This is a genomic window from Litchfieldella qijiaojingensis (assembly GCF_014651875.1).
GTDB classification, from domain to species: domain Bacteria; phylum Pseudomonadota; class Gammaproteobacteria; order Pseudomonadales; family Halomonadaceae; genus Litchfieldella; species Litchfieldella qijiaojingensis.
Map to the genome: position 1 here is coordinate 1 of NZ_BMXS01000009.1, position 57,671 is coordinate 57,671.

General features: G+C 60.1%; 46 protein-coding genes (1 of these 46 running past the window's edge). 10 read left to right on the forward strand and 36 right to left on the reverse strand.

Annotated features, from left to right (window positions below; genetic code table 11):
* Positions 1-96: 96 nt before the first annotated feature.
* Positions 97-648, forward strand: coding sequence for an APC family permease (locus IE093_RS10070; protein ID WP_229803456.1), 552 nt, complete (start codon positions 97-99; stop codon positions 646-648).
* Between the two features lie 88 nt (positions 649-736).
* Here IE093_RS10070 and IE093_RS10075 read toward each other — a convergent pair whose 3' ends face one another.
* Both IE093_RS10075 and IE093_RS10080 read right to left on the reverse strand, forming a co-directional pair.
* Positions 737-1,255, reverse strand: a complete 519-nt coding sequence (locus tag IE093_RS10075) for a hypothetical protein (protein ID WP_189468751.1) — start codon at positions 1,253-1,255, stop codon at positions 737-739.
* 466 nt (positions 1,256-1,721) lie between these two features.
* On the reverse strand, positions 1,722-2,864 hold the full coding sequence (locus tag IE093_RS10080) for a hypothetical protein (protein ID WP_189468753.1): 1,143 nt from the start codon (positions 2,862-2,864) through the stop codon (positions 1,722-1,724).
* A 184-nt stretch (positions 2,865-3,048) separates the two neighbouring features.
* On the opposite strand from IE093_RS10080, the gene IE093_RS10085 reads away from it, so the two are divergent.
* The gene (locus IE093_RS10085; protein ID WP_189468755.1) at positions 3,049-6,300 is read left to right on the forward strand and encodes an EAL domain-containing protein; all 3,252 of its coding nucleotides are present in this window, start codon (positions 3,049-3,051) and stop codon (positions 6,298-6,300) included.
* On the opposite strand, the gene IE093_RS10090 is transcribed toward IE093_RS10085, so the two are convergent.
* The 5 genes from IE093_RS10090 to IE093_RS10110 all read right to left on the reverse strand — a co-directional run bounded on the left by IE093_RS10090 (position 6,253) and on the right by IE093_RS10110 (position 12,855).
* The gene (locus IE093_RS10090; protein ID WP_189468757.1) at positions 6,253-6,465 is read right to left on the reverse strand and encodes a DUF1153 domain-containing protein; all 213 of its coding nucleotides are present in this window, start codon (positions 6,463-6,465) and stop codon (positions 6,253-6,255) included. The two genes, IE093_RS10085 and IE093_RS10090, sit on opposite strands and share 48 nt — an antisense overlap.
* 119 nt (positions 6,466-6,584) lie before the next feature.
* Complete coding sequence (locus IE093_RS10095; protein ID WP_229803458.1) at positions 6,585-7,250, reverse strand: hypothetical protein; 666 nt, start codon at positions 7,248-7,250, stop codon at positions 6,585-6,587.
* Positions 7,251-7,464: 214 nt separating this feature from the next.
* Positions 7,465-7,821, reverse strand: a complete 357-nt coding sequence (locus IE093_RS10100; protein ID WP_189468759.1) for a hypothetical protein — start codon at positions 7,819-7,821, stop codon at positions 7,465-7,467.
* Positions 7,822-7,883: 62 nt separating this feature from the next.
* Positions 7,884-11,393 carry an O-linked N-acetylglucosamine transferase, SPINDLY family protein gene (locus IE093_RS10105; protein WP_189468761.1) on the reverse strand — a complete coding sequence of 1,170 codons (3,510 nt, stop codon included), beginning with the start codon at positions 11,391-11,393 and terminating at the stop codon, positions 7,884-7,886.
* A 268-nt stretch (positions 11,394-11,661) separates the two neighbouring features.
* Positions 11,662-12,855 (reverse strand): FliC/FljB family flagellin, encoded by a 1,194-nt coding sequence (locus IE093_RS10110; protein ID WP_308427198.1) that lies wholly within the window; start codon positions 12,853-12,855, stop codon positions 11,662-11,664.
* Positions 12,856-13,414: 559 nt separating this feature from the next.
* Between IE093_RS10110 and IE093_RS10115 the strand changes: the two genes are divergently transcribed.
* Together IE093_RS10115 and IE093_RS10120 are read left to right on the forward strand one after the other, a co-directional pair.
* Entirely contained in the window at positions 13,415-13,642 is a 228-nt protein-coding gene (locus tag IE093_RS10115; protein WP_189468762.1) for a DUF2835 family protein, read from the forward strand.
* 77 nt (positions 13,643-13,719) lie between these two features.
* Entirely contained in the window at positions 13,720-15,408 is a 1,689-nt protein-coding gene (locus IE093_RS10120; RefSeq protein ID WP_189468763.1) for a GGDEF domain-containing protein, read from the forward strand.
* Positions 15,409-15,506: 98 nt separating this feature from the next.
* Here the strand turns inward: IE093_RS10120 and IE093_RS10125 are convergent, their stop codons facing one another.
* The 18 genes from IE093_RS10125 to IE093_RS10210 form a co-directional block, all read right to left on the reverse strand.
* On the reverse strand, positions 15,507-17,282 hold the full coding sequence (locus tag IE093_RS10125; protein WP_229803460.1) for a methyl-accepting chemotaxis protein: 1,776 nt from the start codon (positions 17,280-17,282) through the stop codon (positions 15,507-15,509).
* Between the two features lie 277 nt (positions 17,283-17,559).
* A complete protein-coding gene (locus IE093_RS10130; protein ID WP_229803461.1) occupies positions 17,560-18,168 on the reverse strand; it encodes a HupE/UreJ family protein in 609 nt (202 codons plus the stop codon).
* 33 nt (positions 18,169-18,201) lie between these two features.
* On the reverse strand, positions 18,202-18,837 hold the full coding sequence (ureG, locus tag IE093_RS10135) for an urease accessory protein UreG (protein ID WP_189468997.1): 636 nt from the start codon (positions 18,835-18,837) through the stop codon (positions 18,202-18,204).
* 722 nt (positions 18,838-19,559) lie between these two features.
* On the reverse strand, positions 19,560-20,255 hold the full coding sequence (locus IE093_RS10140; RefSeq protein ID WP_229803485.1) for an urease accessory protein UreF: 696 nt from the start codon (positions 20,253-20,255) through the stop codon (positions 19,560-19,562).
* A complete protein-coding gene (gene ureE, locus IE093_RS10145) occupies positions 20,245-20,766 on the reverse strand; it encodes an urease accessory protein UreE (protein ID WP_189468767.1) in 522 nt (173 codons plus the stop codon). The genes IE093_RS10140 and ureE overlap by 11 nt, the downstream gene beginning before the upstream one ends.
* Positions 20,767-20,953: 187 nt before the next feature.
* Complete coding sequence (gene ureC, locus IE093_RS10150; RefSeq protein WP_189468769.1) at positions 20,954-22,669, reverse strand: urease subunit alpha; 1,716 nt, start codon at positions 22,667-22,669, stop codon at positions 20,954-20,956.
* Positions 22,666-23,016 carry an urease subunit beta gene (locus IE093_RS10155; protein ID WP_189468771.1) on the reverse strand — a complete coding sequence of 117 codons (351 nt, stop codon included), beginning with the start codon at positions 23,014-23,016 and terminating at the stop codon, positions 22,666-22,668. The genes ureC and IE093_RS10155 overlap by 4 nt, the downstream gene beginning before the upstream one ends.
* 10 nt (positions 23,017-23,026) lie before the next feature.
* Positions 23,027-23,329: an urease subunit gamma gene (ureA, locus tag IE093_RS10160; protein ID WP_189468773.1), complete on the reverse strand. Its 303-nt coding sequence runs from the start codon at positions 23,327-23,329 to the stop codon at positions 23,027-23,029.
* A gap of 232 nt (positions 23,330-23,561) precedes the next feature.
* Positions 23,562-24,461, reverse strand: coding sequence for an urease accessory protein UreD (locus IE093_RS10165; RefSeq protein WP_189468775.1), 900 nt, complete (start codon positions 24,459-24,461; stop codon positions 23,562-23,564).
* Entirely contained in the window at positions 24,458-25,156 is a 699-nt protein-coding gene (gene urtE, locus IE093_RS10170; RefSeq protein ID WP_189468777.1) for an urea ABC transporter ATP-binding subunit UrtE, read from the reverse strand. The genes IE093_RS10165 and urtE overlap by 4 nt, the downstream gene beginning before the upstream one ends.
* Entirely contained in the window at positions 25,156-25,989 is an 834-nt protein-coding gene (gene urtD / locus IE093_RS10175; protein WP_189468779.1) for an urea ABC transporter ATP-binding protein UrtD, read from the reverse strand. The genes urtE and urtD overlap by 1 nt, the downstream gene beginning before the upstream one ends.
* Positions 25,986-27,131 carry an urea ABC transporter permease subunit UrtC gene (gene urtC, locus IE093_RS10180; protein ID WP_189468780.1) on the reverse strand — a complete coding sequence of 382 codons (1,146 nt, stop codon included), beginning with the start codon at positions 27,129-27,131 and terminating at the stop codon, positions 25,986-25,988. The genes urtD and urtC overlap by 4 nt, the downstream gene beginning before the upstream one ends.
* Before the next feature lie 3 nt (positions 27,132-27,134).
* Complete coding sequence (gene urtB, locus IE093_RS10185; protein WP_189468782.1) at positions 27,135-28,736, reverse strand: urea ABC transporter permease subunit UrtB; 1,602 nt, start codon at positions 28,734-28,736, stop codon at positions 27,135-27,137.
* A gap of 79 nt (positions 28,737-28,815) precedes the next feature.
* Entirely contained in the window at positions 28,816-30,057 is a 1,242-nt protein-coding gene (gene urtA / locus IE093_RS10190) for an urea ABC transporter substrate-binding protein (RefSeq protein WP_229803487.1), read from the reverse strand.
* 376 nt (positions 30,058-30,433) lie between these two features.
* On the reverse strand, positions 30,434-32,239 hold the full coding sequence (locus IE093_RS10195) for an acyl-CoA dehydrogenase C-terminal domain-containing protein (protein WP_189468787.1): 1,806 nt from the start codon (positions 32,237-32,239) through the stop codon (positions 30,434-30,436).
* 139 nt (positions 32,240-32,378) lie between these two features.
* Positions 32,379-33,905, reverse strand: a complete 1,527-nt coding sequence (locus tag IE093_RS10200) for a tripartite tricarboxylate transporter permease (RefSeq protein WP_189468789.1) — start codon at positions 33,903-33,905, stop codon at positions 32,379-32,381.
* The gene (locus IE093_RS10205; protein WP_189468791.1) at positions 33,905-34,357 is read right to left on the reverse strand and encodes a tripartite tricarboxylate transporter TctB family protein; all 453 of its coding nucleotides are present in this window, start codon (positions 34,355-34,357) and stop codon (positions 33,905-33,907) included. The genes IE093_RS10200 and IE093_RS10205 overlap by 1 nt, the downstream gene beginning before the upstream one ends.
* Positions 34,357-35,343, reverse strand: a complete 987-nt coding sequence (locus IE093_RS10210) for a Bug family tripartite tricarboxylate transporter substrate binding protein (protein ID WP_189468793.1) — start codon at positions 35,341-35,343, stop codon at positions 34,357-34,359. The genes IE093_RS10205 and IE093_RS10210 overlap by 1 nt, the downstream gene beginning before the upstream one ends.
* Before the next feature lie 194 nt (positions 35,344-35,537).
* Here IE093_RS10210 and IE093_RS10215 point away from each other — a divergent pair, with 194 nt between their 5' ends.
* From IE093_RS10215 to IE093_RS10230, 4 genes are read left to right on the forward strand one after another with little or no spacing between them, the layout of a single operon-like run.
* Complete coding sequence (locus IE093_RS10215) at positions 35,538-36,152, forward strand: helix-turn-helix domain-containing protein (RefSeq protein WP_189468795.1); 615 nt, start codon at positions 35,538-35,540, stop codon at positions 36,150-36,152.
* The gene (locus tag IE093_RS10220) at positions 36,149-36,811 is read left to right on the forward strand and encodes a response regulator transcription factor (protein ID WP_189468797.1); all 663 of its coding nucleotides are present in this window, start codon (positions 36,149-36,151) and stop codon (positions 36,809-36,811) included. The genes IE093_RS10215 and IE093_RS10220 overlap by 4 nt, the downstream gene beginning before the upstream one ends.
* Complete coding sequence (locus IE093_RS10225; RefSeq protein WP_229803463.1) at positions 36,808-38,181, forward strand: sensor histidine kinase; 1,374 nt, start codon at positions 36,808-36,810, stop codon at positions 38,179-38,181. The genes IE093_RS10220 and IE093_RS10225 overlap by 4 nt, the downstream gene beginning before the upstream one ends.
* Complete coding sequence (locus IE093_RS10230) at positions 38,178-39,260, forward strand: ABC transporter substrate-binding protein (RefSeq protein WP_189468800.1); 1,083 nt, start codon at positions 38,178-38,180, stop codon at positions 39,258-39,260. Before IE093_RS10225 ends, IE093_RS10230 begins: the two co-directional genes overlap by 4 nt.
* 31 nt (positions 39,261-39,291) lie before the next feature.
* On the opposite strand, the gene IE093_RS10235 is transcribed toward IE093_RS10230, so the two are convergent.
* From IE093_RS10235 to IE093_RS10265, 7 genes are all read right to left on the reverse strand, one after another.
* Complete coding sequence (locus IE093_RS10235; RefSeq protein WP_229803465.1) at positions 39,292-39,723, reverse strand: septal ring lytic transglycosylase RlpA family protein; 432 nt, start codon at positions 39,721-39,723, stop codon at positions 39,292-39,294.
* 20 nt (positions 39,724-39,743) lie between these two features.
* Positions 39,744-40,625 carry a uroporphyrinogen-III C-methyltransferase gene (gene cobA / locus IE093_RS10240; RefSeq protein WP_189468802.1) on the reverse strand — a complete coding sequence of 294 codons (882 nt, stop codon included), beginning with the start codon at positions 40,623-40,625 and terminating at the stop codon, positions 39,744-39,746.
* A gap of 170 nt (positions 40,626-40,795) precedes the next feature.
* A complete protein-coding gene (locus IE093_RS10245) occupies positions 40,796-41,911 on the reverse strand; it encodes an ATP-binding protein (RefSeq protein WP_229803466.1) in 1,116 nt (371 codons plus the stop codon).
* A gap of 1 nt (position 41,912) precedes the next feature.
* Positions 41,913-43,064 carry an FIST N-terminal domain-containing protein gene (locus IE093_RS10250; protein WP_229803468.1) on the reverse strand — a complete coding sequence of 384 codons (1,152 nt, stop codon included), beginning with the start codon at positions 43,062-43,064 and terminating at the stop codon, positions 41,913-41,915.
* A gap of 359 nt (positions 43,065-43,423) precedes the next feature.
* On the reverse strand, positions 43,424-44,884 hold the full coding sequence (locus IE093_RS10255; RefSeq protein ID WP_189468805.1) for a sodium-dependent transporter: 1,461 nt from the start codon (positions 44,882-44,884) through the stop codon (positions 43,424-43,426).
* Positions 44,885-45,075: 191 nt separating this feature from the next.
* Positions 45,076-46,185 carry a 4-hydroxyphenylpyruvate dioxygenase gene (gene hppD / locus IE093_RS10260; protein WP_189468807.1) on the reverse strand — a complete coding sequence of 370 codons (1,110 nt, stop codon included), beginning with the start codon at positions 46,183-46,185 and terminating at the stop codon, positions 45,076-45,078.
* 228 nt (positions 46,186-46,413) lie between these two features.
* Positions 46,414-47,031 (reverse strand): LysE/ArgO family amino acid transporter, encoded by a 618-nt coding sequence (locus IE093_RS10265; protein WP_189468809.1) that lies wholly within the window; start codon positions 47,029-47,031, stop codon positions 46,414-46,416.
* Positions 47,032-47,129: 98 nt separating this feature from the next.
* Between IE093_RS10265 and IE093_RS10270 the strand changes: the two genes are divergently transcribed.
* The gene (locus IE093_RS10270; RefSeq protein WP_189468811.1) at positions 47,130-48,062 is read left to right on the forward strand and encodes a LysR family transcriptional regulator ArgP; all 933 of its coding nucleotides are present in this window, start codon (positions 47,130-47,132) and stop codon (positions 48,060-48,062) included.
* 61 nt (positions 48,063-48,123) lie between these two features.
* On the opposite strand, the gene fdhA is transcribed toward IE093_RS10270, so the two are convergent.
* The gene (gene fdhA / locus IE093_RS10275; RefSeq protein ID WP_189468813.1) at positions 48,124-49,317 is read right to left on the reverse strand and encodes a formaldehyde dehydrogenase, glutathione-independent; all 1,194 of its coding nucleotides are present in this window, start codon (positions 49,315-49,317) and stop codon (positions 48,124-48,126) included.
* Between the two features lie 406 nt (positions 49,318-49,723).
* On the opposite strand from fdhA, the gene cfa reads away from it, so the two are divergent.
* Positions 49,724-50,875, forward strand: a complete 1,152-nt coding sequence (gene cfa / locus IE093_RS10280) for a cyclopropane fatty acyl phospholipid synthase (RefSeq protein WP_189468815.1) — start codon at positions 49,724-49,726, stop codon at positions 50,873-50,875.
* Positions 50,876-50,928: 53 nt separating this feature from the next.
* Here cfa and IE093_RS10285 read toward each other — a convergent pair whose 3' ends face one another.
* The 3 genes in view from IE093_RS10285 to IE093_RS10295 are tightly spaced (each overlapping or abutting the next) and all read right to left on the reverse strand, a layout consistent with a single transcriptional unit that may run on beyond the window.
* Positions 50,929-52,020, reverse strand: coding sequence for a DUF2220 family protein (locus IE093_RS10285; protein ID WP_189468817.1), 1,092 nt, complete (start codon positions 52,018-52,020; stop codon positions 50,929-50,931).
* Positions 52,017-56,906 (reverse strand): coiled-coil domain-containing protein, encoded by a 4,890-nt coding sequence (locus IE093_RS10290; RefSeq protein WP_189468819.1) that lies wholly within the window; start codon positions 56,904-56,906, stop codon positions 52,017-52,019. The genes IE093_RS10285 and IE093_RS10290 overlap by 4 nt, the downstream gene beginning before the upstream one ends.
* A protein-coding gene (locus tag IE093_RS10295; protein ID WP_229803470.1) for a hypothetical protein crosses the window boundary here: on the reverse strand, positions 56,903-57,671 show its 3' portion. 182 nt of this gene lie beyond the right edge of the window; only the last 769 of its 951 coding nucleotides appear in the window; the start codon falls outside the window, past its right edge; its stop codon occupies positions 56,903-56,905. Before IE093_RS10295 ends, IE093_RS10290 begins: the two co-directional genes overlap by 4 nt.

Consider the following 57,671-nt stretch of genomic DNA (forward strand, 5'->3'; position numbering starts at 1 on the left):
AGGGGATCCCGCCGTTTTGCGTTGTCGAGGTCGTTCGGGCTACGCCCTCACGACCTCGACGACACACGATCTCGGCTTTCTCATCTTGATTGTCGCGTGACTCTCACCTTGATTGTCGCTGTACACGCTGCAGCCGCGGGAGGCAACTGGCTAGGCACGTTGACCGCCATCGCCACGGCACTGGCCTGGGGTGTCGCTGTTTCCATCGTGTCGCAAGCTGCGGTGTCACGTCTGCTTTTCTCCATGTCTCGCGATGGCAAGTTGCCAAAAGCACTATCGCTCATCCATGAACGCTATCGTACCCCTCATGTCAGCCTCTATCTGGTGGCCGCGCTGTCCCTGATCATCGGGATTGTCTTCCTCGATGCGCCTGATGTTCTGACAACGCTGGTGAATTTCGGTGCATTGACCGGCTTTTGCATTCTGCATGTGTCGGTCATCAGCCATTACCGTATCCGTCAACGCTCACATCGCTTGCTGGCACATCTAGCCTTCCCGCTCATCGGACTCCTCATCATCGGCTATGTGCTGATCAGCATGAGCGCCTATGCCAAAGTGCTCGGTCTAGCCTGGATCGCCATTGGCATGGTGTACCTGGCAATACTGATCAAGCGTGGCAAAGGGGTGCATCTCGCATCGGAAATCTAATTGATTAGACTTGGCGCCCTATCGCATTGCGAAAGGGCGCTCTTACTCAAGGCATCGACGCTGGCAGACCACGAATCCGTTTCTTGCCTCAATACTGACGAGGTTTTATCTGCTCGAACTGGGCTTTCAGGTCGATCTCTTTGGTATGGATGGTCGAGGTCATCGCTTTTCCCGAACGCGCTACCCACACGATCTCGTTATTGCCAGGCACCAGCAATTGGTTCGCCTCCTCGGCGGATGCGGGAGTACCGCCATTGATCGAGCGAATGATGCCTCGCTCCAGCCCAAATCCTCGCAGCGGACTGTTCTTGGCGACACGCAGTACCCGCAACCCACCGACGTCGATCAACTCGTCGGGAATGTCTTCATCCGCATCCGCGGCGTGAGAAGCGCTCTCCTCTTGCCCCTCGAACAGCTCATCGTTCAGGGAGGTATTGATCTTCGTGCACAGCATGGCCGCGACGAACAACACGGCATTCACCAGCGGCGCCCCAATCAAAGCGGCATCGCCATACTTGATGATGAGATACGTCGAATACGGCGACAACAACGCTGTCACCGACCAGATAATGATCTCGAGAATATTGCGTTCCCTGCGCTGAAACATCGCGCATCCCCACCCTGCGTTAGCGAATAGCCCCAGGCATTATCGCTTGAACCTTCATGAGGACCGGGTTGTCCCTGGTTGAAAGTCTGCGACCAAGTCGTGGACTGGCTATTGTTATATGGCCAAATGGCCGTTTGGGAAACACTGAATAAATGCCTGCGCATCAATCGCTGCGTTGCGCGGTGCCGAAGCGTCGGACCGGCGGATCCTCACATATACCCCATGTGCTCCGGGCGCCTTGCGCTAGATCCTGCTCGTCGATTTAGTCAGCGCTTCCTTTGATGGATTAATTATGCTTAGATGAAACAAGGCATTTCCTAATCCATTATCTAATCCATTACCATCCGATTTTATAAACTCACGAATCGAAAATGTCATGTAAATAAATGAAACGCAACGCAACAAATTGCAGTTTCGTAACATCATCTCGGGTTCGTGAACGATATCGCCATTCGCAGCGACTCCTTCAACGAAACAGATAACGCTCGCCACCACGCCGGCTTTTTCGCTCCAGCCATGACACCCCGTGCAACACATGAATGGCAAGTGGCACGACCAACCTCAACAACCCCAGGCCGAGGTAGAGGCATGGCAACAAGATCAGGGTCCAGCCCAGAAACTGCACCAGCCTGACGGGATATCCCAACGTCCTCGCCACCGCCGCCAGGGCATCGCTGACAATCGCGGGATGCCGAACGACAAGATAGGTACCCGCCAGAACAGTCGGCCACTGAGCATAACGGCCTACGTTGACCAACCCTGCTGCCACGCTGAAATGGCTTGCCAATGCCGTATTGCGGCGCGTCGCATCCGCCGCGCGTGCAGACCTCGCACTGGCGCGCCCCATCCGTAACAGCTTGACAGCGCTGACCATGACCGCCCCATCGGCGAGTGCCCAACCGATATCCTCGGCCTCCACTTCCTGGCCACGTCTCACCCGGCTTTCGAGCTGGCGAATACCACCGGCAAACAACGAGTTGGCCGCTTCGAGCAGGCGTTCGCTCTGAATCCACTTCACCTCACCATCGGCACCGAGGGTGAACTGTCCGAGAAACCCATGCCCTTCCTCGGCAATGAGATCGACCGCATGCCAGCCCCGCTGCTCGGGAGTCAGGGTCATCGAGACATCCCCATCTGGGTTCTCGACCACTCGCTGCGGAGTTGAAGTTGACGTCCCGTTCTGCCACCAGTGCCGCGTCGCGGCCCTGACCGACTGCAACTGCCTTGCCGCCGCATCGCGCAGTGCCAGGGTATGAACATCATGGTGCAGAAAGTAATGGATGGGAGGCAGTATGACCGAGCCGTACTCGCGCAATACCGCCTGGAACTCGGGCTCAGTACCATAGCGCGGCAGAATCTCACGTATGAGTTCAGGGAATTCGAGCAGCGCCGCCTCGGCCTTCAACCGCAACAAGTCGTCATGGCGGTAATCGAGCAGCACCGCCTGCACCTCCAACGGCTCCCGTTCCAACTGCTCGGCATATTCGGGGTAGGCCTCGGCGGCCTGGACACGAATCATGCGTTCTTCCACCGCCATGGGCCGACTGGCCAGGCTGATCGCAACGGCTACCACCAACGCGATTCCCATCATATAGGCGAACTTGCGCATGGCTCTCTCCTGTCGGCATGCCTGCATGCCCCACCTCCTGCCAATGGAGCGCATGATCCCCCACGAGCAAGACACAAAGACCTTATGGCATTATCGGCCCCTATTCGAAAATGTTTAATTACGTGCCAGGCACTCGCAAGCGGGAGTGCCTCAACTTTTTCGAACTGCCTGCCGATATGGTGGTATGACAACAACCGCCGGTCGCTTCAACAACCCACAGAGGGCCATTGCCCCGCTTATGCACATGACAGCACAGGAAGCGTTTCGGTCACTGGCCGACTGCATGACTCTGGAGTCCAATACGCTCTTTTTCAGCCGCCTCGTGGTTCGGCTAGCCGACACCCTGGGCGTGGACCATGTGCTCGCGGCACGCATACTGCCCGACAAGCAGCATGCACGTACCCTGGCCGTGTGGAGTCGTGGCCAGCAGCGGGACGATTTCACCTATCCCCTGGCCGGCACTCCCTGCGAGCAAGTGCTCGACAACAGCGTCTGCTTTTTTCCAGAGAAGGTCAGTCAGCGCTTTCCCCATGATGCCATTCTCATCCAATTGAAAGCCGAAGCGTACCTCGGGATGCCTATCACCGCTCCCGATGGGCACCCTCTTGGCCTGCTGGCTATCCTTCACGACACTCCCCTGCCCGACTTCGGGTTCGCCGACGAGATCATACGTATCGCGGCAGCACGCACCGGCGCCGAACTGATACGCCAGGACATGGCACAGGCACTGGAGGAAAGCCAGCAGCGCCTGCAAAATCTGATCAGCCACCTGCCGGGGATGGTCTATCGCTGCCACAACGATCGCAACTGGACCATGGAGTTCCTCAGTGACGGCGTCATGGAACTGACCGGCTACCCCGCTGAAGATTTCATCGACAATCGCCGGCGTTCCTTCGCCGACCTGATTCATGAGGACGAACAAGAACGTCTGTTCGATGAAGTGCAGACCAGCATCGCCCGCCGGTCATCGTTCAACGTCACCTACCGAATCACTACCGCCACGGGTGAAACTCGCTGGCTATGCGAACGGGGTAAAGCCATCTTCGATGAGCAGCGAGGCGAGCCTGTACTGGAAGGTTTTATCTGCGACATCAGCAAAGAGGTCCTTTCCGAGCAACAACGCGAACGCCATGAACGCAAGCTCATCGCCACCAATCGCGCACTCAACCTTCTTAGCCACTGCAATGAGATGCTGGTGCATGCCGAGGATGAAGACGAGCTTCTGCAAGACATCTGCCAGTTGGCCGTCGACATCGGTGGTTACCGCATGGCCTGGGTCGGTTTTGCCATGGACGACGCACAACGGACGATCAAGCCACAGGCGAGCGCCGGCGTGGTCGACGGTTTTCTGGACGAAATATGCCTGAGCTGGTCGAGCGATCTACCCAATGGCTGTGGTCCATCCGGCATAGCGGTACGTAGTGGCTTACCACAGATCATCGTCGACTTGGCCTGCGACCCTAATCACACCCCTTGCCACGATGCCGCGCTCTCACGGGGCCACCGAAGTGTCATCTGCTTGCCACTCAAGAATTCACAGCGCACTTTTGGCGTGCTGCTGCTATATCAAGGCACGACGTCTCCCATCACCGACGACGAACGGCGCTTGCTCTGCGACCTGGCCGACGATCTCGCCTTCGGTATCGCCACCTTACGCGCCCGGCAACGCCAGCAGCGCATCCAACACGCAGTGATGCAGATCGCTACGGCGGTGACCTCGCGCAGCAGCGATGCCTTCTTTCTGCAACTTGCACAACACATGGCAAGCGCGCTGGGTGCCGGAGCCAGTTTTGTGGTTCGATTGTCGTCTTCGACACCCCCTATGGCCGACACACTGGCTGCTGTCGTCGATGGGCAGCGAGTGGAGAATGCCCAGTACGACCTGTCGCATACCCCATGCGAACGCGTGTTGCGTGAAGGCGAATTCCTGCTCAACGACTGCTCCATCGATGACATATCTGCAACTGCCAGGGATGCACTGCCCTGGGTCAAGGCGTATGCCGGACGACGCCTCGACAACACATCTGGCAAGCCTATCGGCCTGTTGTCGATTCTGTTCCGCGAGCCCATCGAAGACCCCGAGTTCGTGACCTCGATCTTGAGGATCTTTGCCGCTGGCGCGGCCGCCGAATTGGAACGCCAGCGCGATGAAATGCATATACGTCGCCTGGCCTACACCGATATCCCAACGGACTTGCCCAACCGCACCGCCTTCCGCGAACGCCTTGACGACATCCTGCATCAAGCCCCGAATCGCTTGTCGCTGCTGTTTCTCGACCTCAACCGATTCAAGGAAATCAACGATATCCATGGACATGATGTCGGTGACCAGATACTTGCCGATGTCGCGAAGCGCTTCCAACAGGCCCTGGAGGCGGGTGAGTTTCTCGCCCGCCTGGGGGGCGATGAATTCGTGGTCATCCTCGAGGAAGTCGGCACCCTGGAAGCCATCCAGTGCACACGGCGTCTACAGGAGACACTGGACACCCCTTTCTTGGCCAAGGAGCAAACCTTCCATCTAGAGGTCAGCATCGGCATCGCCTGCTATCCCGATCACGCCTCGTCCGCCAGCGAGCTGCTGCAACACGCCGATATCGCTATGTACCAGGCCAAACATCGGACATGTCGCTACTGCCTTTACCAGCCGGCCATGGGGCAAGACATGGCGTCTCGACTGGACATGGCCAAACGACTTTCCCAGGCGATAGACGACGACCGCCTGGAGCTCTATTACCAAGCACAAGTGGAAATCGCCAGCGGTCGCCTGATCGGCGCCGAAGCGTTATGTCGTTGGCACGACGATGAGCTCGGCTGGGTCAGTCCGGGTGATTTCATTCCCCTTGCCGAGGAACGTGGCATGATCGGTCGTCTGGGCCACTGGGTCATCGAGGCTGCTTGCCGACAGCTTGCTGCCTGGCGAGACCAGGGGCTCCCTCTACCGGGCCAGTTAGCGATCAACGTCGCTTCCCAGCAACTCGACGACCGACGTCTGATGCAGACGCTGGAACAGATCTTGCGCAGGCACCGAATCGCCTCAAGCCAACTGTGTTTGGAAATTACCGAAAGCAGCTTCATGAACGACCCCGAACAGGCCATCGCCATGGCGGATGCGCTAAAGGTCCAGGGTTTTGGGTTGGCCATCGACGATTTCGGCACCGGCTACTCCTCGCTCGCCCATCTCAAGCGTTTCGCGGCCGACAAGATCAAGATCGATATCTCCTTCATCCGCGACATGCTGACCGACACCAACGACCACACCATCGTCAAGACCATCATCGCCATGGCCCAGAACCTGGGCCTGGAAACCATCGCCGAAGGCATTGAGCTCCAGGCCCAGGGCGAGGCTTTGCGCAGGCTGGGTTGTGAACAGGCTCAGGGGTTCCTCTATTCACGCCCGCAATCCGCCACGCATTTCACCGATCACTGGTTGCGTTGAGGCCTTGCTGCGCTGGGCTTCCTCGACCCTGCCCTTGACCTCGGAGACCGTCAAGTCGTACTGGCGCGCCACTTCGGCGGCCGTTGTCTTGCCCTTGAAAATGTTCATGACCACGGCGGCTTTGCGCTTGGCGGTCCAGCGTTTGACGGACAGTCCTTCGCTCATGGCATCCTCCTGACGACTGCACTATAGCCTGTGCAACTCAGAAGGGGGTCACTTCAGCAGTACCATTTTTCATCATGGCTCAGGGGCCGCGCACGGCCCCTGGCAGCAAGGAAGGTAAGTCAGAAGGTATAACTGATGCCCAGTACTGCGACCGGGTAAACCGAGAGCTTATCGGCATCCTGCTCGAGCTCGCGCTCTTCGGCGCGCAGGTTCTCCTGGAAGTCGGGATCGTTGGTACCGCTGCCCGATGCGCTCAACGAAACGTCGATATTGGTGGCCATCACACCCAACTCGGAAAAGAACCCGAAACCATTGCGGTGCGAACTGCGCCATCCCAGGCCCACATAAGGCTGCACGCCATCGGCGATCGTCAGTTTGCCGTGAACGCTATCCAGATTGTAAGTCTGACCATTGAGCTCATAAGTTCCGCCATTGGTGGGGCGACCGATTACGTTCGCTTCCATGTCCGGAAACATGGCTCCAGCGGTGAGATAGAAGCGTCCCGCGAACGGATAGAAATCCAGTTTCAGCGCTCCAGCGGAGATGTCCAAGTCACCCTCGTAAGTAACATCGTCACTCTCATAGTCGCCGTCCCAGCTCAACCCACCGGCATAATTGGCGGTCAGACTGACGCGCTCATGAAAGCGCCAGGAGGCCTCCGCGCCCACGCCAGTAGTCCCGGCCAGCGCTCCCACCGTCACATTACTCTCGAAGGCGTGCGCACTGCTCATCCCCGTACCCAGCAGTGCTGTCATCATGCCCACGGTCAGCCATTTTTTCATCATGAATTCCCTTGCGATATGAATAGGGGACGAAGGCCGGAGTTCCCCCGTCCGCCATCAAAGGGTATCGGCAGTGAACAGAGCGACTTGAGGAAAAACAGCATAGCTGCGGATGAGGGGCATCTTGTGTCGGTACACAGATGACTGTTGCCTAGCACCGGGACTGACACGGTCCTGGAGCACGACGATGTCTCCGACATGCATCCGCTTCTCCCTCCTACCTACTCTGCCACTCCTTGACACGAGTGTAGAGCTGTCGAAAGCGAGTAATGGCCACGGTCTCGTGCGCATCCAGCGATAGCCGCTCGTGTCCACAGCCGCCATCGCTCTCTTGCACCTCGCGCAAGACCCGAGCATGGCGCTTCATCAGGCTATCCAGATTCAGCCGTATCATCTGCAACTCGAGCTGGAATGCCTGCTGTTGCTCCCGGTGCCGCGCCTGGTGCCCTGAATCATCAGTCGCCTCGATCACCGCATCGAAGGTATTGTTGACCAGTGTCTCCATCGTACGAAGGCGCGGAAGAACCTCGTGGATCAGGGCATGGGCGGTAATGTATTGTTCTTCTAGTTCCATCATTACTCCGTTTTGTCCCGTTCGTATTACTACCATTGACCATACCCAACCATATCTCTGTTTCATGCAGGCTGATAGGAATACTCCTGCCACAGTCTGCCTAACTTATCCATATCAACATTATCCTTGATCAGGAAAACACCTGCGGTTTCCGAACTTTCCAATGGCTCCAAAAACTCCAATACTGCATGATACTGTGGTCGGTTCCAGAAATCGTGGATAAAAATTCTGGTTTTCCCGCTGTCTTGGTTCCTAGTCAAGATATGCTCAATGGCAGACAACGTACAAGCAACACGAAAACGACCATCTACGAGTATGAGGTCGAAAGCCGTGTCATGCTCATGGATAGCCCGACTGTAGGTAGGGAACTTGTCGCGACTAGCTGTCGATACCGGATATCCCCATTCTCTGGTGGGGCCGATATCGACCGCTCGTACCTGACAGTTGTCACCAAGCTTGACTTTCAGAGCATTGACCCATTTCTCGTCACTCTCCACACCATGAACAGTCAAGCCTTGCTCTACTGCCCATACGGTAGAACCGCCAGAGCCAAACTCGAAGTAGTGGTTTGCAATTTCCAGCTGCTTCCTGAAAAGCGCCCTTTCATTATCAGACATGAAAGGAGCGCTAGGCAGCTCAATGGTACCACCCTCTTGACTTTTCACCACTCCAATTTCGTGACTATGCTGAAAACTGGAAAGCTCTTGATTACTTGACACTTTCTCTTTGGCTACAGGACTTGCAAGGTAGCCTTGAGCCTTTAGATAGTTTTCTGCCTTTTCCTCATCAACTTGGCACAACAGCTGATATGTCAGATCATGTACGCCAAATTTCGAGCTCAGTATAAACGCCAGTTTTACCCGCTGGTTATCATTCAGCGACTCCATTCTTTGATGGCTGGGAATAAACAACGCATCAGCACTTTCTAACTCCGTGGCTTGATGCTGTTGCAGATCGTCACGATCCGGCAGATGACTACGATAATCCGGTTCATTCAACCGATAGAACTGAAAGCCGTGTCGGGAAGCCCAATGGCTCAATTCAGCCAGGTTGGGCTGGCAATCATAGTTGGGTTGGAAGGCAACTCGCGCCTGGATCAGCAAAGTGTCCTTGAGGGCCTGTTCACCGTGCTCCAAGATAGCCACGCTGTCATTCTTGGCATCCAGGACCAACCAATCCACGGATGGCAAGCCTTCGATCTTGTCCAGCGCTATGGTACTGATGGGGATTTGCGTCAGCACTTGACTCCCCTTGGCTTCATCTTCCGGTACGTGACTCTCACCCAACGGTTTCAAGGTGGCACTCAGCACAGGATCAAGGCACGCATAGAGCGTGCCAGGAAGGCCATCACCCAAGGAGGCATTGGGATAGTAGTGCACGCCCTCCTGTTGCCTGAGAGCGTTGTTCAGCGCCTGACTGGCGGGATCGAAAGCGATCAGCTCCATCGTCTTTTGCTGAAGCATTTGCCGAACCGTATCGTGGCGCAGCAGCTGCCCGCTGTTATCAATGGCGATGATCTTGCCCTCGAATTTCCACTGGAAGTCGTCGTTCTGCTTCTGCTGCTCCGGATGCTGCACTTCGACCGGGTGACTTTCCCCTTCGAAACATGCGTTACCTTCCTTGTTGAAAGTCAAGGCAGCGGGGGCCTTGCCCTCGCAGTAACGCTGCCAGATGCCACGCATGGCGACCGTGAAATGCTGAGCGAAGCGCGGAGCATCGCATACCGGAGATTGCAGCAGCACCTCACGTAGGTGTTGACGTATGGTATTCAAGCTTTGCAAATCGCCAGCGAGCTCTAGCACACGCTCACGATATTCTTCCCAGCTGTTGACAACCAATTCTGGCATGCCGGCATTGACCAAGTGGGTGGCGCTATGACGACCTGCAAAGGTCGGTCCCGGCATGGTGACCACCGGAACCCCCATCAGCATGGCTTCGCAAGTGGTCAAACCACCGGAGTAGGGCCAGGGATCAAGCGCAATATCTATTCGGTTGTAGGCTTCCAGCAAAGCCTTGTGCTTCACAGGGCCTTCGAGAATGACCCGCTCTCGGATAATGTCATGACCTTCAAGAATGGTGTAGATGCTTTCGCAATAATGAGTATTGGTATATTGGCCACCCTTCAGCACTAGCCTTGACCCAGGCACTCGGTGCATCAACTTGGCCCATTCCTCTAGCAATTTCTCATTGACCTTGGCCGGGTTGTTAAAGCAGCCGAAAGTGACATACCCGTTGGATAAGGCGGGCAACCGACCCACCGACGGCGCATAATCGGGTGGTGTATAACAGATATAGTCATCCGGTAGTCGTACCAGCTTCTCGAGATAATAATCATCGACGCCTTCTGGCGTTTCAATATGGTCACTGATCAGGTAGTCAAAAGCCTCAAGGCCAACGGTGTTAAACAAACCGCCTACCCACTTGATGATCAGCGGAGCTGGCTCTCTCGACATAGCCATCAGACGATTGCCAGCGGTATGGCCAGTCATGTCGATCAGAATATCGATCTCATCATGCCGGATCTTATCAGCAAGCGCCTCGTCTGAAAGATGTAGCACATCTTCCCACGAGTCTACGATACCCTGAATTCTTTTCGCGATATGGTCATTGGCCAACTTGTCAGAATAAGCATACAAAGAAATATCATGCTTATTGAGGTTCTCAAGCCCTCCGGTGATCATCTGTCCTACAGGGTGAGAGCGCAAACCACTTGACACCAGACCAATGCGCAATTTTTTATTTTTACTTTTTGCTGTTACAGGCCGTTGAGGACGGGGGCTAGGAGCATACTTTCCTCGCCATTCCGAGGCGATATCGAAAAGATCATCAGCGCTATGTGCTGGGTTGTAGTGTGCCGTGAAAAAATAATTCGAAAAAGCCAGGTGGTGGCCAGGCATCAAACCAATAGCAGTTATATAGTGCTTTTCCGCTTCTTCGAAACGCCCCATGGTGCCATACAGATTTGCCAAATTGCTATGTATACTAGCATTGTTTCCATGCTTCTTAACCAAAGGCTCGAGAATGGTGAGAGCCTGGTCATATTCTCGGGTCTCGACCAGCGCATTGGCCTTCCTGAGTTGAGACAATACCGCATCGGGATTAGACTCTATCGACTTATCCAAATGCTTGATAGCATAAGAGTGTTGCTCCTTCTCCTTATATATATCAGATATCCTTAAATTAGCATGATAATCACCGGGAGAAATAGCCAGTGCTTTTTCTAGATGCTCCAAGGCATCATCAAACCTGCCTAATTTTTGATAGGCCTTACCAATATTGGTGTGGGTTTCCAAGTCGTCGGGCTTGATTTTCAGTGCCTGCTGTAAGGGGAAGATCGCCTCGCTGGGATCACCACTTTCCATTAGGCAGGTGCCCAATGCCTTCCAACCGAAAAGAGCATAGGGAAAGTCGCTTGTCATGCTCTTGGCAATCGCCAAGGCAGCCGGGAAATCCCTTCTTTGGTAGTGGGAGAGAAACTCCTTGGCCCTGGCCTCGATTTTCACTTCGCGTGCTGCCTTTTGCTGGTGACCGGCACCTCTCCTAGCCGGTTGCCTTGATGTCTTGCGCGCCATGTTATCGGGCCTCCAGGTTGTGGGTCACACCAACATGCCACTATAGCGTTTCAACGCTGCACTGATGGCATGAATTGGCCGTGCTTTTCCGGTCTTTTCGCCAGCTCTGGTTCATAGCTGACTGGCAGGTTACTGAGTCAAGCGGCTTCGAAGGTAATTCGGAATATTGTGAGCATGCTGTATTTTGACGCGTTTATATAAAAATGGGATGGCAAATGCCATCCCATCGTTACGGCGGTTACCACCGCGCCCATCACTATTCGGCTGATTAGCCAAGCAGAGACAGCACGCTTTGTGGTACTTGGTTGGCCTGGGCCAGCACGGAGGTACCGGCCTGCTGCAGAATCTGCGCGCGGGTCATGTTGGAGACCTCGACGGCGTAATCCGCATCCTGGATACGTGACCGCGCGGCCTGGAGGTTGGTTTCCGTGGTGCTCAGGTTGGTGATCGCGGAATCGAAGCGGTTTTGGATGGCACCCAGATCGGAACGCAGGCTGTCCACGGTGTTCAGCGAAGAATCCAGCGCCTGCAGCGGGCTAGTGGTACGCTCGTAGGACAGTTGCGAAAGATCAGTCGCGTCGGCTGTCGCATCGAATGTGGCGGTCCCGTTTGCAGTCACGGTGGCCTCGTCTGCTTCCAATGCCATATAGACCACATTGGTTTGCGAGGCCTCGTCCACATTGATGCCAGCATCAGCAAGGGACTGAACTTCAGCCGATGTCAGTTCGGTGGCATCGATGGTGACCTTGGCGAACAGGTCACCGTTGGCATCAGCATAAACGGTGCCTTCACTGCTTGCTGCGGTGGCGCTGGCAAACCCAAAGGTACCGCCAATCATCGCAGCAACAGTGCCGAGAGTAGTGACTGTGGTGCTGGCAGCGTCTCCGATGAATGCATCTGCCTGAGTGGCATTACCAACAACAACACTTTCCGGGCCGTCAACATTGAAAGTGGTCAAGTTAAGAGATCCCGCATTGATCTCTTCCAGAGAGATCGAGATGCTTTCACCATCATTCGAACCCACCTGAATCGTCAGGGACTGATCGGAGGCGAGCACCTTGACGCCGTTGAAGCTGGTTTCCTCGGAGATACGATTGATCTCATTCAGGCGCTGACCGATTTCAGCCTGGATTGACTCCAGGTCGTCGGCGGAGTTGGTGTCGTTCTGCGCCTGAACGCTCAGCTCACGGATGCGCTGCAGGTTGTCGTTGACCTGGTTCAGGGCGCCTTCGGCGGTCTGGGCGACGGAGATGCCGTCGTTGGCGTTACGCTGTGCCTGGGAGAGACCGGTGATCTGGGCAGTCATGCGGTTGGCGATGGCCTGGCCAGCGGCATCGTCCTTGGCGCTGTTGATGCGCAGACCGGAAGACAGACGCTCCATGGAGGTCTGCAGGGCATTTTGCGACTTGGTCAGGTTCTGCTGACCGATCAGGGCGGTGATATTGGTATTGATCACTGACATGATGATGTCCTTCCTAATGTTGAGGGCTCCATTGGCGAGCCTCGAGTCAGCGGCGTTCGTATGGTGCTGATCCGGGGCCTGCCACAACGGCGCCGTTGGCCGTTACCCTATCTATCGGAAGTCATCGGCGAAGCTTTAGGGTCAAGCGGAAAAAATTTTAGAAAAAGGTGGAAGAGCGGTGCTATGCGCCTGAAAGAAGGAAGGTTTTCACCACGTCAACCAATCGTCAGGCTTGCTGGATAATGACGCGGGAGAACTCGAGCAGATCATCGGTGTGGTGGTTGAATCCCGTTTCGATGAGCCCTGCACTCATCAGGATATCGAAAATGTCGCGAGAACTCTGAGGGAGCCCGCTACGACGCAGGCGGATCAGGCGTGCACCTGCGTCTATGGCCGCCTCGCAGGCTCATAACCTCACCCGTCGATTAGACCTTCCTACACTCTACGAGGTGGGGGGACACTCTGGCAACAACGCGTTCACCACAGCTACGATGAAAGACTTCGCGCCCTGTTCCCCGGCCGCTATCCTATGCGAAAAGATCGGAAATATAGCCCACTGATGCCCAGTATCGACGTGGTGATCAACCTGACCCGAGAGGAGTGCCTGGCTCATTACGAAGGCTGGGCACGGAACGTGCGTGCCCGCAGTCTGGATGGACGTCGGGTGATTTTCCCCGCAACGGCACTCCGGCACATCGTTGGCCGCAACGGGGTCGATGGCGTGTATCGACTGACCTACAGCGAGAGCGGCAAGTTCGAGTCGATCGTGGCGCTGAGAGAAAACTGACGCTGCCTCATTGTCCTGACTGGACTACCCTATCATCTATTGCCTATCACATTTCTTTACAAGGAAGCACTCCCTGCATGCATGCCAGCCAGAGACTAAGTTTTCTGAGAACCACCTGGAGAGTGGGGTATCTGGTACTGGCCTGGATGTCCTTGGAGTTGATGGGGCCTGACGTGCAGGCGGGTGAAAACGATCTCACTCCGGTATCGCTGCAATTGCACTGGTATCACCAGTTCCAGTTCGCCGGGTATTACGCGGCCGAGGCACAGGGTTACTTTCGCGATGCCGGCCTCGAGGTGGAGATTCGCGATAGCGGTTACGAGGCGGCTGGCAAAGCGGTCGATCCAGTCGAAGAAGTGGTCTTTCAGCGGGCCGACTTCGGCGTTTCACGCGCGGATCTGCTGATACACCACAGCCAAGGGCTGCCAGTGGTGGTGCTGGCCAATATCATGCAACGCTCACCGCTGGTATTTCTGACTCTGGAACGCTATGGATTCTCACGTCTGGAGGATATCGGACAACGGCCGATTTCGGTGACACTACCCGGCTATGGTACCGACAAGCGCTTGAGTGCCGAAACGGTAGCGGCCTTCCGTAGAGCACGAGTCGATATTCGCGAGCTGAATAATTCACCGCCAACCTGGCAGCTTGATGACCTGTTCAGCGGCAAGACCCAGTTGACCGCCGCCTACTCCACCGCTGAAGCCTATTTCGTCAGACAACGAGGTGGAATACCGGTGGAAATTCACCCTCGAGACTATGGCATCGACCTCTATGGCGACCTGCTGTTCACTAACGCCCACTTTCTGGAACAGGAACCCGAGATCGTCGCCGCCTTTCGCCAGGCGGCTCTCAAAGGCTGGCGATATGCCATGGCACATCCCGAGGAAGTCGCCGAACTGATCCTGGAGCGCTATCCACCACGCACCCCCGATTACGACAGGGATTTCCTGATTCACGAAGCGAGCCGGATACGTGAGTTGATGCAGCCCGACCTGATCGAGATCGGCTACAGCAATCCAGCACGCTGGCAAAGTATCGCCTCAATCTATCGTGACATGGGATTGATCGAGAATGTCGATCTCGACACCTTTCTCCACGATCCACAAGACCCGTCGCCCAATATTGCCGATCTGTGGCAGTGGTCGGTCCCCGGTGCCGTGATGATCCTACTGGCATTGGGGACCGCCGGTTACCTGCATACCGTCAATCGCCGCCTGACCCAGGAAGTTTCGCGCCGCCGCAGCGCCGAGGCCGCACTGCGACAACAGGCGGAGCAGGATGGGCTGACCGGGATAGACAACCGGCGACTGTTCGAGGAGCACTTTCATCGCGAATTCAGTCGAGCCAGACGCCACGGGCATCCGCTGTCGCTGATCGTTTTCGATGTCGACCTGTTCAAGGCGATCAATGACAACTTCGGCCACTTGGCGGGAGATCGCGTGCTGATAGCGATTGCTCGAATCACGCGAGGTGTGCTACGCACCAGCGATCACTTCGCACGCTACGGTGGCGAAGAATTCGCGGTCATTCTTCCCGACACCGGAATCGACGAAGCCCGTCTGGTGGCAGAGCGCATATGGCAGGTCAACCGTGATCATGCCGTACAGGATGAGGCTCGATCGATTCGCTATACCCTGAGCCTGGGGGTCGCAGAGCTCAGTCCGAGCGATGTCACGGCCCAGGCGTTCTTCATGCGCGTCGATACCCTTCTCTACCAGGCCAAGAACGAGGGACGAGACAGGCTATGTCTCGAAGCCGTGTAGATAAAACCTCATCGCTTCACCGTGCAAGACGCCTAGCCACGTGGCTAGGCGTCTCTCGTTAGCATCGAATTGCCGATGATCATCGCCAGTGGAACGTGTCAGAAGGCTTCCCACTCATCGGCGGTTTCGGTTGCGGGCCGCTTGACGGGAACCTTGGGCGTCGCCGGAGAGGAGGCTGTCACTTGCGACCTGGAGGCCTGATTCGTCACCTGGAGCGCCGTCGGCGTCTGTCGGGTAGGAGAGTCCTCACCAAGCACGAAGGTATTGATCAGTTGATTGAGACGTTCGGCATGGCGGCGCATATCGGCAGCGGCGGTCGTGGATTGCTGAACCATGGCGGCGTTCTGTTGCGTCATGGTGTCCAGTTCCGTCACGGCGGTATTGACCTGGCCGATACCGCTGCTCTGCTCCTTGGCGGCGGCACTGATTTCGCCAATGACATCCGTCACTCGCGCCACGCTGGCGACGATTTTCTGCATCGTCTGACCGGCGCTGCGCACCAACTCCGCACCCGACTGGGTATGCGAGACCGAGGTATCGATCAACTGGCGAATCTCGCGCGATGCCTCGCCGGACCGGCTGGCCAGGGTACGTACTTCCTGGGCAACCACCGCGAAACCGCGACCGTGCTCACCGGCCCTGGCAGCTTCCACCGAGGCATTGAGGGCGAGGATATTGGTCTGGAAAGCGATCGCATCGATCATGGTGATGATATCGCTGATCTTGCTTGCCGAGTCATTGATATCGTTCATCGTGAGCTCCACCTGGTCCATGGCGGCCTCGCCCTGGCGCGCCACCTCGGCGGTGGATTGCACCAGTTGGTTGGCCTGCCGAGCGGATTCAGCGCTATGGTTCACCGTCGAGGTGATTTCTTCCATGGATGCCGAAGTTTGCTGCAGGTTGGCAGCCGCCTGCTCGGTTCTCGAAGCCAGTTCCTCACTACCCTGGGCAATCTCGCCGGCTGAACGATAGACGCTGCCTGTGCTCGTGCGCACCTCGCGCAAGGTATCCTGCATACGCGAGGCGAAGGCATTGAACTGGGTGGCCAGGTTGCCGATCTCGTCGTCGCTCTCGACTTTCAGACGGCGTGTCAGGTCACCCTTGCCCTGGGCGATATCCTGCATAGCGGCTGCGGTGCGGCGAATTGGCTGGACGGTGCGCCGCACCAGCCAGATGGCCATGAGGGAACCCCCAATGAACATCAAGGCCCCGACCAGAACGGCCATGAGGATGGAACGGCGCAAGTCGCGTGCTGCAGCGGCTTCGATATCGGCCATCGCCTCATCGATATCGGTGACATAGATGCCGGCACCCAGCATCCAGTGCCATTTATCGATGCCATCGGCATAGGAGAATTTTTGTTCGACCGTGCTGGTTTTCGGGTTCAGCCACTCGTATCCATAAAAATCACCTTTCCCCTGCTTGGCAATATCGATCATTCCCCTGATCAGGTAATTGCCGTTGCTGTCTTGTACGTCCAGCATATTGGTGCCTTCGCGCTCCGGTGACGGAGGCAAGACCAGATTGTTGCCGTCAAAATCGTAGGCAAAGATATAGTTGCCATCATCGAAACGCATGCTGCGCAGGATTTCCTTGACCTCCTCCTGTGCCTCGGCATCGTTGGTGCCAGCCGTGGCGACGATCGGCGCAATCGTGGATTTGGCCACTTCAACAACATTTCGAATGGCGACTTTGCGGGTTTCGATCAGTTTGGCGCGCTGATCGGCCAGGCTGATACGCGTGTCCTGGATGCGGCCATACGAAGCAATGGAGACCAAGGCGACGATCACCAGCAGCATGGGGATCATGACCAACGCCAGCATCTTCGTTTGCAGACTAAAAGACAGCCGGTGACGCAGTTCGGACTTTTTCATTCGTATTAGCACTCCCAGGAAAGAACACGGTAAATTGGATAGACCAATTATCGACAGGGGCGACGTTATCTTTAGGGGACGAGGCGTGATCAATCACAGGCCGACCCGGTCAAGGGAGGTGGTCACAATTGACCACAGACAAGAGGGGGGAGTCACTTCAATCAGGACAACCAGCCAGTGATAGCTGGCGAAACCGACAGCGAGGGTCGCCACCAGTAGTGAGCAATGCCAGGGGCACCCTCCCCTGGCATTGCGTCGTAGTGTGCGCTTTTACGCATCAACCCACGGCGAAGACTCCGCCGGCGACAGCGATCATCGCTCCCAGCATACGCAGGATGCGGTTCTCCTTGGCCATCAGTGCATCGCCTAGCGCACGCCCGACATAGGTGATGGCCAGGGTCGCCAGGGTAAAGCCCGCCAGATAGGCCAGCATCGAGGCGCCAGGGGGTAGCTCGCTACCGTGGGCATGGCCATGGAACAGCATAAAGGCCACGATGAGAGCACCGCCCAGGGCGGCAGGCAGCTTGACCAGGGCGGTGATCAGCACACCGGCCAGCAATACCGATAACGCTATGCCGGTCTCGACACCCGGCATGGCCAATCCCCCCCAGGCAAGGCCGGCGCCGAGTAGCATGCCACCGGCGGCCAACCAGGGCGCTCCGCGGCGCATCGGCGTCGACTGGCGTATGCTCCAGATGCCGATGGCCGCCATGGCCAACAAGTGATCCAGCCCCAACAACGGGTGCGCCAGACCGGAAGCGAAGCCACTTTCATGCTCGTGACCGGGATGGGCAAACGCCATTCCGGCCATCATCAGCAATAGAGGAACGGCACACAGGGCCATTCGGGTCGCACGGGTAGGATGAGGGGTCACAGATGCGCTCATGGCATTCTCCTTTCGATATTTCGAATCCAAAACTCAACTGACGATTTGCTCTCTCGACCGACGCTCCGGCAGCATGCCGCGGTCGAGAATGAAGCGGATGATTTCCTCGAGACCAACGCCATCGTAGAGATTGGTGAACACGAAGGGGCGCTCGCCGCGCATTTTCTTCGAATCGCGCTCCATTACCTCGAGCGAAGCGTGGACCTGCTCGGCGATGTCGATCTTGTTGATGATCAACAGATCCGACTTGGTGATGCCCGGGCCGCCCTTACGGGGGATCTTGTCACCGGCGGAGACATCGATCACGTAAAGCGTCAGGTCGGAGAGTTCCGGGCTGAAGGTCGCCGAGAGGTTGTCACCGCCGGATTCCACCAGCACCAGTTCGAGATTAGGGTGACGCGCCTGGAGGTCGTCGATGGCGGCCAGGTTCATCGAGGCGTCCTCGCGGATAGCGGTATGTGGGCAGCCCCCTGTTTCGACACCAAGAATACGGTCTGCTGGCAGGGCCTCATGCTTGAGCAGGAAGTCGGCATCCTCGCGGGTATAGATATCGTTGGTGACCACAGCGATATCGTAATGATCGCGCAGCGCCAGGCAGAGTTGTTTAAGAAGCGCCGTCTTGCCGGAGCCCACCGGGCCACCGACGCCTACGCGCAGGCAGTGTTTCATCATCGATCTCCTTCATGTCTTCGTTATTCCCGGAACGCCTTTTGCCAGCGAATCATCGTGACTGAAGCCGCTCCAGGATTGGCCATGTGTCAAAATCCGGGCTTTGTGGCCCCTTCCTTCGCGACCACGGTCGCTCCTACGAAAACCCGCATGGTTGCCTTTTGCCATCCTGGCGGGCAATGGCACCTCAGCACATGTAGGAGCCGCCGTGGCGGCGATCCGGCCGTCAGGCCGGCTTAGTGGCCCCTTCCTTCGCGACCACGGTCGCTCCTACGAAACCCCGCATGGTTGCCTTTTGCCATCCTGGCGGGCAATGGCACCTCAGCATATGTAGGAGCCGCCGTGGCGGCGATCCGGCCGTCAGGCCGGCTTAGTGGCCCCTTCCTTCGCGACCACGGTCGCTCCTACGAAACCCCGCATGGTTGCCTTCCGGCATCATCACGGACATGGGGCACCTCTGTTCGTGTAGGAGCCACCGTGGCGACGATCCGGCCGTCAGGCCGGCTTAGTGGCCCCTTCCTTCGCGACCACGGTCGCTCCTACGAAAACCCGCATGGTTGCCTTTCGCCATCCTGGCGGACAATGCACCTCAGCACATGTAGGAGCCGCCGTGGCGGCGAGCCGGCCGTCAGGCCGGCTTAGAGACAAGCTCCCCTTGCAGGATGATCATCCCATTTTCGATAACGGCAATGGCTATCAGGCATCACCCGTCGACCGGATATTCAACTCCGAAACAACCGTGAATATTGGGTTTCGTGCAACGCACTGGCCAGTGCCAGGCCGGGCAACACCGGGCCGAGCTCTTCGTCCTTCAGCGACAACGCCATATCCACCGCTTCCACCAAGGCTGGGCGCAGCCGTTCCACCAGCCGCTGTGCGGCAGTATGACCAAGCGGCAATGCCTTGCAGGCCACCGCCAACTGGTTCTCGAGCCAGGACCAGGCAAAGCCGAGCAATGTCTGGCGAACCGGCACGCCGCGCACATGCGCCGCCCAGGCGAAGACCGTGACGTAACCCGCGTCGCGGGGCATCATCGATGCCTCCGGCAGCAGTTGCAGGCTGCCCAGCAGCCGCGTCAAAGAAGCCCCCAGTCGCATGTCCTCGGCAGCCAGTTCCGCGGTTTCGCGGTTGGCATGCAGCCAGTCATCCCAGTATCCGACAGTCTCGTCGTCAGCCGCTGCCCAGGCGCCTTGCAAACGGATCAAGACCGGAAGCTCGCAACGTGCCAGACCATCGTCGAGCACCCCGGTCAACCACTCACCCAGGCTCTCTTCGTCCTTCACCCAGCCCAGCTCGAAGGCACTTTCCAAGCCTTGGGACCAGGCGAAGGCACCGATCGGCAATGCCGGGCTGACCAACTGCATCAACCCAAGCAGTGCCAGATCATCGTTCATATCGGAGCCTGGCTTAGTGGACATGGCCATGGACATTCTCATGACGATGCGAGTGATCATGATCGTGATCATGGCTATGGCCATGGGAGTGACCAGCCTGGGAATAAGCCCCCGGCTCCGGGTCGAAAGGCGCCTGATGATGCTCTATCCGCGCTCCCAGCCGCTCGGCCAACTCTTCCAGCACATGGTCCGGCGGGAAGCGCACCCAACCCAAGCGGTCGTCGCCACCGATCGCCAGCGTCACGTGACGGTTGCCCAGGTGGTAGCAGAGCCTGGCCAATGGCAAACCAGGCTCTATCCACGCGGTCGCCACCGGTTCGTCAGCAGCTTTCACTCGCACGATCTCTCCACTCTCGGCACGCAATAGCTCGCCATCGTGCAACACGTGGCCGCGTTCGAGAAACAGCCCCAACTCGCGCCCACTGTCACTGACCGCCTTGAGCCGACCGCGAACACGCAGCTCATAAGGCAAGGTCAGGATATCGTCCGGTGACGCATCGGCGGCGGCATCCAGACGTTCGATCAGTTTCAGCATAAGAATTCCTCAAGATCGTCGCTGCGCGACTTGAAGCTGGAAGAGCGGCGCTACGCGCCTGGAAGAAGGAAGGTTGAAGAACGTCGCTCCGCGACTGAAGAAAGAAGAAATGAGAATTTTTCGTCTCTTCCCTCTTCCCTCTTCCCTCTTCAAGCTTATGGCTTACAGCTCGCGTCCGCAGGACGCACTAGAACAAATGATACCGCTGCGCCAGCGGCAGCTCCGTCGCCGGCTCGCAGGTCAGCAGCTCGCCGTCGGCGTGCACCTCGTAGGTCTGCGGGTCGACGGTCAACTGCGGGCAGGCATCGTTGAGTTTCATGTCGGACTTGCGCACGCCACGCACGTTCTTGCACGCCACCAGCTCGCTGTGCAGGCCAAGGCGCTCCTTGATGCCCGCCGCAAGCGCCGCCTGGCTGACGAAGCTCAGACGGGTCTGGCTCGCGGCACGCCCCAGGGCACCGAACATGTAGCGATAGTGCACCGGCTGCGGCGTGGGGATCGAGGCGTTGGGATCGCCCATCGGTGCCGCGGCAATCATGCCGCCCTTGAGGATCAGGGCCGGCTTGACACCGAAGAAGGCCGGGTCCCAAAGCACCAGGTCGGCCAGCTTGCCGACTTCCACCGAGCCCACCTCGTGCGCGATGCCGTGGGTGATCGCGGGGTTGATGGTGTATTTGGCGATATAGCGCTTGGCACGGAAGTTGTCGGCGCCGAGCGATTCGTCCTCAGGCAGCAAGCCGCGCTGCACCTTCATCTTGTGCGCGGTCTGCCAGGTACGGCACACCACCTCGCCGACTCGCCCCATGGCCTGGGAATCGGAGGCGATCATCGAGATCACCCCCATGTCATGGAGGATATCCTCGGCGGCGATGGTTTCGCGGCGTATGCGCGAGTCGGCGAAGGCCACATCCTCGGGAATGTTGGGGTCGAGGTGGTGGCATACCATCAGCATGTCGAGGTGCTCGTCGATGGTGTTGACCGTGTAGGGCCGGGTTGGGTTGGTCGACGACGGCAGCACGTAATCCTTGGAACAGGCGGTGATAATGTCCGGCGCGTGCCCGCCCCCGGCGCCCTCGGTATGGTAAGTATGGATACCGCGTTCCTTGAACGCCGCCAGGGTGTCCTCGACGAAGCCCGATTCGTTCAAGGTGTCGGTGTGGATGGCGATCTGCACGTCATATTTCTCGGCCACACTCAGGCAGTTGTCGATCGCCGCCGGCGTGGTGCCCCAATCCTCGTGCAGCTTGAGCCCCATGGCACCGGCTTCGAGTTGCGCTTCCAGGGCTTCCGGCAGGCTGGCATTGCCTTTGCCGAGCAAGCCAATGTTCATCGGCAAGTCGTCGACCGCCTGCAGCATCTTGCCGATATGCCAGGCCCCTGGGGTACAGGTGGTGGCATTCGAGCCGGTGGCCGGCCCCGTGCCACCGCCGAGCATGGTGGTGATACCGCTCATCAACGCCTCTTCCACCAACTGCGGGCAGATGAAGTGGATATGGGCGTCCAAGGCACCCGCGGTGAGGATCTTGCCTTCGCCAGCGATAATCTCTGTCCCCGGGCCAATGACGATATCCACGCCGGGCTGGGTATCCGGGTTACCGGCCTTGCCAATGGCGGCGATGCGTCCAGCCTGGATGCCCACATCAGCCTTGACGATGCCCCACCAGTCGAGAATCAGGGCATTGGTGATCACGGTGTCCATTACCGTATCGTCGAGGCGCTGGCTTTGTCCCATGCCATCGCGGATCACCTTGCCACCGCCGAACTTGACCTCATCACCATAGACGGTGGAATCGCGCTCGACCTCGATCCACAGTTCGGTGTCGCCCAGGCGCACACGGTCGCCTACCGTGGGGCCGTACATGTCGGCATAGGCCTGACGGCCGATCTTGTTGGGAGAGGTCATGACTTCCCTCCTGTCCCTGGCGCGGCACCGGGCGCCTTGGAGTGTAGGCTGCCCATCACTTCACCGCGGAAGCCGTAGATACGCCGTTCGCCGGCATAGGGGATCAGCGTTACCTCGCGCTTCTGGCCGGGCTCGAAGCGGATCGCCGTGCCGGCGGCCACGTCGAGACGATAACCACGCGCCTTGGCGCGATCGAAATCGAGCGCTGGATTGGTCTCGGCGAAGTGGTAGTGCGAACCGACCTGGATCGGGCGGTCGCCGGTATTGGCGACCTCGACGGTGATCCGTTCGCGCCCCGCGCAGAGCTCGATCTCACCATCCTTCAACTGGTATTCACCGGGAATCATGGTGCGCTCCTCACACTATAGGGTTGTGGACGGTGACCAGTTTCGTTCCGTCAGGAAAGGTGGCCTCCACCTGCACCTCATCGACCATCTCGGCCACGCCTTCCATCACGTCATCGCGCGTGAGGATCTCGCGCCCGGCGCTCATCAGTTCGGCGACACTCTTGCCATCGCGAGCGCCTTCCATGATCTCGGCACTGATCAAGGCCACCGCCTCGGGATAGTTGAGCTTGAGGCCGCGAGCCTTGCGGCGCTCGGCAAGCAGCGCCGCGGTGAACAGCAACAGCTTGTCCTTGTCTCTGGGGGTCAGTTCCATGGGCGTCGTCTCCTTAACCGTATTATTGAAATTCCAATATCCAGCCTATACACACCTAAGCTGGAAGAGCGGCGCTACGCGCCTGGAAGAAGGAAGATTGAAGAAGAAAGACGTCGCTTCGCGACTTGAAGACGGAAGGCTGAAGTACGGCTCTGCGCGCCTGAAAGAAATAAGAATGTTTCATCTCTTTCCCTCTTTTATCTTCCCTCTTCCTTCTTCTTTCTTCCCCTCTTCAAGTCAACCAAATCCTCGGCACACACGCTTGCCGCCCGGTCAGCAGTGGCCGCAGCACTTCCCAGGCGTGCTGGCACAGATCCCAGGCCTGATTGCGTTCCTGGCCGAGGTAGCGCAGGAGCAACACGCCGTGACGTTGGGTCACCGCCCAGTACGGCGCGGCGGGCAGCGCCTCACGCAGCGCCGCGACGGCCTGATCATCTTCCAGTCCCACGGCCCATAGTGTGGCCTGTACCGTGGCTCCGCCCTGCCCCCAGCGCCCCTGAAAACGCGGGTGCTGAGGATCGAGCGGTTGACGTTCCAACCATAGCGGGCGGCCATTGCGGGTCAGGCAAAAGCGCTGCTCGACACGGCCGGAGGCGAACGGCAAGCGACTGGCCGGACGCCCCAACGCCATGATTTCCCAGCCCAGACAACGCGCGCTGCCAGCCAGATCGATGGTGGTTCTCTGCTCACCCCGCGAGCCGTCGAAACACAATGTCTCTTGGGGCAGCCATTCAAGGATGCCACCGTCATCCACCCTCAACCGGGTGTGCTGCGCCCAAGCCACGCCATGGCTGTCGGCCTTATAGAGCTTGGCTGCCGCCGGCGTGGTCAACAGCGCATGCGCGCCATTGCCGACCGTGGCCTCGATGCTCAGTTCATCGCCACTGACCAGGCCACCTGGCGGATGCAGCAGGTAGACATGGCAGGCGTCCGCTTGCCCCTCTGGATAGAAAGGACGCTGCACGCGTAGCGGTCCCTGATGACGCGCCCTGGTCAAGCGGGTGACAAGGGGACCGCTCTCCTGTCGCGCCTCGAACGCCAATGCCAGCGAGGCCGCCCAGCGGCGCTTTTCGTCGAAGCGATGACCGGAGTCCATGCTCGCGGTCGCATCCAAGGATTCGAAAGCCGTCATACCGTCAGGTGCTGCTTGATCAGGTCATCGGACAGCTCGCCGATGGAGCCTTTGGCTACCCCTCGGCCACGATCCATGATCACGAAGCGGTCGGCGTATTTGCGGGCGAAAGGCAATTTCTGTTCCACCAACAGCACCGTAAGGCCGTCCTCGCGGATCAGCTTGCGGATCACTTCGCCGATCTGGGTAACGATATTGGGCTGGATGCCCTCGCCCGGCTCATCGAGGATCAGCAGCCGCGGCTCGATCACCAGTGCCCGACCAATGGCGAGCTGCTGTTGCTGGCCACCGGAAAGGTCACCACCACGGCGGTGACGCATCTCCTCCAGTACCGGAAACAGCTCGAAGATACGCTTGGGGATGGTACGCTTGCCGTCGGCGCGTGCCGCCAGGCCGGTACGCAGGTTTTCCTCCACTGTCAGCAGTGGGAAGATCTGCCGGCCTTGCGGCACATAGCCGATCCCCAGACGTGAGCGGTCCTCGATACGGCGCTTGGTCAGCTCCACATCGTCGGCGAACAGAATGCTGCCATTGGAAACCGATACCTCACCCATCACGCACTTGAGCAGCGTGGTCTTGCCCACGCCGTTGCGTCCCATCACGCAGGTGCACTCGCCCCTGGGCACCTCTAGGTCGAGATCCCACAGGGTATGGCTCTCGCCGTAATACTGATTGAGTTTGTCGACCTTGAGCATCAGACGGCCTCCTCGCTTTCGCCCAGGTAGACCTCAATCACCCGCGGGTCACCCTGCACCTGATCCATGCTGCCCTCGGCGAGAACGCTACCCTGATGCAACACGGTGACCTTGCGCGCGATCGAGCGCACGAAGCCCATGTCATGCTCGACGACGACCACCGATTGCTTGCCGGCGAGCCCGGTGAGCAGTTCGGCGGTACGTTCCATCTCCTGCTCGGTCATGCCAGCCACCGGTTCGTCGACCAGTAACAGGCGCGGACGCTGCATGAGTAACATGCCGATCTCCAGCCATTGTTTCTGACCGTGGGACAGGATCCCCGCCAATTGCCGACGCTGCGCAACGAGCCCGGTCATCTCCAGCACCTCGTCAATGCGATCGCGCATCGCTCCATTCATGCGTGCCGTCAACGTCGGCAAAACTCGCTTGTCGGCGCTCATCGCCAGTTCCAGGTTCTCGAACACGGTCAGGGCCTCGAAGACCGTGGGCTTCTGGAACTTGCGTCCGATCCCGAGTCGGGCGATCTCCGGTTCATTCATGGTCAACAGATCATGGCGGCTGCCGAACCAGACCTTGCCGGTATCGGGGCGAGTCTTGCCGGTGATGATGTCCATCATGGTGGTCTTGCCCGCTCCATTGGGACCGATGATGCAACGCAACTCGCCGTCGTCGATGGTCAGGTTGAGATTGTCGATGGCCTTGAAGCCATCGAAACTGACGGTGACGTCTTCCATGTAGAGGATCGGGCCATGGCGGACATCCACCGGCGAGTCGGCCGGCGCCAGGAAATCGAATACCCGGTCGCGGTTGGCCAGTTCCTTGAGGATATTCATGCGGTCGCCTCCTCGCGAGAGAGGTTGCCATCTCCGGGATGCCGGTCATGAAAGTCGGGGCGCTTGAAACGCCAGGCCAGCAACCCAGCGATTCCCTTGGGCAGCAGTACCGTGACCAGCACGAACAGGCCACCGAGAGCGAACAGCCAGGCATCGGGCATCACGCCGGTGAAGACCGTCTTGGCATAATTCACCAGTATGGCCCCGATCACCGCGCCATACAGCGTTGCGCGACCACCCAGCGCCACCCACACCACGATCTCGATGGAGAACAGCGGCGAGAACTCGCTGGGATTGATGATCCCGACCTGAGGCACGTAGAGCGCACCTGCCACTCCTGCCAGCATCGCCGACACCACGAACACGAAAAGTTGCACGCGCTCGACCCGGTAACCGAGGAAACGGGTACGCGCTTCGGCATCGCGCGAAGCGACGCAGACCCGACCCAATTTGCTGCCGACGATTGCCCGACAAAGTACATAGCCCAGTGCCAAGGCAACGCCCGAGGCGATGAACAGCCCCAACCGAGTGGCATCGCTTCTCAGGTCGAAGCCCAGCAGTTCCTTGAAATCGGTGAGACCGTTGTTACCGCCGAAGCCCATTTCGTTGCGAAAGAAGGCCAGCATCAGAGCAAAGGTCAGCGCCTGGGTGATGATCGACAGATACACCCCCGTGACCCGCGAACGGAACGCCAGGAAGCCGAACACCAGTGCCAGGGCACCAGGTGCCAGCAGCACCATCAGAAAGGCGAACCAGGCCATGTCGAAGCCTTGCCAGTACCAGGGCAGGCTATCCCAGTTGAGAAACACCATGAAGTCCGGCAGCACCGGGTCGCCATACACGCCGCGATCGCCGATCTGGCGCATGAGGTACATACCCATGGCATAGCCACCCAGGGCGAAGAAGGCACCATGCCCCAGGCTGAGAATACCGAGATAGCCCCACACCAGGTCGACGGCCACCGCCAGTAAGGCATAGCTCAGGTACTTGCCCAGCAGCGTCACGGTGTAGGTCGAGACGTGCAGGGGATGACCTGCCGGCAACGCCAGGTTGAGCACCGTCACCACCGCCAGGGCCGCTATCAGGATGCCGATAAAGAGTTGCGTCGGGCGCTCCTGGAAAGGTTGTCCAAGCCAATGCATGGTTTATCCCTCCGCCGCTCGGCCCTTCTGCGGAAAGAGACCGCGTGGGCGTTTCTGGATGAACAGGATGATGAACACGAGCACCATGATCTTGGCCAGCACGGCACCGGCCCAAGGCTCGAGGATCTGGTTGATGATGCCTAGCGACATGCCGGCTACGAGCGTACCCCACAGGTTGCCCACGCCGCCGAAGACCACCACCATGAAGGAGTCGATGATATAGCTTTGCCCCAGGTTGGGCCCGACGTTGGTGAGCTGTGCCAGCGCCACGCCAGCCAGTCCCGCCACGCCGGACCCCAAGGCGAACGTCAGGATATCGACGCGAGTGGCTCGAATGCCCATGGAACGCGCCATGGCACGGTTCTGGGTCACGGCACGCACCTCCAGCCCCAGCCGCGTGCGGCGCATCACCAGCATCAGGCCAATGAACACCACCAGCGCGAAGCCCAGCACGTAGAGCCGATTCAAGGTCAACGACAACGCCTCGTTGATCATCACGGAGCCGCTCATCCACTCAGGGGTGACCACGGTGCGGTTCAAAGGTGAAACCAACGTGCGCACCAACTGCTGCAGGATCAGGCTGACACCGAAGGTGGCCAGCAGCGTCTCCAGGGGGCGACCCTTGAGATGCTGGATGACGCTGCGCTCGATGGCGATGCCAGCCAGCGCTGCGACCAGGAAACCGACGGGGATCGACAGGATCACCGCCAGACCGGGCTGACCCGGCAACACCTGCTGCATCGCCCAACTGCTGTAAGCCCCCAGCATGATCAACTCGCCATGCGCCATGTTGATCACGCCCATCACACCGAAGGTGATCGCCAGGCCGATGGCGGCCAGCACCAGCACCGAGCCCAACGACAAACCGAAGTACAGGGTTTCCAGCCCGCGATTCAGCTTGAGTTTCTGTTCGATACTGGCCAATGCTTGCTGCGCGGCATCTGCCAGCTTGGCGTCGTCACTCCTGGTCGCTTGGTTGAGTGCTGCACGAACCTTGCTGTCGAGACTGCCAGCCAGCGCATCGACGGCAGTGGCATCGCCTTGCTCCAGACGATGGATGGCCAAGGCATGGCTCAGGTAGCGGCGAACTTCGGCATTCTGTTCTTCCTCGAGTACCTCGGCCAGCGGAGCGGCGAGTTCATCGTCGACCTCACCGACCAGGCGTGCGGCGGCTTCCCGTCGCGCGTCGAGGTCATCGACTCGCAGGTCGAGGACTGCCAGGGTGCTCTGCAATTGCCCGCGAAGGGCGTTGTTGATGCCGATACGATCAAGGTCGCGACGCGACATCTCGCCGAGACTCTCGCCAGTGAGTGCATCCTCGACCGGCCAGTTGCGTCCCCGATTCTCGAGCACCACGACGAATCGACCGCTGTCCTTGTTACGTTGCAGCTTGCCGTCGAGTAGTGTCTCGAGCCAGTAGCGGGTGCGCTCGTCGCCACTGGCAGCAAGGGCTTCGATGGCCTGTCCCTTGGCGGCATAGGAGGAAGTATCCAGTGCCTCCAACAGGGCCTGGCCAGAATCCTCGTCCTGGGCATGCGTCACCAGCGGGAAACAAGCCAACAGGCACAGGACCAGCGCTCGACAGAGGAATTCGGAAATCCTCATGATTCTATCCTATGGGTGATCGTTGAGTGGCGTGCCGGAATCACCGGATCGACAGGCGCCGATCCGGTGAGTGGCAACATCATTCCGTCGCGGCGCCACCGCCACAACTGCCCTCGACGACGTTGTAGTTGCCGCACTCCAAGGGCTTGCGCCAGTCGCTGATCAGGTCACGCGAACCATCCAGGTAGTCGGACCATGCATCGCCGGCCACGGTGGACGCTGTCTCCCAGACGACGGAGAACTGGCCGTTGTCCTGGATCTCGCCGATCAGCACCGGTTTGGTGATATGGTGGTTGGGCATCATCGCGGCATAGCCACCGGAAAGATTGGGCACGCTGACCCCGATGATCGCATCCTTCACCGTATCGACGTCGGTGGTGCCAGCCTTGCGCACCGCCTCGGCCCACATGTTGAAACCGATGTAATGGGCTTCCATCGGATCGTTGGTGACGGCTTCCTCATCGCCGGTGTACTCGATCCAGGCGTCAATGAAGTCGTAGTTGGCGTCGGTGTCGACGCTCATGAAGTAGTTCCAGGCCGCCAGGTGACCGACCAGCGGTCCGGTGTCGATGCCTGAAAGCTCCTGCTCGCCCACCGAGAACGCCACCACGGGGATGTCGGCGGCATCGATACCCTGGTTGCCCAGCTCACGATAGAACGGCACGTTGGCATCGCCATTGATGGTCGAGACCACCGCGGTCTTCTTGCCTTCGCTGCCGAAGCGCTTGATCTCGGCGACGATGTTCTGCCAGTCGGAGTGACCGAAGGGAGTGTAGTTGATCATGATGTCTTCATCGGCGACACCATGCCCCTTGAGGTAAGCCTCGAGAATCTTGTTGGTAGTGCGCGGGTAGACATAATCGGTGCCCGCCAGCACCCAGCGCTCCACCCCCACCTCGTTCATCAGGTAGTCGACCGCCGGAATCGCTTGCTGATTGGGGGCAGCACCGGTGTAGAAGACGTTTTCCGAGGATTCCTCGCCTTCATACTGCACGGGATAGAACAGTAGGCCGTTGAGTTCCTCGACCACCGGCAGCACCGACTTGCGCGATACCGATGTCCAGTTGCCGAAGATCACGTCGACCTTCTCCTGCGCCAGCAGTTCACGCGCCTTCTCGGCAAACAGCGGCCAATCCGAGGCCGGATCGACCACCACCGGCTCGAGCTGACGACCCAACAGACCACCTTGCTCGTTCTGCTGCTCGATCAGCATCAGCATGGTGTCCTTTAGGGTCGATTCACTGATCGCCATGGTGCCGGACAGTGAGTGCAGGATGCCCACCTTGATGGGATTTTCCTGGGCCAGTACGGGAGCGCTCATGCCAAGGGAAGCGAGCGCGGCAGCCGCCAGCCAACGGAGGGAAAGCGTCGAATTGTTCACATGAATCTCCTTGCGAGTACTTGTTATCACGTCAGTTCCAGCGAGGGATGACATCGGGATGGATGCCGTCTCCCTACCTCTCGCAAGGGATGTGCCAATTCGGTGACCGCCACAACTAGTTTATTTAAATCATATAGTTACAAGAGAACTTTTCGGCTTCTCCTACTCATGATGGCACCAAATCGGTGCAACCAGTGCCTCATATCGCCCCATGATGAGTCATTGAACAAGACCGGCGCACAGTCATGGTGCGCTTGTATACAAAGACGCCGACACAGGACCGGCGTCACGAAGCATCGCGATCGAATGGGATCCCTCATCCTTGCGGATAAAAGGCTTGCTCATCGAGCATCATCAACGGCTCGGCACCGGCCTGGATCTGGCGCTCCAACGCCTCGACGCGTGGCAACATACGTGTCAGGAAGTGCTTTCCTACCGCCAGTTTGGCGTGATAGAAGCCATCGCCGGCCGGGCCAGCGGTCTGCAAGCCCTGCTGCGCGGCGCGCGCCATCTTCCACCACATCCAGGCATAGGCCACGTGACCAAGCAGATTAAGATAATCGACCGCAGCCGCGCCCAACTCCTCCGGGCGCCTCTGTGCCCGCTCGAGCAATCGAGCGGAAACCCTCTCGAGGCGTGCCAGCTCCTTTTGGCAAGCCTGATGGAACGAGTCGATCTCGGCAGGTACCTCCCCGCCCAGATCGGCACGCATGGCCCGTGCAAAGCGACTGAGATAAGCCCCACGGTTCCTGAATAGCTTGCGTCCCACCAGATCCATGGCCTGAATGCCGTTGGTACCTTCATAGATCATGGCGATACGAGCATCGCGCACGAATTGCTCGGCGCCCCACTCCACACAGTAGCCGCTGCCGCCATAGATCTGCTGAGCTTCCACCGTGGCATCGAACCCCCGATCGGTGAGAAAGGCCTTGGCCACCGGTGTCAGCAGTGCCACCAGTTCCTCGGCAACAGTGCGAGCCTCGGCATGGGGGTGATACTTGGCACGATCGAGTTGGCTGGCGACAAAAGCCGCAAAGGCACGGCCGCCCTCGTTCCAGGCACGTACGTTGAGCGCCATGCGCCGCACGTCGGGATGCACCAAAATGGGGTCGGCTGGCTTGTCGGGAGCCACTGCGCCGCCGGGGGCTCGGCTCTGCAGACGTTCACGGGCAAAGTCCATGGCACTCTGATAGGCCACCTCACCCAACCCCAGCCCCTGGATTCCAATCGACAGACGTTCATAGTTCATCATGGTGAACATGGTTGTCAGGCCGTGATGGGGCTCGCCGATCAACATGCCCTGCGCACCGTCGAAATTCATGACGCAGGTAGCACTGCCCTTGATGCCCATCTTGTGCTCCAGCCCGCCGCAGCTCAGCGCATTGCGTTCACCGAGTATGCCATCGGCTGCAACCTTGACCTTGGGCACCAGGAACAGCGAGATGCCACGACTGCCCTCGGGCGCATCGGGGAGTTTGGCCAACACCAGGTGCACGATGTTCTCGGCCATGTCGTGCTCGCCACCGGTGATCCAGATCTTGGTGCCGGTGATGCGATAAGTGCCATCGTTGGCGGGGACGGCGCGCGTCTTGATCAACCCCAGGTCGGTACCGCAATGTGGCTCGGTCAGGCACATGGTGCCGAGCCACTGCCCGGCATACATCTTCGGTAGATACAGACGCTTGATGTCTTCGCTGGCATGCTGGTCGAGCAACAGCGCCGCCCCGGTGTTCAGTGCCGGATACAGCGCGAAGCTGGCATTGGCGGCGTAGAGCATTTCCTCGAAGGCTACGGTCAACATCTTGGGCATGCCCTGGCCGCCATATGCCGGATTACCGCCCAATCCCCACCAACCGCCTTCGGCCAAGGTATCGAAGGCAGCCTTGAAGCCCTGTGGCGTGGTCACCTCGCCTTTCTCGAAGCGGCATCCTTCGGCATCGCCACTCTGGTTGAGTGGGAACAACTCCGCCTTCACGACGCGCGCGCCTTCTTCGAGAATGGCCTCGACCAGGTCCATTCCCAATTCCTGAGTGGCCGGCATGGCCGACCACTCTTGAGGGGCCTGGAACACCTCGTCGAGGATGAAGCGCATATCGCGCAAAGGGGCTTGGTAACTGGCCATCGGCACTCTCCCTAAAATTCAAACGATCGATTGAATTTTAGTTCAGTGCGCCAAGGCTGTCATGCCGCCACCCACATAAAAACAAGGGCGCCGACTCTGTCGGCACCCTTGCTTGCGGCACATCGTGGTACTGACAGGCTCAATCGCCCTCGGGACCGCCCGTGCTGGCGGCGACTTGCATACGGCGGCGCAACAGCGGGCCAAGGATATAAGGCAGGATCAGCCCCAGACCGGCGAAGACCCAGAGGCCGATGGCCAGGCCGCTGTCCCAGAGTACCGTCCAGTCGCCATCGGAGATATCCAAGGCATGGCGCAGGTTCTTCTCCATTTCCGGCCCCAGCAGCAAGCCGAGAATGATCGGCACCAATGGAATCTCCAGCTTGCGCAGCACAAAGCCAGCCATGCCGAAGGCCACCATGAAATACAGATCGAAGGTGGTATTGCTGATCGAATAGATCCCCACGAAAGCGACCATGGTCACGATCGGCAACAGGTACATCGGCGGTACAGAGAGCAGCTTGACGAAGATGCCCACCAGCGGGATGTTTAGCACCAGCAACAGGAAGTTGCCGATCAACAGCGCGGCGATCACCCCCCACACGATGTCGGCGTTCTGGGTGAACATCAGCGGCCCGGGCGTGATGTTCAATGAGATCAGCAGCGCCAACAGCACGGCGGTGGTGCCACTGCCCGGCACGCCGAGCGTCAGCATCGGCACCAGCGCGCCGCTGGAGGCGCCATTGTTGCCAGCCTCGGGAGCGGCGACCCCACGTGGATCCCCTTCGCCGAATGAGCCCTTACTCCCCAGCACCCGCTTTTCCAAGGTATAGCTGATAAAACTGCCCAGGGAGGCCCCTGCTCCAGGCAACACCCCGGCGATAAAGCCCAGGACACCACCGCGGATGCTCGTAGGCATGATGTCGCGGATGTCCTTCCACGATAGCTTCAGTTTGTTGACGACCATCTTTGCCTTGCCGCCGCCGGCACGCTCCTCGATGAAGAACAGCAGCTCGGAGATGGCGAACAGCCCGACGATGGCGATGATGAAGTCGACCCCTTCGTAGAGTTCGAGCACGCCGAAGGTGTAGCGCTGCACCCCGGTGTTGTCGATACCCACGGTGGCGATCATCAAGCCGATGGCGGCGGCGACCACCGTCTTCATGGGATTCTTGCCGGTGATCCCCCCCAGGGTGGCAAACGCCAGCATGAACAGGGCGAAATACTCTGCCGGCCCGAATGTCAGGGCGAAATCGGCCAGTATCGGCGCCAGCAAGATCAGGCCCACAGTGGCGATCAGGCTACCCATGAAGGATGCCACGGCGGAAATCGCCAAGGCTTCGGCGGCCTTGCCCTTCTGGGCCATGGGATAACCGTCCAGACAGGTCATCATGGCCGGCTCGTCACCGGGGATATTGAGCAGGATCGATGAGATGCGCCCACCATACATGGCACCGGCATAGACCGCCGTCAGCATGATCATGGCGGTCTCCGGGCGCAGCCCCAGGGTAAACGCCAGTGGGATGAGAATCGCCACACCGTTGGCCGGCCCGAGCCCCGGCAAGGCACCGATCAGCGTTCCCAGAAAAGCGCCCAACAGGGCAAACATCAGGTTATGAGGCGCCAGCGCGACACCGAACCCGTCGATCAGAAAGCCAAGGGTTTCCATCAGCTCACCTCCAGGAACGAAAGCAGGCCCAACGGCAGCGACAGGTCGAGCGCGAAGTTGAACACCAGGAACACCACCACACCAGCCACCCCTCCGGTGACATAGGCCTTCACTGGCCGTGCGCCCATGCGCCAACACAGGGTACCCACAGCCAGTAATGTGCTGATGATGAAGCCCAGCGGTTGCAGCAACATGGCGTACAGCACCAGCACCACCAGAGCGATGATCAACTCCACGCCGGTACGGCTCCACGGCCAGGCGTTATCCGGGTCGGGGCGTACGATCAGATAGAGACTGGAAAGTCCCAGCACTACGGCCAACAGCAGGGGAAAGGTTTCCGGACCGACGGCTTCCGAGCCACCGAACGGTTCCGGGAACTGAGTGGCGCCCCAGCCGTACGCGACGGCCAGGACGATCATCAGGACCCCAAAGATGCGGTCGTTATAGGTCATTACTGAATCAACCCGATGTCTTTGGACAGATCTTCGATGGACCGGATCTGCGATTTGACGAAGTTCTCGAACTGGTCAGCGCTCATGTGGAACGGCATCAGGCCATTCTGGGTCATGACGTTCTGCCACTCCTCGCTTTCGTAGATGGTGTCCATGGCATCGATCCAGTACTGCTTGGCATCGTCGGAAACGTCCGCCGGCATGTAGAAACCACGCCAGTTGGGACCAATCGCATCGATACCCTGCTCACGAGCGGTGGGAATATCGGAGAACTCCCCCGGCAGGCGTTCTTCGGAAAGCACGGCCAATACCCGCAAGTCACCGGATTCCATGAACCCTTGCGCCTCGGAGATGTCGCCGGTGAAGGCATCGACATGACCGCCGACTACCTGGGTCATGGCCTCACCACCGTTGTTGTACGACAGGTAAGGGATACGCGGCAGATTCTCGACGCCCGACGCCTGCGCAGCGATCAGAACCTTGAGATGGTCCCAGCCACCCTTGGCACTGCCACCGGCGAACTTGACGCTGCGCGGATCGTCCTTCAGGGCATTCATCAGCGACGGCAGATCCTGATACTCGGAATCCTTCGATACGGCGATGACCCCGTAATCGGCGCCCAGCGCCCCGACCCAGTTGACCATGTCGGCATCCATGCCCTGGAACTGCCCCTGGGCCAGACGCGTGGTGGTAGCGGTGGACGCCGCCACCAGCAATTGCTCATCGCCAGCCCGCTTGCTCACGGTATGGGCATAGGCGACACCGCCACCTGCACCCGCCATGTTGATGGTCTGCACACTGCGCGGTACCAGATCGAGGTCTTCCATCACCTTGCCCACGCTACGGCAAGTGAAGTCCCAGCCGCCGCCCGGATCGGCGGGTGCCAGACACTCCACCTTGCCCTGAGGTTCGAAAGCCATCGCCATGCTGGAAGTGAGTGTCAGCGTCGCGGCGGCAAACAGTTTGAGTGGCGCTCTCATCGACATTGTTGTTTTCCCCTTTCGTCCCGGATTGGACTTGATGAATGAAATTGGTGCTTGTCGGAACCCTGACACTTACCTTACAATTCTGTAAGGCAGAACGTCGTTCCTTAGGATGGAAGGCTAGGCACCTTGTCAGGGGCCGTCAACGACTGTTTCCGCCATTGCGACTAAAGTTGAATCCATTGAGGGAAGCGCCTATGGCACAGGACCGCGTCGAAGCCGTGGAGCGAGCGCTGACCGTGCTCGAAGCGTTCGATTCCCCCCGCGAACACTTCACACTGGCCGAATTGGCACTTACCACCGGTTTCTACAAAAGCACGCTGTTGCGCTTGCTGGGTTCGCTCGAGCGTTACGACTACGTGCAACGTGGAGATGACGGACGTTACCGCCTGGGGCACACGCCGGTTCGCCTGGCGCGCCGTCACCTTCCCAGCCGCCAACTGGCCGCCTGGGTGCAGCCGGTGCTGGACAATCTCGCTGCACGCAGCGGCGAGACGGCCGCTCTGCTGGAGGTCACCTTGGGTCATGCCGAATGCCGCCTGGTGACGCTGCCCGACAGCAGTCTCCGGCACGACATGCATCCCGGTATGCGTTGGCCGATCGTCGATGACGACGACCCCTCGCTGGAGCTTCCGGGCGGCTTTATGCTATGCAAATCGTTGGATGCCTGTATGGGCGGCCTATCGTCGTGGCTGACCCTGTCCGGTCCCAACGGACGCGTGACTCGGGAAAGTGCCCAGCGTCACCTGAACGATGCCGTTGCCGAACTGCAACGTCGGCCGATCGACACTCCGGAGCGAGGCACGCCATGAAGCTCTTGCTGGTCGAAGACGACACTCTGCTCGCCGAGACGCTCAACGATGCCCTTCGCCTCGAGGGAAACGAGGTCACCTGGTGGGACGATGGCGCGCTCGCCCGGCAACGTCTCGCCGCTCCCGGGCATGGTTACGACTTGATACTGCTGGATCTCAACCTGCCAGGCTGCAACGGCCTGGAAGTGCTCGCCGCATTGCGCCACCACGATAGCGAGACACCGGTGCTGATCCTCACCGCCCGCGGCGCCATCGAAGACCGCGTACGCGGGCTCGACCTCGGCGCCGACGATTACCTCGCCAAACCCTTTGCCCTCGATGAACTGGAAGCTCGCGTGCGTGCCCTGCTGCGCCGCCAGGCACGAGGCCAAGGCCTGCAGGTTGGCGCGCTGTCATTCGATGCCATGACCCAACGCTTCAGTCTGGATGGCGAGCCTCTCAATCTGCCGCCCCGCGAGCAGCGCCTGTTGAATTGCCTGATGCGGCATATCGGTGAACCGGTTGACAAGGCTCGCCTCGTCGAAGAAGCCTTTGCGGGCGAGGCCATGGGCGACAATGCCATCGAGGTGTACATCCACCGCCTACGCCGCCGACTCAAGGGCAGCCAGGTGGAAGTGCGCACCGTGCGTGGCCTGGGGTATCTGTTGGAGGCATCGTGAAACCTCCCGGCAGCCTTTACCGACGCTTGCTGGCGTGGTTGTTGCTGCCACTGATGGCACTCGGCACCCTGATGCTGGTACAAGCCTATCTGGATGCCCGACGGACTGCCGACCGGGCGTTCGATCGCCTGCTGGAAGCGGCCACGCTGTCGATCGCGGAGCAGGTCCAGTGGCAAAACGAGCGGTTGTGGCTCGACCTGCCACCGGCGGCACTGGAGATGCTCGCTACCGGCGCCGAGGAGCGGGTGTTCTATGCCGTGTATGACGGGGATGGCCAGTTCATCACCGGCAATGCGCGTCTCCCCGGCGACCCTCGCGGCGACACCGATAGCGGCGACACCTTGCACTATCGCGATATCGAATGGCGCGGTCTGTCGCTGCGTCAAGGGATCCGACGTACCCGCCTGGAAGACTGGAGCCTGCGTGAACGTTTCGAAGTCAGGGTTGGGCATACCCGAGAAGGGCGTCAGGCTCTGACGCTTGCGCTGTTGCGCGGCAACCTTGCTTACATCGCTGTCATGGCGGGGGTGGCGATTATCGTACTGCTTCTGGCAATACGTTCCGCGTTGGCCCCTCTGACTCGGTTGCGCCGCGCCATTCGCGCTCGCGACCCACGCACTCTGGCACCGCTGGAATTGCCATTGCCGCGCGAGCTCGCCGAGCTCCGGGAAACGCTCAATGAACTGCTGGCCCGCATGCGCCGCGTGCGCGCCAACCAAGAGCGCTTCATCGGTGACGCCTCTCACCAATTGCGCACTCCCCTGGCGGGGCTCTCCGCGCGCGCCGAGCTGGCACTGCGCCAGGACGACCCCCAAGCGTGGCGCGATGCCTTGCAGGCCATGCAAGCCACCAGTACCAGCACCGCCCGACTGGCGGTGCAACTGCTCTCGCTGACACGGCTCAATAACCCCGAGGCAACGCCCGAGCTGCGTCACCTGGACCTGAACGTGGTGGCGCGCATGGCGGTACGCAACGCCTGGAGCACCTGCCACCGTGACGGCATCGACCTGGGTATGGAAGCCCCCGAGGCACCGGTAATGGTCAATGGTGTCGACTGGCAACTCGAAGAGGCACTGGGCAACCTGATCGACAACTCGCGACGCTACGGCGCCACGCGCATCACGGTGCGCACCTTGCCGGATCCGCCGACCCTGGAAGTCGAGGACAATGGCCCGGGAGTTCCAGCGGACAAACGGCTGCTGGTGCTGCGACCCTTCTACCGAGGACGCGACGGAGGCGAAGGATCGGGGCTCGGGTTGGCCATCGTGGATGGCATCGCTCGTACCCACGGGGCTCGCCTGGCCCTGAACGAGGGACAGGACCGGCAAGGCCTGAGGGTCACTTTACGCTTTCCGGGAGACTGCCGATGATCAAAAAGGCAATCCTGACATTGGTGTTGGTCTTGCTGGGTCCGCCAGCCCTGGCCACGGAGTCGCTGCATTTTTCCGCCGAGGTCCGCGACGACCCAACGCGTTCGCTGATCATCCATGGCGCCCTCGACCTGCCGTATGTCCAGCCGCTGCTGGAGGACTTCCATCGCCGCTATCCGAACATCGAGTTGCACTATCGCAATTTCTCCACGCTCGAGCTGCATCAACGCTTTCTGGACGAAGACCAGGAGCGTGCCGATGTACTGATTTCCTCGGCCATGCCATGGCAGTATCGCCTGGCCAACGATGGCTATGCCCAAGCCCTGGAAACGCCGGCGGCCTCGGCCTGGCCGTCGTGGGCCCGCTGGCGCCATGAGCTGTTCGGTTTCACGTTCGAACCCATCGTCATCGTCTATCGACGCGAACTGGAAGAAAGATTCGGAGCGGTGAACAGTCATGCCGACCTGCTGAACCTGCTGGAGCGCCGGCACGAGGCGCTTCGAGGCCGTGTGGTGACCTACGACCCGGCACGTAGCGGCGCGGGCTACACCTATGCCATCGAAGAAGTCCGCCTGTCGCCCCGTTACTGGGATCTCGTCGCCGCCTTGGGTAGCGCGAACGCGGCACTGGTCGACACCACCGGGGAAATGCTCGATGGACTCGCGGAGGGACGTTACTGGCTGGGTTACAACCTGCTCGGCAGTTATGCCAAGGACTTCGTCGACGCGCATCCCCAACTGAAAATGGTGATCCCGAGCGACTACGCGCTGGTCACCCAGCGCCTGGCATTCATTCCCCGCGAGGCACCGCACCCCGAATCGGCGCGACTTTTTCTCGATTATCTGCTCAGCGAGACCGGACAAGGAGTAATCAGTGAGAAGACATCGCTCGGTGCGGTGCACCCATCACTGGAAGGTCCCGGCACGGCTGGTGAGCTACGCACCCGTCTCGGCGACGCCTTGCGTCCGATCCGCCTGGGACCGGGGCTGTTGGCCACCCTTGACGACCTCAAGCGCGAAGCGTTGCTCAGCCGTTGGCAACGGGAGTTCCAGCGTTGGTCCAACATCCCCGGCCGATGATCCCGGCTCGGCACCACCGCGTCGGCCGGCTTTACCGCACGGGCGTGACACGCACCCTTGCCGTACCGCTACTTTCCATGCCGAGTTCCCGAGCGGCACGCCGCGACAGGTCGATGATGCGCCCGCGCACATAAGGGCCCCGGTCGTTGATGCGAACCACGGTCTGGCGACCGTTATCGAGGTGGGTCACCCGGACACGGGTACCGAACGGTAAACTGCGGTGAGCCGCGGTCAGCTCCTGCTGATCGAAGCGCTCACCACTGGCCGTTGGACGGCCGTGGTAGCGGTCGGCATAGTAGGAAGCCAGACCTTCCTCGACCCGTCCTTCGGCTACCCCTGCGGTTCCCGACTGGCGAGCGTCGCGACTGGCGCATCCCGCCAGCAGCACCACCACCAAAAATACGACCAGGGGGTTTGCCCATCCCCGAACCGAGACAAAGCGTTCTCGATCGATAACCATCATCCATGATCTCCCTGTGCCAGTCAGGCACTGCGACTTTCGGACCGGGGTGTCGGATGCTTGCCCTCGTGCCAACCTTGGCTCGACGCTCGACGCCCATCGAACCAAGCCAGCCGGGACTGCAATGATACCACCTCTCCCACGATGATCAGGGTCGGCGGCTTGATGTCGCCATGAGCCAGGCTCGGCGGCAATTCGGCCAGGGTACCGACATGCACCCGCTGGCGAGCGGTGGTGCCCTGTTCGACCAGCGCCAACGGCGTCTGACCGGACAGACCATGAGCCTGCAAGCGCTCGCAAATGATCGCCAGGCTGCCCAGCCCCATGTAGAAGACCAGCGTCTGACCTGGACGCGCCAAGGTCGGCCAATCGAGCTCGCAACTGCCATCCTTGAGATGACCGGTAACGAAGCGCACCGACTGTGCGTGATCGCGGTGCGTCAACGGCACCCCGGCATAGGCGGCACAGCCGGAAGCCGCAGTGATGCCGGGAATCACTTCGAAGTCGACACCGGCGGCAGCCAGCGCTTCAAGTTCCTCGCCGCCACGGCCGAAGATGAAGGGGTCGCCGCCTTTGAGTCTCACCACCCGTTTGCCTTCGCGCGCCCACTCCACCAGAGCCCGATTGATACCATCCTGGGGCACGCTGTGTTGCGAGCGCGCCTTGCCGACATAACAACGCTTCGCCTTGGGGTTGGCCAATGCCAGCACCTCCGCGCTGACCAGCCTATCATGCAGGATCACTTCCGCTACCTGCAGGCGTTTCAGAGCCTTTAGGGTCAACAGTTCCGGATCTCCGGGACCGGCGCCGATCAGCGTCACCTGACCACGAGGAAAGTCACGTAGCGCGGCCAGGTGAGCATGATTGCCAACGGCATCGGCTTGAGAAGGATCGGCGGTTGTCATGGCGCCATTTATACCTGTTAGGCCTATAGAGGAAGATTTTATATAGCCAACGATAATGGTTTTACAGAGGACTGGCCAGTAACCTCTGCTTGGAAGTTTATAACGCTCCGCAGCGGGCGTCAGACACGCGTCATTCCCGTCTGATCTGGCCAAGTCGGAGCGAACAATGGTTAACACGCCCTGGAAGGCAGTTCCGCCGCCGGTGCCTGACGTACCGGCAGGTGCACGGTGAACGTCGTTCCAACGCCGGGTTCGCTTTGCACATCGATACGGCCGTTATGGCGTTCGATAATGCTGTACGACACAGAGAGGCCGAGACCGGTGCCTTTGCCCACGGGCTTGGTGGTAAAAAACGGATCGAACACCTTGGCACAGGTCTCTGCCGCCATACCGGAGCCGGTATCGGTGACCGCTATCGCGACCCGGTCGCCGTCGCTACTCGTTCTGATAGTGATCTTCCCGTAATCCGGGATCGCCTGGGCGGCGTTGACCAACAGATTCATCACGACCTGATTCAACTGTGACGGCAGACACTCGACCGGAGGCAAGTCGCCGTACTCCAGTATCACCTGGGCCTTGTGCTTGACTTCGTTGCGTACCACATTGAGTGTGCTGTCGATGCCCTGATGCACATCCACGATTTCCCACCCCATCTCGCCTGGGCGCGAGAAGTCACGCAGAGCCTGTACGATATCCCGTACCCGTTGGGTGCCCTCCATCGATTCGTCAAGCAGCGAGAGGATGTCTTCACGCGCAAAGGCGATGTCCGCTTCCTTCTTGACCTCATCGAGCCTGGCGAACAGTTCCGAGTTGGCATGCAACAACGCCTCGCCCATCTCGTAGGTTTCGATAAGCTTTAGCAGTGCCGTGACATAATCGCTGAGGGTACCCAGATTGGAGTTGATGAAGCCAATGGGATTGTTGATCTCATGGGCGACACCGGCAGCAAGCTGGCCGATGGATGCCAGCTTTTCCGACTGCAGCAACTGGACATGAGCCTCCTCGAGCTTGAGCAACAGTTGCCGCTGCGCCTCCTTCTCCCTCTCCAGCCGGTCCATGGCGTTTTGCAACGCGCGCGTCATCTTCTCGTTTTCACGCAACGCTGCTTCCAGGTCTCGCGTCCGATTGCGCACCTGTCCCTCCAGCACGATAGTGCTCTGAAACAGGCCGAAGGTGGACCCCTGGTTGCTCATGTCCCGTTCCGCTCGATCCATCAGCGACCGGACGATCTTATTGAGGCGGACGATCTCCGCACGCAACGCCTCTTCGTTACCATCAGCGTTCATGTCAGTCCTCATCCAGCAGAGGGGTGCCAATCGCTACCCCCGTCAACGTCTGGTTGACGTGCAGCCCACCGTACTGCTCGCCGTAGGTACTGAAACCGATCGCGTTGTAGCGTCGCAGGACATCACCAACCTGCTTTTTCCCATCGAGCCGGTCGATCTCCAGGCTGCGCAATATGCAGTCGCAGGTGAACACCAGCTGTGGCGACCCGACTTCCTCACTGACCTTTTCCAGACTCCGCTCCAGGTTACCGGCCAGGTCGACGCCACGCCCCAGCCGTAGCACCAGCCCCTCGTCGATTGCGCAAAAGAATGTGATGCTGCCGTCTTCGTTGATACTCTGGATGGAACGTACATAGTCGGCACCGTCGATCAACACGACCACCGGAAACTCCGCAAAATTGGTAGGAGTCAATTCCGCCAGGGAGACGCCAATCAGCCGCGCATACTCCTCGGCAGCCGGCAGCCCGTTGATCTCTCGTACGATGCGATTGGCAGTATCGGCCTCGGTGACTACCAGTCGATTGTCGGTGGAGACGAAGTGCTGAGTCTTGAAGGAAGTCATGGGCAAGCTAGTGCAGACAAGCGCCAGCACCGCCGCATCGTTGTGGAAGGCGCCGCCATGGAATACGCAGGTCCGCTCGAACTTGAGGTCATCACCGGCCGATCCCCCGACTACCGGAATCCGGCCAAGGCCATCCTGTACGGCCCGAGCCACCGACTCCTCGCGTAACGACAAGCCGTCGATGAGCAGCAGGCCAAAGACGCTCTCCAGCGGTAATGGTTCGTGGCAACCCTCCAGTTGACGCAACAGGCCCTGGGAAAAATCGTTGCCTGAGCGGGGTTCAAACTGCTGCAGGCCCTGTAGCAATCCGGTAGCTGCCACGCAACTGCTGGAGGGAAAGCTGACACCGGTCAAGCTGTACGTAAGATAGCCGGCGGGGCCAATCTCGCCGGCAGTCGTGCAACCCACGACCGGGACATCGCTGAACAAGCCGTTCAGTTCGTCCGCCAATGCCTCCAGGTCATACATGCTGGAGCAAAAGAAAACCACCAGTGCCATTCCCGGTTGCGAGACCCCGGCGTGAAACTCACGGGCAGCCTCACGGGCATCGGTGGCACGGGAGTGTGCTGTTCTTATTCTATCCTTGGGCACCACACCTTCTCCGGGATGAATAACGATACGCCCGAGTCGGGCGTCGAGGGGAAGCGGCAGTATCCACAGCCACTAATGCCCCATTGCGTCTGCAACGATTCAGATGACCTTACGATAACAGATACCTAAACCGTCACCTTCAACGATTCAGAGGGAACCGCGTCCTGGCTTCTTACGACAAAGATTACTTAAACCAATGAGTTATATTGGCCAGGAGATGCGTCCAGTCACTGTCTAAGTCTCCGGCGGCGTGGTATCTATCGCCACTGCGGGAGTATCGTTATCGATCGGGCAGTGTGCGACCAACCGACCAACCCCCGCATAAGCGGGGGTTGGAAAGGTTGCGGGTCGAGGAGCAATCAACCAGCCAGTTGCCGCCTGAGGCGCGGGCTGGCCAGTTCGCCGATCACCGTGACCGCCACCAGCACGGCCAGCAGCCATGGCCACTGCGTGCCCATGTTCAGTGTCATCAATCCCAGGCTGTCGATGAACACCAACACGATGCCAAGCGGGCTGACATAGCGAACCATGAACAGCCACAGCGCATGTTGGACGCCTGACAGCCCCAGCTCCGACCTGAAGATCTCGTTACGCAACAGGAAGCCGGCCAGCAGAGCCATCCCCAGACCACCTAGCGGCATCATGAAGCGCGAGGTCAGGAAATCCAGCCAGTCGAAGAAGTGCTTGCCGGCAAGCGTCCAGTCGGCACCAACGTTGAACGACAGCATCGCCAGGGTGCTGACCAACCACAACAGGATCCCCGTGCCCCATGCCGCCTTGGTCCGCGAGATACCCTTGCTCTCGTTGAGCCAGGCCACGGTGGCCTCGATCATCGAGATCGCCGAGGTCAACGCTGCCATTGACAGCATGACGAAGAAGATGGTCGCGAACAGCATGCCTAGCGGCATGGCCTGGAATGCCAACGGCAGGCTCATGAACAGTAGACCCGGCCCTGCGGCGGGATCCATGCCGTTGGCGAAGATCACCGGAAAGATCGCCAACCCTGCCATCAGCGCCACCACGGTATCGGCGATAGCCACCGTGAAGGTGGTCCGCGCGATGGAGCTGCGGTCCGGCAGATAGGAACCGTAAGTGAGGATCGCCCCAGAGGCCAGCGACAGAGTAAAGAAGGCATGCCCTAGAGCGGCCAGCAGCCCCTCGCTGGAGAGTTTGCCGACCTCGAAGGAGAACAGGAAGGCCACCCCCTCGCTGAAGCCACCCGAAAGCATGGCATAGCCGATCATGATCGCCAGCATGATCACCATGCCCGGCATCATCCAGCTCACACTGCGCTCGATGCCCTTCTGCACACCGTTGCCGACGATCAGCATGGTGACAAGAGTGACCAGGGTGCTCCAGAAGCCCAACACCCAAGGGTTGGCATTGTTTGCCTCGAAGATGGCCGCCATGTCGGCCACCTCGCTACCTGCCAGGCCCCCCGTGATCGCCTTCCACAGATAGGAAAACGACCAACCGGCCACTACCACATAGAACGACAGGATCATGAAACCGCACAGCATCGCCATCCAGCCGATCAGCGACCAGACAGAACCGCGGCCCGACTCACGGGCCACCCGGCGCACGGCATCGATAGGGCTGCCGCGCCCGCGGCGGCCGAGACCGATCTCGACCATCATGATCGGTACGCCGACCGCCAGGATGCAGGCCAGATAGACCAGCACGAAGGCGCCGCCACCGTACTCGCCGGTCATGTAGGGAAACTTCCAGATGTTGCCCAATCCGACCGCCGAGCCAGTCGCTGCAAGGATAAAGCCCCAGCGTCCTACCCACAGGTTCTTGGGTTGTTGCCTTGTCGTCATTTCGAATACCTTCGGGGAAATTGTTGTTGTCGGAGATTTTAGCGTTATTTATTGCCCTTATACCAATTCACCATCAAGGCATCTTCGAATCGTGGGTTACTTAGATATAAAGGCCTGTCACAATACCGCAAGACTCACCCCCGCCCGATCGACGTAGCGGGGGCGCTCGATGGCAACGATCGACGTTTGGCTCACTCGTCCTTGAGCACGCCGCGACGGATCTGGTCTTCCTCGATGGATTCGAACAGGGCCTTGAAGTTGCCTTCGCCGAAGCCTTCATTGCCCTTGCGCTGAATGATCTCGAAGAAGATCGGCCCGATCACCGTCTTGGTGAAGATCTGCAGCAGGATGCCCTGGCCCGGCGCACCGTCCACCAGCAGGTTCAATTCACGCAGCTTCTCGACGTTCTCCTGATGGTTGGGCACCCGCTCGTCGACCTTCTCGTAATAGGTATCCGGCGTGGACATGAATTCGACGCCATTGGCGCGCAGGGCGCGTACGGTGGCATAGATGTCATCGGTGGCCATGGCCAGGTGCTGGATGCCTTCGCCGTTGTATTCGCGCAGGAACTCGGCGATCTGCGAGGTGTCGTCGGCAGACTCGTTGATGGGGATATGCATCTTTCCGCAGGGCGCGGTCATGGCTCGGGAATGGAGGCCGGTCTTCTTGCCGGCGATGTCGAAATAGCGGATCTCGCGGAAGTTGGCGATGCGGGTATAGAAGTCCGCCCACACGTCCATCTGACCGCGATCGACATTATGGGTCAGGTGATCGAGCACCTTCAGGCCCACGCTGTGATCGTTGGCTCCGCGGCCGGGGATCGGCTCGAAATCGATGTCGTAGATGGTGCGGCCAACCCCATCGACCTTTTGATCTACGAAATACAGCAGCGAGCCGCCGATACCCTTGACCGCGGGGATGCCGACCTCCCCCAGACCCACTGGGTTCTCCGCCGCCTCGGCGCCATTGGCCAGCGCATGTTCGAAGGCCTGCTTGGCATCGGCTACCTTCCAGGCCATGGCACAGGCGCTGGGGCCATGCACCCTGGCGAATTCAGCGGCATGGCTATCCGGCTCGGCATTGAGCACGAAGTTAACGCCTTCCTGCTGGAACAGCGTGACCTGCTTGGAGCGATGCTTGCGTGTCTCGGTGAAGCCCATTTGCACGAACAACTTGCGCAGGGCCTCGATACCCTCGGGCGTTGGCGCGGTGAATTCGACGAACTCAAAACCATTGGTACCGATGGGGTTATGGTTATGGCTCGCATGGGTAGGTGTCGTCTTTTGGGAAAGGGCGCTCATCATGACCTCCGTAGGCGATTGTTATAGGCACATGCCAGGCGTGATGCCTTGGGATGCCTCCAAGATTAGGGCCCAACCACCCGAGCTGGAACGCTTCAAGACACCTGCACAATGCCCAATGGACGACCGCTTCAAGCCCCATCCGTAAAGAAAACATGACAGCAACGCAAGCCACGCCATCCACGCCCAAAGAGCGGTGCAAAAACCTGACAAGGCGTAACGTTTTTCTTACACGCCATGTGGCAACATGGCACCACTGGCCAGTCGCCAGGCGATCCATCCCATCGTCATGGCAACCAGCATGTCGATACTCCGCCACGCCAGGGAGCTCTCCAGACGAGGCGCCAGCCACCCCGCCGCCGCCACCAGCCCGAAGAACCAGCCGAAAGATGCCATGGCGGCACCAATGAAGAAGCCCATAGGGCTTGGCTGAACGGCACCTATAGCCCCCAACATCACCACCGTATCCAGATAAACCTGAGGGTTGAGCAGGGTCACTGCCAGCGTGGCGGCAAGCACCGTCTGCCAAGTACCCCGCATCGCACCGGCCGCCACCAGCCCGTTGGGCGCCCAAGCCCGCCGCAAGGCCAGCGCGGCTTGCCAGGCCAGGAAGGCCGCCCCTCCCCACCTGGCCAGTTCCATCAGCACCGCCTGTTCGGCGAGCAGATGGCCGAGCCCCAATACTCCTAGGCCGACCAACAGCCAGTCGCACAGCGCGCACACGGCGGCGACCAGCCAGCCATGTTCGCGGCGCAACCCCTGATTGAGCACGAATGCGTTCTGGGCGCCGATGGCGACAATCAACCCGGCTCCTACCATCAATCCATACAGAGTCGAGACCAGCATGTTTCCTATCCCTTCGTTCGCTTGCAATGGGATGAGAGGTTAGGCTTGACTATGCAATAAATGAAATTAATTCAGAGAATGGATGATTAAGATAGCTGATGCTCGACTATAAACTTCTGGAAGCGCTGGCGGCAGTGGTCGACCAGTCAGGATTCGAGCGCGGTGCCCAACATCTGGGACTAACGCAATCCGCCGTGTCACAGCGCATCAAGTTGCTCGAGGCTCGGCTCGGCCAACCGGTGCTGGTACGCAGCCCCAAGCTCGCTCCGACCCCACTGGGGCGGCGCCTGCTCAACCATGTACTGCAGGTACGGCTACTGGAATGCGACCTGCTCGATCGCGTGCCAGCACTGGGTGAAAGAGAACAGCGCCTGCGCCTGGCAATCAACGCCGACAGTCTGGCGACCTGGTGGGCTGAAGGTATTGGCGATTTCTGTCATGAGCGACGCGTGCTACTGGATCTGGTGGTGGAAGATCAGGAAGTCGCCCTCAAGCGGATGCGCGACGGCGAAGTGGCCGGCTGTATCTGCGACTCTCCACGACCGGTACAGGGCGCCCGCGCCTACCCCTTGGGCAGCATGCGTTATCGTGCCCTGGCGAGTCCCGACTATATCGAACGCTACTTTCCTGATGGACTGACGCGGGAAACGCTGATGAAGGCACCCGCCATCGTCTATGGCCCAGACGATCGCCTGCAGCACCGCTACCTGGCCATGCATGGCGTGAATGAGCCTTTCCCACACCACCTGTGCCCATCGTCGGAAGGCTTCGTGCGCTTGGCGCTGGCCGGCCTGGGGTACGGCATGATCCCCGAACGTCAAGCCGAGCGGGAATTGCGTGAGGGAGCTCTCGTCGACCTGGATGCCGGCCACCATCTGCAATCGGGTCAATTGGTGGAACTCGACCCCAGCCATTACATCGATGTCCCACTCTACTGGCACCACTGGCGCCATGGTGGGGAAACGCTGGAGGCCCTCACCCGTCATCTATTGGCGATCGGCAACGACTGGCTCACGCCGACGTCGGCGTGAGCCCTCGCATAACGACGACACCCCGCCGGGGCGGGGTGTCGAAGCGTCAAACCGAACTCGATCAGGCAGCTACACTGCCATGCGGATCGATGACGAATTTCTTCGCCGCGCCACCATCGAAGTCGGCGTAGCCCTGCGGGGCCTGGTCGAGGGTGATCATCTGGACGTTGACCGCATCGGCGATCTTGACCTTCTCGAACAGGATCGCCTGCATCAGCGGACGGTGATACTTCATCACCGGGCACTGGCCGGTGTGGAAGCTGTGGGACTTGGCCCAGCCGAGGCCGAAGCGCATGCTCAGTGCGCCATGCTTGGCGGCGTCGTCGGCCGCGCCTGGATCTTCGGTGACGTAGAGGCCAGGGATACCGATCTGGCCGCCGGCGCGGGTCATCTGCATTGCCGAGTTCAGAACGGTGGCCGGTGCTTCCTTGCCGTGGTTGCAGCCACAGGCGTGGGCTTCGAAGCCGACGCAATCGACGAAAGCATCGACTTCACGCTCGCCGAGGATCGCCTCGAGCTTGTCGGCCATGTCGCCGTCCTGGGTCAGGTCGATGGTTTCGCAACCGAAGCTGCGTGCCTGCGCCAGACGGTCTTCGATCATGTCGCCGACGATCACGCAAGCCGCACCCAACAACTGCGCGGAGACCGCCGCCGCCAGGCCGACTGGGCCGGCACCGGCGATGTAGACGGTGGAACCCGGGCCGACGCCGGCGGTGACGCAGCCGTGGAAGCCGGTGGGGAAGATATCCGACAGCAGGGTCAGGTCGCGGATCTTCTCCATGGCCTGGTCGGCGTCCGGGAACTTCAGCAGGTTGAAGTCGGCGTAGGGCACCATGACGTATTCGGTCTGGCCGCCGACCCAGCCGCCCATGTCGACATAGCCGTAGGCCGCCCCGGGGCGAGCCGGGTTGACGTTGAGGCAGATGCCCGTCTTGCCTTCCTTGCAGTTGCGACAACGGCCACAGGCGATGTTGAACGGCACCGAGACCAGGTCGCCCGGCTTGATGAACTCCACGTCGCGGCCGCACTCGACCACCAGGCCGGTGATCTCGTGGCCCAGCACCAGGCCGGACGGCGCGGTGGTGCGCCCACGCACCATGTGCTGGTCGCTGCCACAGATGTTGGTAGTGACCACCTTCAGGATCACGCCGTGGTCGCACTTGCGATTGCCCAGTGCCAATTCCGGGAAGGGAATCGACTGCACTTCCACCTTGCCGGGGCCCATGTAGACCACCCCGCGGTTGCCTTGACTCATTGGCTGGCGTCCTTATGTGTTGTTTTCATCTGCGACATCTAGGATCGACATCGCTCGTGACAGCCGTCGAGAGGACGACTTGCATTTTTCAGGGTAACCGTCCGGCATTGCGGCAATGTACTCAGATGAGACATCGACAGGTCCAAATGAGACATCGACAGGTTCAAACGAGACATCGACAGGTCCAAAGGAGACATCGACATCCCGATGCCAACACCTCCCCCTACAATACGGGCCCGGCCAAGGCAATCGATGACTTTCTGGTCTAGGCTATCGGTACGATAGCCTTAAGCTGTTGAATATCCTCTTAACCGATAGCAATCTCATGGGATTGTTGCAAAGCGGCAAGGAATGCCTTGCTTGACCCGTATCGCGCCGAGACGCGCAACCTGATTCGGAGTTCGGCATGACCAGTGACACTCGTATCGGCCCCAACGCCCTTCCCGACACTCGAGCCCGCCGCGTCGTCGAACAACTCCTCGACGGCTCAGGCGTCGCCCTGAACGGTAACTCCCCATGGGACATTCAGGTCAATCATCCCGATCTGTTTCCCCGAATTCTGCACCAAGGCAGCCTTGGGCTCGGCGAATCCTACATGGATGGCTGGTGGGACTGCGAACGTATCGACGAAATGGCTCACCTGTTGCTACGGCACGGACTCGGCGAGCATGTCAACACGCCCTCCGAGCGCCTCATGTATCGGCTGCAGAACGGTTTCTTCAATCTACAGAGCAAGGCACGCGCCTATATCGTTGGTGAGGCCCATTACGATCTAGGCAACGATCTCTTCGAGCGCATGCTCGATCCGACCATGTGCTACTCCTGCGGCTACTGGAAGGACGCCTCTACCTTGCATCAAGCCCAAGTCGCCAAGCTCGACCTCGCAGCCCGCAAGCTGGACCTGAAACCGGGCATGCGGGTACTGGACATCGGCTGTGGCTGGGGTAGCTTCGCCGAGCATGCCGCCCGGCATTACGGTGTCGAGGTCACCGGCATCACCATTTCCAAGGAACAGGCCGCGCTTGCCCGTGAGCGTTGCGAGGGTCTTCCGGTGGAGATTCTGCTGCAGGACTATCGCGACCTGACGGGGTGCTACGACCGGATCGTGTCGATCGGCATGTTCGAACATGTGGGTCATCGCAACTATCACACCTATTTCAACACCGTCGAATCGCTGCTGGCAGAAGACGGCATGTTCCTGCTGCACACCATCGGCTCCAACAATTCCGACATCAGCGTCGACCCCTGGGTCAACAAGTACATCTTTCCCAATGGCGTACTGCCCTCGGTAATGCACATCGCCAAGGCCAGCGAGGGGCATCTGCTGATGGAGGATTGGCAGAACTTCGGTGCCGACTATGACCGCACCCTGATGGCCTGGCTCGAGAACTTCGACACTCATTGGAATGAAATCGCCGACCGCTACAGTGAGCGGATACGGCGCATGTTCCGTTACTATCTCTCGGTGTTCGCCGGTGCCTTCCGTGCCCGCCATCTGCAACTATGGCAGATCGTCTACTCTCGGGGACGCCCGGGGCGCTACGACGCCCCGCGTTGAACGGCCTGGCACCCGCCACACCCAGTCAACGTTATTTAAATGTCGGCAATCTCTTACATCATCAGCCAGCGTCGTTGCATCTCTTCGTCAAGCGCATGCCCGGCATGAGCCAATAAGTCAGCATCGCTTAGTATTTCCTGATCCAACCCACGTGCCCAAATACCGGTTGACGACGTTCCAGCAGGGCGCTGGTTGGCCTTGCCGGTGAGACCATGGAGAGGGTGACCACCATGCCCATCGTAGTACTCGATCATCGGCGCATATAGCGCAGAGAGACGCAGCCGCGGGATGGCCTCGCGAAGACACAAGTAAATGCGCAGACCTTCCGGATCGAGATCCCCCCAGAACGTCGGGTTCGGCAACTCGAGGAGCTCATCAAGGGTGCGCGAGACGAGCCCCTCGCACACCAGGCGTACCCGTTTCGGCGCCCTAAGGGCCTCACTTAGCGAAAGTCCATAGCCGAAGCTGCAGACGATCGCCAGTCGCTGGTCGAGTCCAACACGGCAGGCCTGATCGAAGCTCTGCGGATTCTCGATCAACAGCAGCCCTTGAGGTTCATCGGGCATAGCGGCCAGTACCCAGGACAAGGGGCGGCGAAAAGCTGAAGTCTCTATGCCAAAAGCACGTACCAATTCACGTGGAAGATTAAGTAGCAACTTACTACTACCAAGCAGATACCGTGCGCTGGCCTCGAAGGCACTCAGCGCGTATGCCTCGGGCAAGGCCTCGGCCAACTCGCGCAACCCCTCGGCGAGGCGACGCTGATCGTCCACGCTCCAGCCCTGCAATACCCCATCGAGCGAGTGACGCCATAGTGCGGCCTGGCCCGCCTTCAGGGCCAGCGAATCATCGACATCAGCGAATTCGGACTCGAGGCGGTGACATAGAGCTTCGGACAGCAGGACACGCACATTGAGGCGTTGACGTGCCGAGACGGGAGCCGTCGTCTCGATCAGCCCGGCTCTGGCCAGTTCCCCGAGCGCTTCCCAGCCATCCAGCTCAGTGGCGCAGATACCTTCACGCTTGAGCCTTTTCACCAAGGCTTTACTATGCCAGCTCTTGGATTTTTCTTTGCGATAGGCCGTACACCACTCACCTTCCAGCCAGGTCAGCGTGGCCTCGGCGCACTCACTCAAATGGCTCATGTCTCCCGCTCCGTGACGTGGATGCCGAACAGGCTGGCTTCGCCCTGACCACGGCCGATGGTTTCCGGCTCGACTACGCGGCCGTCACGCACCACCACGTGGCCGCCCTGTCCCTGCGCCCCGCCAATGACACTGCCGACCAGGTAGGTGGGAAAGATCGAGGCATCGTTCTCGTAGTTGGGGTTGTGGATCAGGCCGATCATCTGGAAGCGACCACGGGTGTTGCGTAGCGATTCAAGTGAGTCCTGGATCAAGCGGCGGTGCGAGAGCTTGGAGAATAGGCCATCGAGCAGGATCACGCTTTCGCGGCCGGCACGGGCACGGCGCTTGTGGCTGCCAGGCAGCTCACGCAGTTCACGCTCGATGGCAAATTCCGAGAGCTTGACCAGCCACATCAGCGAGACCGCCTCGCGCTGCCCCTCGGACATGTCCTCATTGAGCGAGAACAGCCGGCCATGGGGACGAATAGCGTCGTGCTTGAGGCGGATCGAGACGTCGCGGAACAGGCCGCGATAGATGCGCCGACGGATCTGCCGTGTCAGTTCCTCGTCCTTGCGTTTCTGGTCGCCACTCGCAGAGACGCCTTCCTGCTGCATTCGACGACGCTGTGCAGCCTGATGTTCATCGATGTCGGCGAGCAGTAACTGGATCAGATCGCGCACATCGCTATCGCTGATCAACGCTGCCTTGACCTCGAAGAAGGCACCGCCTTCGCCGCTGCGTCGAGCCACGCGCTTGAGAATGTCCAGATTGCCGGCGGCATCGGCAATGATCGAGCCAAGACGCTCGACCAAGGTGCCTTCGATATGCTCGCGCGAGGCGTGCAGCTTGGCGACTCGGTCGCGATGGTCGTCCAACTGGCCGCTGAGCTGCGCATGCAAGGCACGCAGGTCGTCCAGTGCCGCGGGGCTGACGCCATCCAGCGCCGACAGCCGTGCGCGCTCGGTACCGTTGAACAGGCGGCTTTCGCCGGCATCCGCAAGTGCCCGGGCAAGGCGCTGTTCGCGGGTCTCCACGTCGCGGGCCTGGCGCTCACGATTGCGCGAACGCTCGCCAAGATTCAGTGTACCCAAGGCATCGAGCAGCGTCTGTTGACAGGTTTCCAGGGCAGCGAGATCGAACGTTTCACCCGCTTCACCGGACAGTCGCCGCCATTCGGCAAGCGCCTCGTCCAAGGCTTCCGCGTTGTCATGATCGGCCGGCCAGTGGCTCGCCTCGACCAAGTCATCGAGCAACGCCAGGCGCTCATACCAGCCGCTGGAGAGTTCGCGTAGCACCTCCAGCCAGGCGATGGCCAACTGGTCGGTCCACAGCATGGCCTGCTGGTTTTCGTCGAGACGCACCTCGACTTCCTGCTGCTGCTTGGCATTGGCCTTGCGTTGTTCGTGGGTCTCGTCACGTTCACGTTTGAGACGTGCGATCTCGCGCTCGAGCTTTTGGCTGCCGCCGCTCTCGTCACGCACCTCGAGATAGGCACGAATGCGGTCGAAATCGAAATCGGCTCGCCGTGCCGCGGCGGCCAACGCCTGCTCGAGTTCCGCCTTGACCGACTCGGCACTGGCCATGAAGGTGACGCCACCCTCGTCCTCGAAGGCTTCCAGCGCCCGAAGGCGATCACGCTCGCCATCGGCGAACAGCGCCTTCAACTGGCCTGCCAGCTCGTCACGGCGATGCCGCAACGCCTCGGTGCGCTCATCGGCCTGCTCGAAGCGCTCGGCGACGATGGCCTCCTGCTCGATCAACTCCGCCAGTCGCGCCTCCAGCGCCGCCAAGCGCTCGACGCCACCGGCATCAGCGAACTTCTCGGCAGCCAGCCAAGTGGCGCCGTGGGCTTCCAGGTCCTGCTCGGCCCCCGTCACTTGGGGCGAAAGCTCGGCCAGCCGAGTCTCAGCATCGGCCAACGTTTCCGCGGCCTCCTCCAAGGCCCTGTCACCGCCCTCCAGCAGATAGCGCTGGAAGTCGTCGATGACCTTGAGCGCCTGATCGGTCATGCGTGGCGCTAGCCGTTCACGCCGACCATCGAGGTCGGCCTTGTTTTGCTCCAACGCTTCGAGAGCTACCTCGACATCTTCCTCGACAGCGGCCTGGGCACGCCGAGCCAGGGCGAAGCGTTCGCCATGCGGGTCGAGCCGAGCGATCTCCTCGTCGAGTGCGGCACGGCGCTCGCGGTCGATGGCCAAGCGTTGCTGGGTCTCGTCGCGCAGCGCATTGAGATACTGAGGATCGAGCGCCGCCTTCACGGCCAGCGTCTCGACACCCTGTACCGCCCCCAGCGGCGACTGGCCGGCCGCCAGGCAGGCGGATAAACGCCCCGCCTCGATCACCGGCACGCCCAGCCCGCGCTCGATCAAGTGCTCGGCAGCATTACGTGCTTCCGCCTCGCCTTCGACCACCGGCGCAAACAACTGGCCTGCCGCCTGGGCCAGCCACTCACGACGGTGTTCCTCGCCACCTTCGGTCGCGGTCAACGCCTCATGCAGCGGCACGAAGGCAATGCCAGCCTCCTCTAGCAGGGCGTGTGCCTCGGCCTCGGCAACCTGACGCGCCAAGGGGTCGCCGGAGAGGCTTTCCAGATAACGCTCGCGCGTGGCAATGAGCTCATCGAGCCCTTCTGCCTCGCGTAGCAGCCGCGGATAGCGGGCCTTGGCGTCCTTGAGCCAGGCTTCGGGGGCCTGCTCGGTGATGTCTCGGAAGGCCAACAGTGCCTGGTGCAGCTCACGCAGACGCTGCTCCTCCTGCTCCAGGCGATGCCCTTCGTCGTCGAGCTCGCGCTTCTGCTCGTGCAGGCGATCACGCAGGTGCACCGGGTCGTCATCGCCATGCAGGCGGGTGAACTCGCGAGCCGCCTCCGCCAGCGGTGTCAGTCGTGTCCGCCGTGCGCGGGCCTCCTCCTGGCGTTGATGCAGTTGGTGGCGTTCCTGCTGAAGCGCGGCCAGTTCAGTCTTCTTGCGCGACCAGAACTCATGGATCTCCTCGCCCGGCCAGCCATCGACGAAGGCCTGCCAAGCATCCTGCCCCTGTTTGAGCGGCCCCTGCTCACCTTCCAACCGTTGGCGTTCGCCGCGCAGTCGCTCGCGATCGTCACGAGCGCTTTCGCGCTGGCCCGCGACACTCTCGAGTTCAGCCTCGAGCTCCTCGAGTTCGCCACTGAGTGTTTCGTGTTGCTCGCTCTTCAGCGCCAGCAATTCCCCAGGACCAGTGTCGGGATGCTTGGCCTTGAACTCGGCGTGCCACTTGGCTGCCTGTCTAAGTTCGCCAACGCGACCGATATGCTCGGAGAGTGTCCGACGCGCCCGATCGGCAGCGGCGATCGCCATTTCCCGGGTTGCCTCGGGCGTCTCGAGCTCTTCCTCGCTGAATAGCCCTTGGCTGAGCGCCTGGGTGTAGAAACTCTGGTTGTCGGTAAACTCACGCTGCCGCGATTCGAGCTGTTCACGCTCACGATCGAGCCGTTCCCATTGCTCGTCGAGACGCTGTGCGTCGGTCTTGAGCTCCTTGAGATATTCGCGATCAGCGATCACCTCCTCGCGGAAGCGGTTACCGTCGAGCGCTTCGAAGTCATCCGCCGCCTCGTCAAGGCGTGACAGAGCGCGATAGCGGGCTGAGTCATCGGCAAAAGAATGGCTGTCAACCAGCCACTCGCGGGCCGCCGCAAAGGCAACATGATGCACGTCCTTGGCGGTCGGCCAGCCCGCCTCGGGCAGATGGATCAAGCGGCGGTGAGCATCGACTCGCGCACCGCGCTCGGAGAGCGCCTGGCGTACGCTGCGCTCGGCCTGGCCGGTCAGTTTGGCAAGCAGCCAAGTGGAGACACGTGGCCGACCGGTATCGCCAGCCCCCCAGGCAAAGCCGGCGATCAGTTCGGCATCGCTCTCTTCGCCCAGTCGTTCGGGACGCTTCGGCAGACCCGGCAGCGCCGTGAGCGCCTGGCCCCCGAGCAGACGCTCGCTGGCGGTGAGGCCAGCGTCGAGTTCGATGAGTTGGAGGCGCGCTTCGAGCAGCTCTTTGCCCTGAGCATTGAGCTCGTCGAGTAACATCACTTTCTGCTCGGCACGCTGTTGATCGGTTTCGGCCTCGCTCAAGCGATGGCGCAGTTCGGTAGCCTTGGTGCCCGAGTTGAGGATGACGTCCTCGATCAAATCCTCGCCCTCATCGGTCTCGCCGCGAGTCGCGCCGGAAAGGATCTGTGGCGCCAGCACCTCGAAGAAGAATGCCTGGTCGGCCTTCTCGCCGGCACGCGGCTTGATGGCGTTGAAGATCTGGCTCTTGTCGGCACCGCCCTCCTTCTGGAAGGCGGCGAGTTGAGCGAGTTCGCGGCGCGAGATATGCGCGCCGACGGCATCCAGCCACTCCTCGCGGTTGGCACTGCGGGTCACGCCGTGCGCACGCATCGCCGCTTGCACGTCGGCATTGGCATACAGCGCCAGCTTGCCGTCACGGGTCAAATGATGGACCGGAACGTCCTCGAGCCTGCCGGCGTAGTGATAGAAGGACAAGCCGCTGCCATCGCTATAGCCGTACATGCCGAACACAAAGGTTTCACCGGCGACCTCTTCGCCAGCGGCGGCGAGCATGTCGGACTGCCCTGTGGCACCATCACCGGAACGAAACTCGACACGCAGGTGTGACCAGCTACGTCCCTGGCCGCCGACGTTCGATGGTGAGCACTTGCGCCGGGTTCGCGAGAGCAGCGAGCGATCCCTAGACAGCAAGCCGATCAACGCTTCGGCGAGTGTGGTCTTACCAAAGCCGTTCTCCATGCTGATGGCGCTGGACTGGCCGCGCAGGTCGAGCAGCAGATGACGCATCTTGGCGTCCCAGGGAGAAGCGATGTCGCCGTGCTTGTTGAGCAGGTTGGCCACTTCGATGCGGTTGATGACGCTCATGCACGGCCTCCTGTCTCTTCCAACGCTTCGGCATCCTCTTCGCAACTCCCTTCGCCACCCACTTCACTGTCGGCTCCGCCGAAGAGATCGGCTTCCTGCGTTGCGTCCGCAATGCCACCGACCTCACTATTGCCAGCGGTTGGTGGCGAGTCCTCGGGCGTGGTATCCGGCGCTTCCTTGGCGGCGGGAGCGTCTTCCTGACCGGAAAGCAATTCGACCAGGTGCGAGAGGTGATGCACGCCGACCTGTTCGGCCTCGAGTGCACCAAGCAAGGTCTGCTGCCAGATATCGCCTCCCTCATCGGTGGTCTCACGCACAGCTTCGAGATGACCGGCACGCAACTGCAGCTCGATGAAGGCCTTGACCCGGCGACTGACGTCCTCGCCGCGCTCATCGAGCAGTACGCGGCTGGCGTCGGGAGCGGCATCGCCCAAGGCACGCAGACTCTCGAGCTGTTCGCGAACCAACTCGACCAACTCGGTAGTGGCAAAGGTCGCTTCCTGATAGCGGCTGACGTCTGACAACGCACGATTCAAGCGGGTATACAGCAGAGTGTGCAGCAGCAGCCAAAGTTGCAGATACCACTGCGCCAGTTCGGCGCGACTTTCCTGGCGCAGGCGCAGGGCATCGAACACCGGGTCGCGGGTATAGAGCGGCGGTTGGTCCAGTTCGGGATCCGGCACCAAGGCATAGAGCCGCGAGCCGGGGACGATACCAGGATAATCGCCGGGCTCGAAGACACGCAGGCGCAAGCCCTGTCCGGCA

What these genes read in the sequence shown, in the direction of transcription:
- IE093_RS10075 (WP_189468751.1), bottom strand. Translation starts at nt 1,255, where the DNA reads ATGTTTCAGCGCAGGGAACGCAATATTCTCGAGATCATTATCTGGTCG.
- IE093_RS10080 (WP_189468753.1), bottom strand. Translation starts at nt 2,864, where the DNA reads ATGCGCAAGTTCGCCTATATGATGGGAATCGCGTTGGTGGTAGCCGTT.
- IE093_RS10085 (WP_189468755.1), top strand. Translation starts at nt 3,049, where the DNA reads ATGACAACAACCGCCGGTCGCTTCAACAACCCACAGAGGGCCATTGCC.
- IE093_RS10090 (WP_189468757.1), bottom strand. Translation starts at nt 6,465, where the DNA reads ATGAGCGAAGGACTGTCCGTCAAACGCTGGACCGCCAAGCGCAAAGCC.
- IE093_RS10095 (WP_229803458.1), bottom strand. Translation starts at nt 7,250, where the DNA reads ATGATGAAAAAATGGCTGACCGTGGGCATGATGACAGCACTGCTGGGT.
- IE093_RS10100 (WP_189468759.1), bottom strand. Translation starts at nt 7,821, where the DNA reads ATGGAACTAGAAGAACAATACATTACCGCCCATGCCCTGATCCACGAG.
- IE093_RS10105 (WP_189468761.1), bottom strand. Translation starts at nt 11,393, where the DNA reads ATGGCGCGCAAGACATCAAGGCAACCGGCTAGGAGAGGTGCCGGTCAC.
- IE093_RS10110 (WP_308427198.1), bottom strand. Translation starts at nt 12,855, where the DNA reads ATGTCAGTGATCAATACCAATATCACCGCCCTGATCGGTCAGCAGAAC.
- IE093_RS10115 (WP_189468762.1), top strand. Translation starts at nt 13,415, where the DNA reads ATGCCCAGTATCGACGTGGTGATCAACCTGACCCGAGAGGAGTGCCTG.
- IE093_RS10120 (WP_189468763.1), top strand. Translation starts at nt 13,720, where the DNA reads ATGCATGCCAGCCAGAGACTAAGTTTTCTGAGAACCACCTGGAGAGTG.
- IE093_RS10125 (WP_229803460.1), bottom strand. Translation starts at nt 17,282, where the DNA reads ATGAAAAAGTCCGAACTGCGTCACCGGCTGTCTTTTAGTCTGCAAACG.
- IE093_RS10130 (WP_229803461.1), bottom strand. Translation starts at nt 18,168, where the DNA reads ATGAGCGCATCTGTGACCCCTCATCCTACCCGTGCGACCCGAATGGCC.
- ureG (WP_189468997.1), bottom strand. Translation starts at nt 18,837, where the DNA reads ATGAAACACTGCCTGCGCGTAGGCGTCGGTGGCCCGGTGGGCTCCGGC.
- IE093_RS10140 (WP_229803485.1), bottom strand. Translation starts at nt 20,255, where the DNA reads ATGTCCACTAAGCCAGGCTCCGATATGAACGATGATCTGGCACTGCTT.
- ureE (WP_189468767.1), bottom strand. Translation starts at nt 20,766, where the DNA reads ATGCTGAAACTGATCGAACGTCTGGATGCCGCCGCCGATGCGTCACCG.
- ureC (WP_189468769.1), bottom strand. Translation starts at nt 22,669, where the DNA reads ATGACCTCTCCCAACAAGATCGGCCGTCAGGCCTATGCCGACATGTAC.
- IE093_RS10155 (WP_189468771.1), bottom strand. Translation starts at nt 23,016, where the DNA reads ATGATTCCCGGTGAATACCAGTTGAAGGATGGTGAGATCGAGCTCTGC.
- ureA (WP_189468773.1), bottom strand. Translation starts at nt 23,329, where the DNA reads ATGGAACTGACCCCCAGAGACAAGGACAAGCTGTTGCTGTTCACCGCG.
- IE093_RS10165 (WP_189468775.1), bottom strand. Translation starts at nt 24,461, where the DNA reads ATGACGGCTTTCGAATCCTTGGATGCGACCGCGAGCATGGACTCCGGT.
- urtE (WP_189468777.1), bottom strand. Translation starts at nt 25,156, where the DNA reads ATGCTCAAGGTCGACAAACTCAATCAGTATTACGGCGAGAGCCATACC.
- urtD (WP_189468779.1), bottom strand. Translation starts at nt 25,989, where the DNA reads ATGAATATCCTCAAGGAACTGGCCAACCGCGACCGGGTATTCGATTTC.
- urtC (WP_189468780.1), bottom strand. Translation starts at nt 27,131, where the DNA reads ATGCATTGGCTTGGACAACCTTTCCAGGAGCGCCCGACGCAACTCTTT.
- urtB (WP_189468782.1), bottom strand. Translation starts at nt 28,736, where the DNA reads ATGAGGATTTCCGAATTCCTCTGTCGAGCGCTGGTCCTGTGCCTGTTG.
- urtA (WP_229803487.1), bottom strand. Translation starts at nt 30,057, where the DNA reads ATGAGCGCTCCCGTACTGGCCCAGGAAAATCCCATCAAGGTGGGCATC.
- IE093_RS10195 (WP_189468787.1), bottom strand. Translation starts at nt 32,239, where the DNA reads ATGGCCAGTTACCAAGCCCCTTTGCGCGATATGCGCTTCATCCTCGAC.
- IE093_RS10200 (WP_189468789.1), bottom strand. Translation starts at nt 33,905, where the DNA reads ATGGAAACCCTTGGCTTTCTGATCGACGGGTTCGGTGTCGCGCTGGCG.
- IE093_RS10205 (WP_189468791.1), bottom strand. Translation starts at nt 34,357, where the DNA reads ATGACCTATAACGACCGCATCTTTGGGGTCCTGATGATCGTCCTGGCC.
- IE093_RS10210 (WP_189468793.1), bottom strand. Translation starts at nt 35,343, where the DNA reads ATGTCGATGAGAGCGCCACTCAAACTGTTTGCCGCCGCGACGCTGACA.
- IE093_RS10215 (WP_189468795.1), top strand. Translation starts at nt 35,538, where the DNA reads ATGGCACAGGACCGCGTCGAAGCCGTGGAGCGAGCGCTGACCGTGCTC.
- IE093_RS10220 (WP_189468797.1), top strand. Translation starts at nt 36,149, where the DNA reads ATGAAGCTCTTGCTGGTCGAAGACGACACTCTGCTCGCCGAGACGCTC.
- IE093_RS10230 (WP_189468800.1), top strand. Translation starts at nt 38,178, where the DNA reads ATGATCAAAAAGGCAATCCTGACATTGGTGTTGGTCTTGCTGGGTCCG.
- IE093_RS10235 (WP_229803465.1), bottom strand. Translation starts at nt 39,723, where the DNA reads ATGATGGTTATCGATCGAGAACGCTTTGTCTCGGTTCGGGGATGGGCA.
- cobA (WP_189468802.1), bottom strand. Translation starts at nt 40,625, where the DNA reads ATGACAACCGCCGATCCTTCTCAAGCCGATGCCGTTGGCAATCATGCT.
- IE093_RS10245 (WP_229803466.1), bottom strand. Translation starts at nt 41,911, where the DNA reads ATGAACGCTGATGGTAACGAAGAGGCGTTGCGTGCGGAGATCGTCCGC.
- IE093_RS10255 (WP_189468805.1), bottom strand. Translation starts at nt 44,884, where the DNA reads ATGACGACAAGGCAACAACCCAAGAACCTGTGGGTAGGACGCTGGGGC.
- hppD (WP_189468807.1), bottom strand. Translation starts at nt 46,185, where the DNA reads ATGAGCGCCCTTTCCCAAAAGACGACACCTACCCATGCGAGCCATAAC.
- IE093_RS10265 (WP_189468809.1), bottom strand. Translation starts at nt 47,031, where the DNA reads ATGCTGGTCTCGACTCTGTATGGATTGATGGTAGGAGCCGGGTTGATT.
- IE093_RS10270 (WP_189468811.1), top strand. Translation starts at nt 47,130, where the DNA reads ATGCTCGACTATAAACTTCTGGAAGCGCTGGCGGCAGTGGTCGACCAG.
- fdhA (WP_189468813.1), bottom strand. Translation starts at nt 49,317, where the DNA reads ATGAGTCAAGGCAACCGCGGGGTGGTCTACATGGGCCCCGGCAAGGTG.
- cfa (WP_189468815.1), top strand. Translation starts at nt 49,724, where the DNA reads ATGACCAGTGACACTCGTATCGGCCCCAACGCCCTTCCCGACACTCGA.
- IE093_RS10285 (WP_189468817.1), bottom strand. Translation starts at nt 52,020, where the DNA reads ATGAGCCATTTGAGTGAGTGCGCCGAGGCCACGCTGACCTGGCTGGAA.
- IE093_RS10290 (WP_189468819.1), bottom strand. Translation starts at nt 56,906, where the DNA reads ATGAGCGTCATCAACCGCATCGAAGTGGCCAACCTGCTCAACAAGCAC.